The 57,671-nt window shown below is 69.3% G+C and carries 48 protein-coding genes (2 of these 48 only partly in view); 18 read left to right on the top strand and 30 right to left on the bottom strand.

The genetic code is table 11. The features are described from left to right. On the top strand, positions 1 to 413 hold the final stretch of the coding sequence (gene metH / locus KF684_05450) for a methionine synthase (protein MBX3352359.1). Its footprint begins 3,127 nt before the window's first position; only the last 413 of its 3,540 coding nucleotides appear in the window; the start codon falls outside the window, past its left edge; the stop codon is at positions 411 to 413. 31 nt (positions 414 to 444) lie between these two features. Continuing rightward, positions 445 to 798, top strand: coding sequence for a DUF202 domain-containing protein (locus KF684_05445; protein ID MBX3352358.1), 354 nt, complete (start codon positions 445 to 447; stop codon positions 796 to 798). Here the strand turns inward: KF684_05445 and KF684_05440 are convergent, their stop codons facing one another. Then, complete coding sequence (locus tag KF684_05440; protein ID MBX3352357.1) at positions 799 to 1,881, bottom strand: hypothetical protein; 1,083 nt, start codon at positions 1,879 to 1,881, stop codon at positions 799 to 801. A 234-nt stretch (positions 1,882 to 2,115) separates the two neighbouring features. Between KF684_05440 and KF684_05435 the strand changes: the two genes are divergently transcribed. Together KF684_05435 and KF684_05430 are read left to right on the top strand one after the other, a co-directional pair. Next, positions 2,116 to 3,045: a prepilin-type N-terminal cleavage/methylation domain-containing protein gene (locus tag KF684_05435; protein MBX3352356.1), complete on the top strand. Its 930-nt coding sequence runs from the start codon at positions 2,116 to 2,118 to the stop codon at positions 3,043 to 3,045. Positions 3,046 to 3,126: 81 nt separating this feature from the next. After that, the gene (locus tag KF684_05430; GenBank protein ID MBX3352355.1) at positions 3,127 to 4,668 is read left to right on the top strand and encodes a tyrosine--tRNA ligase; all 1,542 of its coding nucleotides are present in this window, start codon (positions 3,127 to 3,129) and stop codon (positions 4,666 to 4,668) included. Positions 4,669 to 4,850: 182 nt separating this feature from the next. On the opposite strand, the gene KF684_05425 is transcribed toward KF684_05430, so the two are convergent. Both KF684_05425 and KF684_05420 read right to left on the bottom strand, forming a co-directional pair. Then, entirely contained in the window at positions 4,851 to 5,186 is a 336-nt protein-coding gene (locus KF684_05425) for a DUF971 domain-containing protein (protein ID MBX3352354.1), read from the bottom strand. Next, positions 5,183 to 6,709 carry an ABC transporter substrate-binding protein gene (locus KF684_05420; protein MBX3352353.1) on the bottom strand — a complete coding sequence of 509 codons (1,527 nt, stop codon included), beginning with the start codon at positions 6,707 to 6,709 and terminating at the stop codon, positions 5,183 to 5,185. The genes KF684_05425 and KF684_05420 overlap by 4 nt, the downstream gene beginning before the upstream one ends. Positions 6,710 to 6,809: 100 nt before the next feature. Between KF684_05420 and KF684_05415 the strand changes: the two genes are divergently transcribed. Next, on the top strand, positions 6,810 to 8,717 hold the full coding sequence (locus KF684_05415; GenBank protein MBX3352352.1) for a calcium/sodium antiporter: 1,908 nt from the start codon (positions 6,810 to 6,812) through the stop codon (positions 8,715 to 8,717). A 3-nt stretch (positions 8,718 to 8,720) separates the two neighbouring features. Here KF684_05415 and trpA read toward each other — a convergent pair whose 3' ends face one another. The 7 genes from trpA to KF684_05380 are packed head-to-tail and all read right to left on the bottom strand — an operon-like array spanning position 8,721 to position 15,272. Then, positions 8,721 to 9,500 carry a tryptophan synthase subunit alpha gene (gene trpA / locus KF684_05410; protein MBX3352351.1) on the bottom strand — a complete coding sequence of 260 codons (780 nt, stop codon included), beginning with the start codon at positions 9,498 to 9,500 and terminating at the stop codon, positions 8,721 to 8,723. Beyond that, positions 9,497 to 10,765 (bottom strand): tryptophan synthase subunit beta, encoded by a 1,269-nt coding sequence (trpB, locus tag KF684_05405; protein ID MBX3352350.1) that lies wholly within the window; start codon positions 10,763 to 10,765, stop codon positions 9,497 to 9,499. The genes trpA and trpB overlap by 4 nt, the downstream gene beginning before the upstream one ends. A 2-nt stretch (positions 10,766 to 10,767) precedes the next feature. After that, positions 10,768 to 11,397 carry a phosphoribosylanthranilate isomerase gene (locus KF684_05400; protein ID MBX3352349.1) on the bottom strand — a complete coding sequence of 210 codons (630 nt, stop codon included), beginning with the start codon at positions 11,395 to 11,397 and terminating at the stop codon, positions 10,768 to 10,770. Continuing rightward, positions 11,394 to 12,263, bottom strand: coding sequence for an indole-3-glycerol-phosphate synthase (locus tag KF684_05395; GenBank protein MBX3352348.1), 870 nt, complete (start codon positions 12,261 to 12,263; stop codon positions 11,394 to 11,396). Before KF684_05395 ends, KF684_05400 begins: the two co-directional genes overlap by 4 nt. Then, a complete protein-coding gene (trpD, locus tag KF684_05390; protein MBX3352347.1) occupies positions 12,260 to 13,297 on the bottom strand; it encodes an anthranilate phosphoribosyltransferase in 1,038 nt (345 codons plus the stop codon). Before trpD ends, KF684_05395 begins: the two co-directional genes overlap by 4 nt. Next, positions 13,291 to 13,863 (bottom strand): aminodeoxychorismate/anthranilate synthase component II, encoded by a 573-nt coding sequence (locus KF684_05385; protein MBX3352346.1) that lies wholly within the window; start codon positions 13,861 to 13,863, stop codon positions 13,291 to 13,293. The genes trpD and KF684_05385 overlap by 7 nt, the downstream gene beginning before the upstream one ends. Then, positions 13,863 to 15,272: an anthranilate synthase component I family protein gene (locus tag KF684_05380; protein ID MBX3352345.1), complete on the bottom strand. Its 1,410-nt coding sequence runs from the start codon at positions 15,270 to 15,272 to the stop codon at positions 13,863 to 13,865. The genes KF684_05385 and KF684_05380 overlap by 1 nt, the downstream gene beginning before the upstream one ends. Before the next feature lie 596 nt (positions 15,273 to 15,868). Here KF684_05380 and KF684_05375 point away from each other — a divergent pair. Then, complete coding sequence (locus KF684_05375; protein MBX3352344.1) at positions 15,869 to 16,501, top strand: hypothetical protein; 633 nt, start codon at positions 15,869 to 15,871, stop codon at positions 16,499 to 16,501. A 702-nt stretch (positions 16,502 to 17,203) separates the two neighbouring features. Further along, entirely contained in the window at positions 17,204 to 17,842 is a 639-nt protein-coding gene (locus tag KF684_05370; GenBank protein ID MBX3352343.1) for a hypothetical protein, read from the top strand. 166 nt (positions 17,843 to 18,008) lie between these two features. On the opposite strand, the gene KF684_05365 is transcribed toward KF684_05370, so the two are convergent. The 4 genes from KF684_05365 to KF684_05350 all read right to left on the bottom strand — a co-directional run bounded on the left by KF684_05365 (position 18,009) and on the right by KF684_05350 (position 21,093). Then, positions 18,009 to 19,085, bottom strand: coding sequence for a bifunctional methionine sulfoxide reductase B/A protein (locus KF684_05365; GenBank protein MBX3352342.1), 1,077 nt, complete (start codon positions 19,083 to 19,085; stop codon positions 18,009 to 18,011). An 87-nt stretch (positions 19,086 to 19,172) separates the two neighbouring features. Then, complete coding sequence (arsB, locus tag KF684_05360) at positions 19,173 to 20,168, bottom strand: ACR3 family arsenite efflux transporter (GenBank protein ID MBX3352341.1); 996 nt, start codon at positions 20,166 to 20,168, stop codon at positions 19,173 to 19,175. A 101-nt stretch (positions 20,169 to 20,269) separates the two neighbouring features. Beyond that, complete coding sequence (locus KF684_05355) at positions 20,270 to 20,746, bottom strand: arsenate reductase ArsC (GenBank protein MBX3352340.1); 477 nt, start codon at positions 20,744 to 20,746, stop codon at positions 20,270 to 20,272. After that, positions 20,641 to 21,093, bottom strand: coding sequence for a winged helix-turn-helix transcriptional regulator (locus KF684_05350; GenBank protein ID MBX3352339.1), 453 nt, complete (start codon positions 21,091 to 21,093; stop codon positions 20,641 to 20,643). The genes KF684_05355 and KF684_05350 overlap by 106 nt, the downstream gene beginning before the upstream one ends. Positions 21,094 to 21,220: 127 nt before the next feature. Between KF684_05350 and KF684_05345 the strand changes: the two genes are divergently transcribed. Then, a complete protein-coding gene (locus tag KF684_05345; protein MBX3352338.1) occupies positions 21,221 to 21,928 on the top strand; it encodes a hypothetical protein in 708 nt (235 codons plus the stop codon). 106 nt (positions 21,929 to 22,034) lie between these two features. Continuing rightward, on the top strand, positions 22,035 to 23,690 hold the full coding sequence (locus KF684_05340) for a SpoIIE family protein phosphatase (GenBank protein ID MBX3352337.1): 1,656 nt from the start codon (positions 22,035 to 22,037) through the stop codon (positions 23,688 to 23,690). Here KF684_05340 and KF684_05335 read toward each other — a convergent pair. The 7 genes from KF684_05335 to KF684_05305 all read right to left on the bottom strand — a co-directional run bounded on the left by KF684_05335 (position 23,682) and on the right by KF684_05305 (position 35,933). Then, a complete protein-coding gene (locus KF684_05335) occupies positions 23,682 to 26,264 on the bottom strand; it encodes a serine/threonine protein kinase (protein ID MBX3352336.1) in 2,583 nt (860 codons plus the stop codon). The genes KF684_05340 and KF684_05335 overlap by 9 nt on opposite strands. Before the next feature lie 139 nt (positions 26,265 to 26,403). Beyond that, the gene (locus KF684_05330) at positions 26,404 to 28,368 is read right to left on the bottom strand and encodes a M48 family metalloprotease (protein ID MBX3352335.1); all 1,965 of its coding nucleotides are present in this window, start codon (positions 28,366 to 28,368) and stop codon (positions 26,404 to 26,406) included. Positions 28,369 to 28,390: 22 nt separating this feature from the next. After that, positions 28,391 to 28,987: a LemA family protein gene (locus KF684_05325; GenBank protein ID MBX3352334.1), complete on the bottom strand. Its 597-nt coding sequence runs from the start codon at positions 28,985 to 28,987 to the stop codon at positions 28,391 to 28,393. Between the two features lie 75 nt (positions 28,988 to 29,062). Next, positions 29,063 to 30,748 (bottom strand): AbgT family transporter, encoded by a 1,686-nt coding sequence (locus KF684_05320; GenBank protein MBX3352333.1) that lies wholly within the window; start codon positions 30,746 to 30,748, stop codon positions 29,063 to 29,065. A 177-nt stretch (positions 30,749 to 30,925) separates the two neighbouring features. Then, on the bottom strand, positions 30,926 to 33,460 hold the full coding sequence (locus tag KF684_05315; GenBank protein ID MBX3352332.1) for a S8 family serine peptidase: 2,535 nt from the start codon (positions 33,458 to 33,460) through the stop codon (positions 30,926 to 30,928). 170 nt (positions 33,461 to 33,630) lie between these two features. Continuing rightward, positions 33,631 to 35,577, bottom strand: a complete 1,947-nt coding sequence (locus tag KF684_05310) for a hypothetical protein (protein MBX3352331.1) — start codon at positions 35,575 to 35,577, stop codon at positions 33,631 to 33,633. Continuing rightward, entirely contained in the window at positions 35,574 to 35,933 is a 360-nt protein-coding gene (locus KF684_05305; protein ID MBX3352330.1) for a helix-turn-helix transcriptional regulator, read from the bottom strand. Before KF684_05305 ends, KF684_05310 begins: the two co-directional genes overlap by 4 nt. Positions 35,934 to 36,295: 362 nt before the next feature. Here KF684_05305 and KF684_05300 point away from each other — a divergent pair, with 362 nt between their 5' ends. Continuing rightward, entirely contained in the window at positions 36,296 to 36,997 is a 702-nt protein-coding gene (locus tag KF684_05300) for a hypothetical protein (GenBank protein MBX3352329.1), read from the top strand. A gap of 74 nt (positions 36,998 to 37,071) precedes the next feature. Here the strand turns inward: KF684_05300 and KF684_05295 are convergent, their stop codons facing one another. From KF684_05295 to KF684_05260, 8 genes are read right to left on the bottom strand one after another with little or no spacing between them, the layout of a single operon-like run. Then, on the bottom strand, positions 37,072 to 40,878 hold the full coding sequence (locus KF684_05295; protein ID MBX3352328.1) for a hypothetical protein: 3,807 nt from the start codon (positions 40,876 to 40,878) through the stop codon (positions 37,072 to 37,074). A gap of 53 nt (positions 40,879 to 40,931) precedes the next feature. Beyond that, positions 40,932 to 41,807 carry a hypothetical protein gene (locus KF684_05290; GenBank protein MBX3352327.1) on the bottom strand — a complete coding sequence of 292 codons (876 nt, stop codon included), beginning with the start codon at positions 41,805 to 41,807 and terminating at the stop codon, positions 40,932 to 40,934. Further along, complete coding sequence (locus KF684_05285; protein ID MBX3352326.1) at positions 41,804 to 42,808, bottom strand: VWA domain-containing protein; 1,005 nt, start codon at positions 42,806 to 42,808, stop codon at positions 41,804 to 41,806. The genes KF684_05290 and KF684_05285 overlap by 4 nt, the downstream gene beginning before the upstream one ends. Continuing rightward, positions 42,802 to 43,701, bottom strand: a complete 900-nt coding sequence (locus tag KF684_05280) for a VWA domain-containing protein (GenBank protein MBX3352325.1) — start codon at positions 43,699 to 43,701, stop codon at positions 42,802 to 42,804. The genes KF684_05285 and KF684_05280 overlap by 7 nt, the downstream gene beginning before the upstream one ends. Further along, positions 43,698 to 44,513, bottom strand: coding sequence for a hypothetical protein (locus KF684_05275; protein ID MBX3352324.1), 816 nt, complete (start codon positions 44,511 to 44,513; stop codon positions 43,698 to 43,700). Before KF684_05275 ends, KF684_05280 begins: the two co-directional genes overlap by 4 nt. Further along, positions 44,510 to 45,394 carry a DUF58 domain-containing protein gene (locus KF684_05270; protein ID MBX3352323.1) on the bottom strand — a complete coding sequence of 295 codons (885 nt, stop codon included), beginning with the start codon at positions 45,392 to 45,394 and terminating at the stop codon, positions 44,510 to 44,512. The genes KF684_05275 and KF684_05270 overlap by 4 nt, the downstream gene beginning before the upstream one ends. A gap of 15 nt (positions 45,395 to 45,409) precedes the next feature. After that, the gene (locus KF684_05265; protein ID MBX3352322.1) at positions 45,410 to 46,411 is read right to left on the bottom strand and encodes a MoxR family ATPase; all 1,002 of its coding nucleotides are present in this window, start codon (positions 46,409 to 46,411) and stop codon (positions 45,410 to 45,412) included. Between the two features lie 40 nt (positions 46,412 to 46,451). Beyond that, positions 46,452 to 47,534, bottom strand: a complete 1,083-nt coding sequence (locus KF684_05260; protein MBX3352321.1) for a TlpA family protein disulfide reductase — start codon at positions 47,532 to 47,534, stop codon at positions 46,452 to 46,454. Positions 47,535 to 48,000: 466 nt separating this feature from the next. On the opposite strand from KF684_05260, the gene KF684_05255 reads away from it, so the two are divergent. The 3 genes from KF684_05255 (at position 48,001) to KF684_05245 (ending at position 52,770) form a co-directional block, all read left to right on the top strand. Further along, on the top strand, positions 48,001 to 49,839 hold the full coding sequence (locus KF684_05255; protein ID MBX3352320.1) for an SLC13 family permease: 1,839 nt from the start codon (positions 48,001 to 48,003) through the stop codon (positions 49,837 to 49,839). Positions 49,840 to 49,899: 60 nt separating this feature from the next. Further along, the gene (locus KF684_05250; protein MBX3352319.1) at positions 49,900 to 51,489 is read left to right on the top strand and encodes an AbgT family transporter; all 1,590 of its coding nucleotides are present in this window, start codon (positions 49,900 to 49,902) and stop codon (positions 51,487 to 51,489) included. 66 nt (positions 51,490 to 51,555) lie between these two features. Beyond that, a complete protein-coding gene (locus KF684_05245) occupies positions 51,556 to 52,770 on the top strand; it encodes a M20/M25/M40 family metallo-hydrolase (GenBank protein ID MBX3352318.1) in 1,215 nt (404 codons plus the stop codon). An 18-nt stretch (positions 52,771 to 52,788) separates the two neighbouring features. On the opposite strand, the gene KF684_05240 is transcribed toward KF684_05245, so the two are convergent. After that, positions 52,789 to 54,087: a threonine/serine exporter family protein gene (locus KF684_05240; GenBank protein MBX3352317.1), complete on the bottom strand. Its 1,299-nt coding sequence runs from the start codon at positions 54,085 to 54,087 to the stop codon at positions 52,789 to 52,791. Between the two features lie 91 nt (positions 54,088 to 54,178). Between KF684_05240 and KF684_05235 the strand changes: the two genes are divergently transcribed. From KF684_05235 to KF684_05215, 5 genes are all read left to right on the top strand, one after another. Beyond that, positions 54,179 to 55,480, top strand: coding sequence for an FAD-dependent oxidoreductase (locus KF684_05235; protein ID MBX3352316.1), 1,302 nt, complete (start codon positions 54,179 to 54,181; stop codon positions 55,478 to 55,480). A 62-nt stretch (positions 55,481 to 55,542) separates the two neighbouring features. Continuing rightward, the gene (locus KF684_05230; protein ID MBX3352315.1) at positions 55,543 to 56,418 is read left to right on the top strand and encodes an STAS domain-containing protein; all 876 of its coding nucleotides are present in this window, start codon (positions 55,543 to 55,545) and stop codon (positions 56,416 to 56,418) included. Between the two features lie 4 nt (positions 56,419 to 56,422). Then, positions 56,423 to 56,812, top strand: coding sequence for an STAS domain-containing protein (locus tag KF684_05225; protein ID MBX3352314.1), 390 nt, complete (start codon positions 56,423 to 56,425; stop codon positions 56,810 to 56,812). Positions 56,813 to 56,844: 32 nt separating this feature from the next. Beyond that, entirely contained in the window at positions 56,845 to 57,228 is a 384-nt protein-coding gene (locus KF684_05220) for an anti-sigma regulatory factor (GenBank protein ID MBX3352313.1), read from the top strand. Next, on the top strand, positions 57,225 to 57,671 hold the 5' portion of the coding sequence (locus KF684_05215; protein ID MBX3352312.1) for a SpoIIE family protein phosphatase. The gene runs 144 nt beyond the window's last position; the window shows 447 of its 591 coding nt (coding positions 1-447); the start codon lies at positions 57,225 to 57,227; its stop codon lies beyond the right edge, outside the window. The genes KF684_05220 and KF684_05215 overlap by 4 nt, the downstream gene beginning before the upstream one ends.

Genomic DNA, 57,671 nt, shown 5'->3' with positions numbered 1-57,671 from the left:
AGCGCGACGTCATCGCGCTCCAGTGCGTCACCATGGGCCAGGAAGTCTCCAGACGCGCCAAGGAACTCTTCGAGCGCAACGAGTACGCCGAGTACCTCTACCTCCACGGCATGGGCGTCGAGACCGCCGAGGCCCTCGCCGAGATGTGGCACAAACGCGTCCGCCAGGAACTCGGCATCGCCAACGACGACTCCCCCAGCATCCGAAAGCTCTTCGCGCAGGGCTACCGCGGGTCGCGCTACTCCTTCGGCTACCCCGCATGCCCCGACATGAGCGACCAGGAGAAGCTCTTCCGGCTCCTCCGCCCCGAGCGCATCGGCTGTGAACTGACCGAGAACTGGCAGATCGACCCCGAGCAGAGCACCAGCGCCATCGTCGTCCACCACCCCGAGGCCCGCTACTTCAACGTGTGAGCCCCAGCGCGATCGGCGATAGACTCCCCGGATGCGCGAGATCCACTACAGCGAGCTCCCGGCCGAGAAACCCGTTCTTCGCGATTACCTCGCGATCGACCGCACGATCCTCGCGAACGAGCGCACGCTCCTGAGCTACCTGCGAACCGCGCTCGCCTTCGCCGTCGTCGGCGCGTCGGCGATCAAGTTCTTCGACTCGCTCGTCTACGAGGTCCTGGGCGTCTGCTTTATCCTCTTCGGCCTGATGGTCATCGGCGTCGGCGCGCGACGCTTCCTGCGCGTGCGAAAGCGCATCGAGGAAGCCATCGCGCTCGACCCCGTCGTCGCCAGAACCAGCGCGGACACCATCGAGAAGGGCGACAAGCCCGACAAGGCCGAGGACTGATCAGCCGGCGGTCTGCCCGAAGTTGGTCAGCACCACGTTGAGATCCGCGAAGTTCACCACGCCGTCGTCGTTCACGTCGCCCGCCAGACCAGCGCCCGTCTGGCCGAACTGTGTGAGCACCGTGTTCAGGTCGGCGAAGTTCACCACCCCGTCGCCGTTCGTGTCGCCGGGCAGCGGGTCGACCAGCTCGACCGCAAGGGACAGCGTCGCCGTCAGCCCGAAGAACGGCGCGAACTTGTCTTCCTTGCAATAGAACACGGGGTAATCGATCACGGCACCACGCGGATCGTCCAGCGCCACGCCCGGCCCGTTGAACGCCGGGAACAGCAGCGACGAGATCTGGAACCGCAGACGCCCCCCCGACAGCCCGTCACGCAGGAAGTCGCGCACGTTCGGGTTCCCGACATCCAGCGTGAAGGTGAACAGCGCGTCGCTCGGCACGAGCGCGCCGGGCGCCGCGTCGCTCGTCTGCCCGATCGCGAAGGGCGTCGGCTCGAAGCGGTCCTTCACGTTGTTCCCGATGTCGCGCGCCCTCTCGCCGCTCGGCCCGGCGTAGTCCGTCGCGTACGAGTTCCGCACGCCCAGACCGAACGCCGCCCCGTGCGGCGAGTTCTCAAGGAACGTCGCCGCCGTGAACCCGTTCCGGAACGCCGCCCCGAACAGCTCGATCGGGCGACCGGGCGTCGTATCCGCCAGGAACTCGGGGTCCATCGGGTCCAGGTGCGTGCGATACGAGTCGTAGGTCGGGTCGTACCGGAACGCCCCGCCCACGGCGATGCTCGCCGTCACCACCGCAGACACCACGCGGTACCGCTCCGGCGCCTCCCCGGCAGGGACCTGCGCCCCGGTGTCGAAACCGATCAGGAACAGCGCGTCGCGGTCGTCGAAGGGGAACTTGTCGTAGCCCGCCGTCCCGAAGACCGACGCCGTCGTCCTCGAGCCCGGCGACGGGTTGAACGGGTAGTTCCACCGGTCCAGCGTCGGCGCGTCGAACTGCGCCACGAACGACCCACCGGCGTCGGAGACCCCGGCGAGCGACAAGCCGACGCACGCGGCGGCGGCACACAGAATCGGGCTGGTCATGACCATCTCTCGCTTCTCCCTCACGGGAAGTCTGGCAGCCAGCCACACGATTTCTCGCTTCTCCGGGCGAGAAAGTCCGACTGGCAGGCAAGAATCATTCGCGTCTGGCAGGACGAATGCTTCGCCGAAGGATACCGTTGAGAATCAGTCTCAACAAGCCGCGGGACGGCCCCGACGCCGATTTCCCGAACCCTCGTCTGGAACACGACGATGCGCACAGGAACGATGACCCCCATGCACGCCGCACGACGCCGCCGGCACACCCGCGGCACAACCCGCGCCCGAGACGCCTTCACTCTCCTCGAGCTGCTCGTCGTCGTCGGCATCATCGCGCTGCTCATCGGCATCCTCATCCCCACCCTCAGCGCCACGCGTGAGAGCGCCAAGCTCGCCGCCGAAGCCGCCGACGGGCGCCAGACCGGCGCCGCCTACATCGCCTTCGCGACCGACCACAAGAACTACCTGCTCCCGGCCAACATCAACAGCAACCGTTTCCCCGAAGCCGTCCGCGCCGCGCGGTCCGTTCTGCCCAGCGGCGCCGAGCCAGAGGGCGTCGACGCGTCTCGCTGGATCTGGCGTCTCGGACCCTACCTCGACTTCTCCTTCCCAACCCTCATCCGCGACAGCGCCATCCTCGCCGAGGTCAACAGCGCCGAGCGCCTGGGCAGCGCCGATGTCTCGCTCTACCGCGCGAGTGTCTTCACCGGCTTCGGGCTTAACAGCTACTACATCGCCGGCCGGCGCGAGTTCTACGAGCAGCCCGCGAACCGACCCAACCCCTACATCGCCACCTTCGGGCCCGAGTTCTTCGTCGCCCGGCTCGACCGCGCACCGCGCCCCGCGTCGCTCATGGCCTTCACCAGCGCCGCGAGCAACATCCAGACCGAGGGCTTCCGCGACGGATACTTCTACGTCGAGCCGCCCTACACCGCGCAGGCACAGCAGTCCTGGAGCGCCTTCCAGTTCCGCACGCCCACCCGCGCAGGCGTCAGCGCCCAGACCGGCTGGTTCGGCGCCTTCCCCGTCGCCAAGAAGCAGGCCGTCACCGTCTACCTCGACGGCCACGCCGAGAACCTCACCTGGGACGACATGACCGACATGCGCCGATGGGCGCCCCTCGCCTACGACCGCGACTGGCGACTCCCCGGCCCCGGCGGCAACTGAGACACGGGGTGGCGTGGTCTGCCCGCAGGGCGTGCCACGGCGTGCACGCGTTGCGGCGCGCCCGACCCTATCCTCAACCCCATGCCGCACCCGAGCGAGACAACCGGCTTCCCCGACCTGCTCAGCGAGCTCCGCTGGCGAGGCCTGCTCCACCAGGCCACCGATGAGAACGCGCTGAAAGAGCACTTCGCCACCGGCGGGCGCAAGGTCTACGCCGGCTTCGATCCAACCGCCGACTCGCTCACCATCGGCAACCTTGTCCCCATCACCGTCCTGCGCCACGTGCAGCGCCACGGGCACACGCCCATCGTCCTCATGGGCGGCGCCACGGGACGCATCGGCGATCCCTCCGGCAAATCCGCCGAACGCACCCTGATGACCGACGCGCAGGTCGACGCCAACATCGCCAGCCAGCGCGAGATCTTCACGCGAATCCTCGGCGACACCGTGACCATCGTGAACAACCTCGACTGGTGGAAGGACAAGTCCTTCCTCTGGGTCCTGCGCGAGGTCGGCAAGCACTTCAGCGTCAATGTCATGATGCAGAAGGACTCCGTGAAGTCACGCCTCGAATCGCGCGAGCAGGGCATCTCGTTCACCGAGTTCTCCTACCAGATCCTCCAGAGCTACGACTTCCTCCACCTCGCGCGCGAGATGGGCGTCACCGTCCAGTGCGGCGGGAGTGACCAGTGGGGGAACATCATTGGCGGTAGCGACCTGATTCGCAAAGTCGGGAACGAGAGAGCGAACGAGGCTGACAATATTATCGCGGCAATCGAACGGGTGCTCGTTGGCCTGAAGATGTCGGGTACTGCGAGACAATTTCACTTCAGCATGAATGAGACACGGCTCAAGTGCCAAGAGCTTGGACTTGATTGGGTATCCCTGAGTGACCCCGCTCAGTCTCATCATGAGACTGAGCGGTGGCTGATTAGTCAGAAGTTAGAATTGTCTATCGAAGCCCATCGGGACTCGTCGCTTTCTGAAAACGCCTTCGCCTTCACCGCCCCCCTTGTCACCAAGTCCGACGGCGGGAAGTTCGGCAAGTCCGAGGCCGGCGCGGTCTGGCTGAGCGCCCACCGCACCTCGCCCTACGCGTTCCACCAGTTCTGGCTCAACACCGCCGACGCCGATGTCGAGCGCTTCCTCAAGATGTTCACCTTCCTGCCGAAGGCCGACATCGAGCGCCTCGTCGCTGCGCACGGCGCGGCGCCCGAGAAACGCGTCGCGCAGCGCGCGCTGGCCGATTCCGTGACCGGACTCGTCCACGGCAAAGACGCCGTCGCCCGCGCGAACGCCGCCGCCGAGGCGCTGTTCTCCGGCGAGGTGGCCCACCTCGACGCCGCCACGCTGCGCGAGGTCTTCGCCGCGGCGCCCAGCAGCGACCACGCCTTCTCGATCCTCGAAGCCGACGGCTGGTCGATCCTCGACGCCCTCGCCGAGACCGGCCTCGCCTCGAGCAAGTCCCAGGCGCGCGAGTTCGTCAAAGGCGGCGGCGTGACAGTCAACGGCGAGACGAAGGCCGCGATGGACACCCGCCTCACCCGCGACCACCTGCTGCACGGAGAAGTGATCCTCCTCCGCCGCGGCAAAAAGAACTGGCACGTCTGCAAGTTCGCGTGAGCGAGTAAACCTGGGGTGGCGTGGTGCACGCGCAGCGGGCGCCACGGATGGTCATGTTTCCTCAATCCCCGGTTTTCCTCAATCCCCGGTGCCACTACACGAGCGCAGCGAGTGTAGTGCGAGCTGGCGCCAGTTCACATCACACTCGCTGCGCTCGTGTGATGGCACCAAGGTTCCGTGCCTCATGCCTCGTGCCCTCCCGGATCGATGCTCCGCAGATACCCCCACGAATAGATCCCCGTCTTGTGCCCGTCGCTGAAGACGATCCGGATCGCGTAGTTGCCCACGAGCTCCGCCGACACGGCGCGCAGCGGGCCCCCCGACGACGGCTTCAGCACCGTCAGCGGGTTGCTCTGGATCTGCTTGCGCGTCTCGCGCGCCTCGGCGCTGGGCGACATCCGCCGCAGATGCGCGATCGGGTAGAACGACACCGCCCCGTCCGCCCACTCGACGGTCAGCCCCTCGTCCGTCTTCAGGTCGAGACGCACAGGCGCCGGTTCGTTGCCGGCGTCGCTCATTGCGCCAGCGCCTCGCCCGCCATCGCGCGCACCTTCCGGTACTGCGCGCGGAAGAACGCGGTATAGACGATGGAGTGTTCCGCGGCCCGCGCCGCATCGCGCCAGTCGTCGCGCACGCGCCGGAAGTTCTCCTCGTTGACCAGCAGGCGCGTCCCGTCGCGCAGCTCGTGCATCGGCATTGCGAAGAACTCGTCTTCCATCGCCGCGATCACAGACTCGGGCGCCCCGGCGGCGCGCACGCGCGCGATCGCGTCCCACGCCGCACGCTGCTCGTGGTGGATGTCGATCGACGACGACGCCATGAGCGGCGCGATCATGCTGCGCCAGCCCTTCACGGGAGTCTTCGTCACGACCGTGAACGGGGAGAGCTCCCTGTCGACGAATCGCTCGCGATACGTGTCGTAGAAATCAGGGCGCGCAGGCATCCGGCGCAGTTCGTGCTCGACCGGGCCCAGACCGTCGGGCGACTCTCCCGCGCGACGGCGCGAGGGGAACTGCCACAGCGCCTGGCCCTCGTCGGTCAGCACGAACTCGATGAACCGGCGCGCGAGCACCGGGCTCGGCCCGCCGCGGATGATCGAGATCGGGTCCGAGTCGATGTAGGTCATGCCCGGCGGGTCGATGAACCCCACGCGGCTCGATTCCAGCGGCGCACCCGGGGGAAGCACCGCCTGGCTCTGGTAGCGACCGTAGAAGCCGATCGACAGCCCCGCCGCCGCCTCGCCCATGCTGACCTCGATCGGCGCCTTCTGCGACGAGTCGCCGAAGGTGCGCGCGTTGGCGCACATCGCGCGCAGCACGCGCCAGCCCTTCTCCCACCCGTAGTGCGAGAGGATCGCGTCGTAGGTCGTCGTCACGCTCCCGCTCTGACGCGGGTCGGTCATCGCCAGCCACCCGGCGTAGCGATGGTCGGTGAGGGCCTCCCAGTCGGTCGGATCGGGAAGGTCCATCATGCGCAGCAGGTCGCGGCTGAAGACGATGCCGAAACTCGTGAGCGCCGAGCCGATCCAGTACTGCTCGGGGTCCGAGATCGGGCCCGGCCCGATGATGTTGTCCCCGAACCACTCGACCATCTGCTCGTCGCTGAACCCCGCGGGCTCGCTGATCGGGAGCGTCGCGCGCGCGCCTCCCGGGAACACGACCTCCACGCCCCGACGCAGCAGGTCGTGCTCGTACGACCCGCCGCCGAAGAGCAGGTCGTAGGACATCGCGCCGCGATCCGCCGAGCCGTCCGGACGGACGCGCCCGGTCCGGGCCGCGGCCCGGAACTCGGCGCGCAGCAGGTTCTGGATCTCCGCCGTCCCCCCCGGCGCGCGGAAGTCGACATACACCGCCTCCCCGTGCTCGCGCTGGTGCCACAGCGCGAACGCTCGCCCGAACTCCGACCGTATCTGCTCGGAATGGGGGGTGATCACGATCAGGCGCGAGGCGTTCTGGGGCTCGACGACCCGCTCCGGGCGCAGGGCCAGAGGCACACCGATGAGCAGCGCGAACACCGTCAGCAACGCGATCCGGGCGAACATGACCGGAGTGTAGTTCGCGAGACCGCCCCGTCGCCCTTCGCGATACCATGCCCCGGACCCACTTCGCACAACGCTCACACTCCCGGATCGGACCTCTCCCTTGCTCCTCGACCTGCTCCTGCTCGTCGTCTCGCTGGTGCTCCTCACGCTGGGGGCCGAAGCGCTCGTCCGCGGCGCCGTCGTCCTCGCCCTGCGCATGGGCGTGTCCTCGTTCTTCGTCGGGCTCACGATCGTCGGGTTCGGGACCTCCGCCCCCGAGCTGGCCGCCGGCATCGGCGCCGCCCTCAAGAACAAACCCGATATCAACATCGGCAACGTGGTCGGCTCCAACATCCTCAACATCGCCCTCATCCTCGGCGTGGCCTCGCTGATCCGCCCCACGCCGGTGCAGACCAAACTCGTCAAGGCCGAGGCCTGGGTCGTCATCGGGCTGTCGCTGCTGGCGTGGGTGTTCGCCTACACCGGCAGCATCGTCTCCCGGTGGGAGGGCGTCGTGTTTCTCTCGCTGCTCGCGATCCACCTGGTCCGCGGCTACATCTACGGCAGGCGCGACCCCAACACCTTCGAAGAGGTCGCGAGCTCGCTGCCCGACGCGCACGTCGCCGACCGCCCCGCCCCCGATGCGCCGCCCGCGAAACGCCTCCGCCAGAGCACGCTCTTCAACATCGGGCTCGTCGTCGTGGGCCTGCTCATCCTCACCGGCTCCTCCAAGCTGCTGATCGACTCGGCGTCGAGCATCGCACGCTCGCTGGGCGTGTCAGAGCTCGCCATCGCGCTCACCATCATCGCGGGAGGGACCTCCATGCCCGAACTCGCGACCTCCGTCGTCGCCGCGATCCGTAAACAGTCCGACATCGCGATCGGAAACATCCTCGGATCGAATATCTTCAACATCGCGTGCATCCTGGGCGTCACCTCGCTCATCCGCCCCCCGGCGGTGAACGAGCAGGTGCTCTGGCTCGACGCCCCGCTCATGATCCTCCTCGCGATCGCGCTGCTGCCGATCATGCTGACCGGCGCGCGCATCTCGCGGGCCGAGGGCGCCGCGCTCCTCGTCGTGCTCGTTGGCTACATCGTCGTGCTCTTCACGCTCGCGCCCAAGTGGTTCGGCGAGCCGGCGCCCGACCCGACGCCGGCGATGTCGCCGGTCGCCTTCGTGACGCACGAGCCGGAGACGGTCGCCGGGGCCCTCGAACGCGCCGGATTCGGCGCAGTGCGAGAGCTCGCGCCCGGGGTGCTCGTCGCGAGGTCCCCCTACGACGCGCACTCGCTCGACCTGCTGGAGGAAGCGGGCGTCCGATCCGTGCTCAGCGTCGAGGCGTGGGCGCCCGACGAGGGCGAGGCCGAGCGCCGCGCGATCCTCGTCGCCCATGTCCCGCTGCGCTACTCGGGAGTCGACGAGCCGACACGCCTGCGCGTCGCCCGCGCTGTCAGAGACCTGCCGCGCCCGCTGCTGGTCACCTGCGAGACCGGGCGCGACCGCGCCGCGGCGGCGGTCGCTCTCGCCTTCATCACCCTCGGCGAACGATCCACGAACGACGCGGTCACCATGATGCTCCAGGCCCGGGCGGCGCCCTCCAACCGCGCGCTCTTCGCGAGCGTCCGCGACGCCAGGCCTGCGACCGCCGCGGACCTCACCAACCCGGCGATGCTCCTCGCCGACGCATCGCCCAACGACACCGCCAACGCCATGTCGCGGATCGATCGCGCGTGGCGCTCGCTCGTCCCGGCGCGAGGTCGCGACTGGGAACGCGCCGACCACGACGACCCACGAGACGCCGCCGATCGCATCGCCAGCGAGCTCGGCGCGCTCGCCGCGGCGACAAAGCCAGACATCGACGACGAGGCCTACCGCCACGAACTCCGCGACGCGGCGCTCTTTGCATCGCTCCTGCGCGACGCGCTCGACGCGAACAACGCGCCCGCCGCCAGCGCGCAGTACGGGCGACTCGCCGCCGCCTGCACCCGCTGCCACGGGGTGTACCGCGATGTCCTGCCGGTCCGGTGAGCGCTACGCCCGCAGCGAGCGCAGGAACGCGCCGGGGTCTTCGCCCCGCGTGATCGCCTCAATCAGCGCCGAGCCGACGACCGCGCCGTCGCACACGCCGCGCAGCGCGTCGACCTGCGCCTTCGAGCGGATGCCGAAGCCCGCGCACACCGGCGCGTCGGAGGCGCCACGGAGCGTGCGGAGGTACGCGACGGGATCGCCCGCCGCGTTCTTCCCCCCGGTCCCGCCCGTCACGCCCGTGACGGTGACGGCGTAGAGGAACCCACCCGTCGTGCTCGCGAGATCGCGCGCGCGATCCGGCGGCGTGACCGGCGTGACCATGTTCACCAGCGCGACGCCCTTGGCGTCCAGGGCCGCGCGCACGCTCGCGCTCTCCTCGAAGGGCAGATCGGGCACGATCAGCCCCGCGACGCCCGCCTCGTTCGCGGCGAGCGCGAAGCGATCGATCCCGAAACGCACGAACGGGTTCAGGTACCCCATCAGCACGACCGGCGCGCCGAGGTCGCCCTTCATGGCGCGAAGTTCGTCAAGAATCCACGCGAGCGATGTCCCCTGCTCGAGCGCGACGCGGCTGGCGTCCTGGATCGTCATGCCGTCGGCCATCGGATCGGAGAAGGGCACGCCCACCTCGACGACATCCGCCTCCGACGCGACCTCGCGCAGCAGATCACGGAACCGGGCCTTCGTGGGGTGACCGGCGCACAGATAGGCGACGAGGGCGATGCCCTGCGCGTCACGGGCTCGCGCAATCGACTCAGCGATGGATGCTGCGCCGGTGCTCATTGCGCATCTCCCTTCGAGCGATCTCGCGGCGGGTTCTTCAGCAGGATCGGCATGTCCTTGTCGCCGCGCCCGCACAGATTCACGAGCAGACGCGATCCGGGGCGCTCCTGCGCGAGTTTCTTCACGCCCGCCAGCGCGTGGCTCGGCTCCATCGCGGGCAGGATGCCCTCGAGGCGGCAGCAGTCGTCGAGCGCGTCCAGCGCCTCGCGGTCCGTCGCGCTGATGTACCCGACGCGCCCGCACCAGCGCAGGAACGCGTGCTCGGGGCCGACGCCCGGATAATCGAGCCCGGCGCTGATCGAGTGGCTCTTGCTCACCTGCCCGTCGTCGTCCTGCAGCAGCAGCGAGTAGCACCCGTGCAGCACGCCCGGCGAACCCGTCGCGATCGTCGCGCTGTTCTCTCCGGGGGTCGGCCCGCGCCCGCCCGCCTCGACGCCCACGATGCGCACCGATTCATCGGCCAGGAACCCGTGGAACATGCCGATCGCGTTGCTCCCGCCGCCCACGCACGCGAGCACCGCGTCGGGCAGCGCGCCCGCTTCCTTCAGTATCTGCTCGCGCGACTCGCGCCCGATCACGCTCTGCAGCGTCCGCACGATCCACGGGAACGGGTGCGGCCCAACCGCCGACCCGAGCAGGTAATGCGTGCGATCCGGGTCGCTCACCCAGTCGCGCAGCGCCTCGTCGATCGCGGCGCGCAGCGTGCGATCGCCGCTCTCCACGGGACGCACCTCGGCGCCCAGCCGCTTCATGCGCATGACATTGGGCGCCTGGCGCTCCACATCGACGGCGCCCATGTACACGATGCAGGGCAGGCCGACGCGCGCGCACGCCGCCGCCGACGCGACGCCGTGCTGGCCGGCGCCCGTCTCCGCGATGATCCGCGTTGCGCCGATGCGCTTGGCCAGCAGCGCCTGCCCCAGCGCGTTGTTGATCTTGTGCGCGCCGGTGTGCGCCAGGTCCTCGCGCTTCAGCCACACCTCGGCGCCCCACTCGCGGCTCAGGTTCGGCGCGAAGCACATCGGCGTGGGACGACCGATCCACGCGCGCCCCTCGCGCGCGATCTCGTCGAGGAACGCCGGTTCGGTGAACGCCGCCTTCGCCGCGGATTCCAGGCGCGTGATCGCCGGCATCAGCGTTTCCGGCACGAAACGACCCCCGAATGGCCCGTAGCGCCCGTTCGCGTCGGGGTACGAGCCGTCGAGCAGGCGCGCGAGTTCGGCGCGCGCATCGGTGGGGGGGCTGAGTTCTCGCGCAAGCGTCATCGTCATGGCAGGGCTCGCTCCGTCTCGCGCACCGCGAGGAGGAAGTCGTGGATGAGTCGTGTGTCTTTCTGGCCGGGAGAACGCTCGACGCCGCTGGAGACATCGACGCCGAACGGTTTCACGCGACGGATGACCTCGCCCACATTCGTCGGCGACAGCCCCCCCGCGAGCACGATCCGGGATCGCGACTGCTCCGGCAGCGATTCGATCGCGTCGAGCGCGATGCGCTCGCCCACCCCCGAGCGTGCGCCTTCGACCAATGCCGTGCGGCACTCGTCCAGCGTCGCCCGCAGACGCTTCTCGAACGCCTCCCCCTCGCGCACCACCGGCAGGCGCATCGCGACCGGCACGCACTCGGCCCCCTCGCCGAAGTCCTCGGCGTCCGTCTGCACCAGATCCAGCGGCAGCGCTTCCAGCGCGTCGATCACCTCGTCCTCGCTCGGATGCCGCAGCACACCTACGCGAGCGACGAACGCCGGCACGCGCGACAGCAGTTCCGCGGCCCGATCGAGCGTCACTCGACGGGGCGACTCCGCAAGCACGACGCCAATCGCGTCGGCCCCGGCGCGAACCGCGGCGTCCACCGCTTCGGGCGTGGTGAGGCCGCAGACTTTCACTCGGATCCGGTTCATGGTTCCTCTCCCGGCGTCTCGCGCCACAGCGCGCCCGGCTGGTCTCTTCGAGCGAGTGAGGCGTTGCTCCCAGCGTCCAGCATCGCGCGTGCGAGGGACGCCGGATCGTTCGCGCGCATCAACGCGGTGCCTACCAGCGCGAGGTCGTACCCCATCGCCGCCGCCCTCGCGGCGTCGTCGGGCGTGCGCAGCCCGGATTCGGCCACGCGCCTGCGATCCCGGGGCAGCGCGTGCACCAGCGTCGCCAGCCGGTCCTCGCGCACCTCCAGCGTCGAAAGATCACGCGTGTTGATCCCGGTCATCACCTCGGGCGTCGTCGGTCGACCATCGAGCGCCAGGCACGCCCGCTCGCAGTCGCGCTCGTCGAAGCACTCCAGCAGCACGAACAGCCCGAGCGCCGCCGCTTCGTCCAGCATCCGCTCGAGCAGCGCGTCGTCGAGCATCCGCGCGATCAGCAGCGCGCCCGACGCGCCGTGCACGCGCGCTTCGAGGAGTTGGATCGGGTCGACGAGGAAGTCTTTGCGCATCGTGGGCGTGTGCGCCGTGTCGCTGGCAGCGGCCAGGTGACCGAGGTCGCCCCCGAACGCGCTCGGCTCGGTCAGCACGCTGATCGCCGACGCCCCGACGCGCGAGTACGCGCGCGCCTGCGCCGCGACATGGGCCGCGTCGTCGGTCGCGTGCGACAGGCGCCCCTCGCTGGGCGACGCGAGTTTGATCTCGGCGATCAGGCCGAACGGGGTTCTTTCGACTGAGCGCGCTGGAGGCAGGTCGCGCACGAGATCCAGCAGTTCTGCGCGAGGGCGCCCCATGTCGGCCCGCTCGCGCGACGACACGCCCATCTCGGCGAGGAAATCACGAACGCTCACGCCGCGTCTCCTTTCGCGTCGCGACCGACGCCGGCGAGGGTATCCAGCAGGCGGGCCGCGCGCCCGTCGTCGAGCGACGAGCGAGCGATATCGATGCCTTCGCGGAGACTGTTCGCCACGCCGCTCGCCTCGAGCGCGAGGGCGCACGAGAGGCAGACCGCGTCGCGGTGCGCGGACTTCTCGCCGTGGAAGACCCGTCGAAGCGCATCGGCGTTGTGCGAGGAGTCGCCGCCTTTCAGATCGGCTTCGGCGCATCGCGACAGCCCGACCGTGGAAGGATCGCGAGCCTCGTGCCTCACGCGTCCGGGGCGGACATCGAAGAGATGGAACTCACCGACGGGGGTGGGCTCGTCCCAGGCGGGGGCCCCGTGGACGACGAAGACGCGCTCGATCGGCAGCCCGCTGATCGCGTCGGCCATGAGGCGCGCCGCGTCGAGCGAGAACGCGCCGATGACGCCGAAGGGGGGCTGCGCCGGGTTGGTGAGGGGCCCGAGCATGTTGAACACGGTGCGCACGCCCAGCGCTCGGCGCACCGGCGCGACGCGCGCCGCCGCGGGGTGATAGGCCGGCGCGAAGAGGAAGCAGAAGTTCGTGCGCGTCAGGCACTCGCCCTGCGAGCCGTCGCGCAGCGGCACGGGCAGGCCGAGTTGTTCGAGCAGGTCGGCGGCGCCGCTCTTCGACGAGATCGACCGATTCCCGTGCTTCACGACCGGCAGCCCGCACGCCGCCGCGAGCAGGGCCGCGCCGGTGCTGACGTTGAAGGTGTGCGAGCCGTCGCCCCCGGTGCCGACCAGGTCGCACGCGCGCGAGCGCAGGTCTTCGGGCAGCGCGGGGCGCACCGCGAGGTCGCGCATCGCGCGGGCGAACCCTCGGACTTCCTCGGGCGTCTCGCCCTTCGCGCGCAGAGCCGCCAGCAGCGCGCCGGCGATCGCGGGCTCGATGTCCTCGGTCGCGAGCGCGCGCAGCAGGTCCGACGCCTGCGCTTCCGACAGACTCTCCCTTCGCAGCAGTTGGTCGAGGGTCGCGCTCAGCATCGCAGGAAGTTCTCCAGCATCGTCTTCCCAAGCGGCGTCAGCACGCTCTCGGGGTGGAACTGCACGCCCTCGATCGGCAAGTCGACGTGGCGAACGCCCATCAGTTCGCCGTCGTCGCTGCGCGAGGACGCGAGGAGGCACGCCGGCAGTTCCGCCTCAAACGCGGCCAGCGAGTGGTACCGTCCGACCTCGACGCGATCGGGCATGCCTTGATACACACCCTTCGCGTCGTGGGTGATCATCGACGGCTTGCCGTGCATGAGACGCGACGCGTGGCGGACCGGGGCGCCGTAGACCTCGCAGATCGCCTGGTGCCCGAGGCACACGCCAAGGATCGGCGCGCGCCCCGCGAAGGCCTCGATGACCCCCATGCTGATCCCCGCGTCGCGGGGGTGGCCGGGCCCGGGCGAGACGACGACATGCGTCGGCGACTTCTCAAGCGCCTGCGCGACGGTGATCTCGTCGTTACGAACGGTCGTCACCGCGGCGCCGAGTTCGCGCAGCAACTGCACCAGGTTGAAGGTGAACGAGTCGTAGTTGTCGATCATCAGCACGCGCGGCGGCATCACAGGCCCTCCTCCGCCAGGCGCAGCGCCGCTTCGAGGGCGCCGACCTTCGCGCGGACCTCGTCGTGCTCCGCGTCGGGTTTCGAGTCGGCCACGATCCCGGCGCCCGCCTGATAGGCGTATCTGCCGTCGTCGAAGACGAGCGTGCGGATGCAGATGGCCTGGTCCATGTCGCCGGACTTGGAGAAATAGCCCACCGTGCCGCCGTAGAGACCTCTCCGCACCGGCTCGAGCGCGTCGATGATCTCCATCGCGCGGACCTTGGGGGCTCCGACGAGCGTGCCGGCCGGGAACGCGGCGGCGAAGAGGTCGAACATGTCGAAGCCCTCGTCGAGTTCGCCGCTGACGCCAGAGACGATGTGCATCACATGGCTGTAGCGCTCGATCACGCGGTACGGGTCGACCCTGATCGTGCCCGGCTTCGCGACGCGCCCCAGGTCGTTGCGGGCCAGGTCCACGAGCATCACATGCTCGGCGGCCTCTTTCGGATCGGCGAGGAGTTCGCGCTCGTGCGTCAGGTCGCTCGCGTCGTCGTCGCCCCGTGGGCGCGTGCCGGCGATGGGGCGGAGGTGCGCGACGCCGCGCTGGAGTTTGACGAGCGCTTCGGGGGACGAGCCGACGACGCGCAGTGCGCGATCGGGCGCTGCGCCGGGCAGGTCGAGGTAGTACATGTAGGACGAGGGGTTGAGCAGGCGCAGCGCGCGGTAGACCTCGAACGGGTCGGAACGGTGCTCGCCCTCGAAGCGGACGGAGAGGACGAGTTGGAAGACATCGCCGTCGACGATGTGCCGTTGGATCGTCTCGACGCGCCGGAGGAACTCGTCGCGCGAAAGGGAAGGCGTGGGCGGCGCGTGTCCCGAGCGCGTGGGGGAGGCGGGGTGGGCGCCTCGCAGGGCGTGGATGATCTCGCGCCGCAGCGACTGGCGCTCCCAGTCCGGTCCGGCGTGCAGGAGCGCGACGCGCCGGGTGAAGTGGTCGAACACGAGCACGGAGCGCGGCGCGACATACGACGCCCACAGCGCCGACGGATCAGACTGCGCGTGCGAAGGCAGGCGCTCGAAGCGGCGCACGGCGTCGTAGCCGGTCGCGCCGACGAGCCCGCCGGTGAAGGGAAGCCCTCCCGCGTCGGGCTCGAGCGTCGGAGAACGCTCGAGCGCGTGGCGCAGCGCGTCGAGCAGTTCGGCGCGTGAGGAGGGGGAGGGACGCGCCTCGCCGTTGATGGTCAGCGCGTTCTCGGACATCGTGAGCGTGACGGCGCGCCCGAGCCCGAGGAACGAATACCGCGCCAGGCGCGCGCCGCCCTCGACGCTCTCGAGGAGGAAGGAGGGCTCGAACCCGGCGTGCGCGAGTTTGCGGTACGCGGAGACGGGCGTGTCCAGGTCGGCGGCGATGTCGAAGGGGGGCTTCATCGTGGTCTGCGTTCGTCGCGGCGTGAGTGCAGGGATCGCCGGGATGCAGACCGCCGCGAGGGCCTACTCCCGAACATCGTCGGAAGAGGCCCTGATCGTGAGATCAGTTGATCGAAGGGGACGCCCTCGGCCGCTTCCTTACGGAGCGGGCCGCCACCAACCGCGAGTGTGGGGGGACGCGAGCATCGCACGATTGTGCCCGCGCGTTCGAGGAGGTCAAGCCCATGGGCGGCCGAAGCGCAAAGGACTCGAGGGCGCCGAATGGGTCACCCCGCATGGTGGGATGAAACGGGGCAAAGTACGCGGAAAGGGGGGGTCCCATAGCGTTCGTTTTCGCTAAAGATCGCAGAAACATGAGCTTACGACTTGAGTTTCCGCGAGCGGGTGCAACCCTGTCAGTACCCCGGGCGAATACCGGGGCGAGTCGCGGCGGTGTCCGAGCACGGGGCGTCGTCGCGTCAGACCTTTCGGCAAGCAGAGGCATGCCGTTCATGTGTTGCCACACCCGCGAAGGCGGTCGCGTTGTCGCGTCGTCCTGCGTCGGGGTTGTCTGTTTCGTTTCCCCAATTGTCTGAGTTTCTTTAGGAGAGAAGCACATGTCGAAGAACATCATCATCGCGGCGTCCGCCGTCGTCGCCCTCAGCGGCTCCGCCCTGGCGGCCGAGATGGGTCGCACGATGGACACGATGTCCGCCGCCAACCTCGGCGCGCGCGGCATCACCAACACGATCATCAACGTCAACGTTGACGGCGTCGAGAGCATCGACGGGATCAGCTCCCCCAGCAACACCGTCCTCCTCGTCGACCTGGCCGCCGCGCTCGGCCTCTCCGCCGGCTCGCAGGTCACCATGACCTCCATCGGCTGGGACGTCACCATCAGCACGGTCGGCGACAGCTGGCTCAGCGAGGCCCGCCTGTACTTCGACGACGCCGTCGCTCCCGACCAGTCCGGGCTCTTCCTGACCCCCGGCATCGGCCAGAACGCGCCCGGCAGCATGTCCTTCTCGTCGGGCGGTCAGATCGACCTCTCCGACAACATGATCCCCAACATCGTGCTCCCCAACGGCATCCTGCGCATCGAGTTCTACGAGTCGTTCAACGACGTCCCGGGCGTGGCCGACGCGATCTGGGGCGGCGCGCTGTTCGTGGGCGTGACCGAGGTCCCGACCCCCGGCGCCGCCGCGCTCCTGGGCGTCGCTGGTCTGGCCGGCATGCGCCGTCGCCGCTGAATCTGATCTGACGCGTTTCTTCCTTCCTCTCGGGATCGCGCCTCAACGATCCCGAAACCTCGGAGCCGCGCCTCAACGGCTCTGATCCAATCCCTTCCTGTTCGTTCTCGGACAGACCGCGGGCGCCTCGTGACAGCGAGGCGCCCGCTCTTCATTCGGGGGAGACCCGCGCGCTGGCGCACGGCGTCACGGGTTCGCGTCCACCACGCTCGGGCGCCCGCGCGGGCCGGTTCGAAGCGCCCTTCGCGCCGAGCCCTGCCCTGGAAGACGCCAACGCCGATCGGATCGTCAAATTCGCTGGCCCCGAATCTGGTAATGCCCAATTTAGGGGGTCGTTTACCCGAAAACCGCGTTTCCGCGTCGTCAGAGCGGTTCGGTGGCGCCGGAGGCCCGCAATGCCAGGTCCGAGAACCTCCCGCTCGGCGGGATCGGGGCTAAGCGCCCCAGCGATGGGGACATGGGGTTCCGTACTTCGAGAAAAACATCTTGCACTAGATCCGTTTCCGGGTACAGTTTGCAATGCCTGAACCGGTTCTGCCGGCCAGGCGCCAATCGGCTGAGGGAGAAACGCGTCAAAGTCCCCGCAGCCAGTTGGTCAGGTGCGCAAGCGCGATGTTCGCGCGGGCGCACTGTGTTTGTGTCTGTGGCGCACATGTGTGTTGTGCGCCGGTTGAGTTCGAACTCTTTAGGAGAGAAGACACCATGACCAAGTTCGCTCTGTGCGCTGCGGGCCTCGCGATGATCGCCGGCTCCGCCCTCGCCAACCCCCACCTCTCGGCCACCGCTGATGGCACCCCCGCCGGGTTCACCGGCGTCCGCGGCGCGACCAACACCATCATCAACGTCGACATCTCCGGCGTTGAGAGCCGCTTCGCCCTCAGCAACCCCGGCAACGTCGTCCTCAACGTCGACCTCGCCGCCGCCCTCGGCCTCGCGTCCGGCAGCACGGTCACCATGACCTCCATCGGCTGGAACGTGAACCTCACCACCTTCGGTGGCTCGTGGCTCTCTGAGGCCCGCATCTACTTCGACGACAACGTCGCCCCGGACCTCTCCGGTCTGTTCCTCACCCCCGGCGTCGGCAACGGCTTCGGCGGCACCAATGTCAACTTCGCGTCGGCCGGTCAGATCGACCTCTCCGACAACGCGATCCCCAACATCGTTCTCCCCAACGGCATCCTCCGCCTCGAGTTCTACGAGTCGTTCGTTGACGACACCCTCGCGGCCGACGCCATCTGGGAGAGCGGCTTCCTGTCCATCGGCGTTGCCGAGATTCCCGCCCCCGGCGCTGCTGCCCTCCTGGGCGTCGCCGGCCTCGCCGGGATGCGTCGCCGCCGCTAAGTAAGGCGTTCCCCGCACCGCTTCCAGAACTTCGCAACGGCCCCTGACTGTCACAGGGGCCGTTGTCTTTTTTGCACCACACCGCGCCCATGATCCATGCCAACGACAACGCCGACGGACGCATCGCCCGGCGGCGTGGGGGTGTCGATCGGATGTCTCGCGCCGATCAGTGCTCGGGCAGCGCGCAGGACCCGCCATTCTTCAGGTGGTAGTCCTGGTGGTAGTCCTCCGCCTCCCAGAAGGTCCCGCCGCCGAGATCCACCTGTGTCACGATGCGCCGGTTCTTGAAGCGGTCCGTCGCCTGCTGGGCCGCGATGAACCGCTTGGCCGCCTCGAGCTGCTTCTCATCCGCCGCGAAGATCGCCGAGCGGTACTGCGTCCCGACGTCCGGACCCTGACGGTTGAGCTGCGTCGGGTCGTGGAGTCGGAAGAACCAGCCGAGCAGCTCGTCGTAGCTGATCTTCGACGGGTCGAAGACCACCATCACCGTCTCCGCGTGCCCGGTGTCCGTGTAGCACACCTGCTTGTACGTCGGGTTGTCGACGTGCCCGCCCATGTAGCCGCTGACGGCGTCGATCACGCCCGGCAGCTGCTGGAAGCGGTCCTCGACCCCCCAGAAGCACCCGCCGGCGAAGTAGGCCCGCTCGACGCGGACCGGCATCGCCATCTCGGGCATGGGCTCGCCCTTTTCGTAAAAGGTCAGCGAGGCCGAGTTCAGGCAGTAGCGCAGCCCGGTGGGGCGGGGCCCGTCGTCGAAGACATGACCCAGGTGCCCGTCGCAGCGCGCACACAGGATCTCGACGCGGGTCATCCCGTGCGAGCGGTCCTCGACGTAACTCACGTGGTCGCGGTCGTAGGGCTGGAAGAACGAAGGCCACCCGGTGCCGCTGCTGAACTTCGAGTCCGACGAGAACAGAGGGAGCGAGCACAGCTTGCAGGTGTACACGCCCTCCTTCTTGTTATCGAGCAGGTTGCCGCAGAAGGGGGGCTCTGTGCCCTTCTTCAGAAGCACCCGCGCTTCCTCATCGGTCAGCGTCAGCGCCAGCTCCGCGACGCGGGCCTTCGAGAGTGGGGTGATGTCGTGGCCGCTCTTCGAGTAATGAATCGCGGAACGCCTTTCGTCGGTGCGCATGGTGTGGCCGCCTCCCGCGACGGCGTCGTTCATGGGTGATCGCCAGCCGCTCGCGAGGAGCGCGACGATCGGGATGGCCGCGAAACACGCGGCCGTAATGGTCTTGCGCATGAAGTGTCTCCGGGCCGGCTCTCGCGGCCTCATGATCTGGAACGCGCGCGACGCCCAAGGATATTCCCCGCCCGGGCCCGGGGGGATTCACCCGCCCTGACTCTCACGCCGCCCGTACAGGCGTCTGCCCAGCCACAGCGACACATGCACCAGCCCGATCAGGACCGGGACCTCCACCAGCGGGCCCACCACCGTCGCGAACGCCACACCCGACGCGATCCCGAACACCGAGATCGCCACCGCGATCGCCAGCTCGAAGTTATTCCCGGACGCCGTGAACGCCAGCGACGCCGCCCGCTCGTAGTCCGCGCCCACGCGCTTGGCCATCAGGAAGCTCACCAGGAACATCACCAGGAAATAGATCGTCAGCGGCAGCGCGATCCGCAGCAGGTCCAGGGGCAGCGCCACGATCGTGTCGCCCTTCAGACTGAACATCACCACGATCGTGAACAGCAGCGCGATCAGCGTGACCGGGGCGATCCGGGGGATGAAGACCCCCGAGTACCACGCCTCCCCCTTCAGCGGGCGCAGCACGAACCGCGTCGCCATCCCGGCGAAGAACGGGACGCCGAGGTAGATCATCACGCTCCCGAAGATCTCGCCGATGCTCACGTCGACGATCGCGCCCTCGAGCCCGAGCAGGGGGGGCAGGAAGGTGATGAACACCCACGCGTACACCCCGAAGAACAGCACCTGGAAGATGCTGTTGAACGCCACGAGCCCGGCCGCGTAATCGCTGCTCCCTCGCGCCAGGTCGTTCCACACCAGCACCATCGCGATGCAGCGCGCCAGCCCGACCATGATCACGCCGATCATGTACTCCGGGCGATCGCTCAGGAACAACACCGCCAGCGCGAACATCAGCGTCGGGCCGACGACCCAGTTCTGCACCAGCGACAGCGCGAGGATCTTCCAATCCTTGAAGACCTCGGGCAGCTTCTCGTAGCGCACCTTCGCCAGCGGCGGGTACATCATCAGAATCAGCCCGATCGCGATCGGGATGTTCGTCGTCCCCACCGTCACCGAGTCCAGCGCGCCGGCGACGCCCGGCACGAGCCGGCCGATCGCCACGCCCAGCGCCATCGCGAGGAAGATCCACGCCGTCAGGTACCGGTCGAGGAACCCCAGGCGCCCCTTCGGTCGAGGGGCGCAGGGCTCGCACGACGCATCGCTCGCGTCGGGCGTCACGCGCCGGCCCCCGAGGGCGCCGGGATCCCGTGCTCGCGCAGCACGCGAGGCAGCGACTCCACGAACGCCCGGATCTCGTCGCGCACGCGCCGGTAATGGACCATCGCCTCCGCTTCGTCGCGTGCGCCCAGCGCGAGCTTCGGGGGGTCGTCGAACCCGCGATGGATCACCCGGGCTCGCCCCGGGAACACCGGGCAGTTCTCGTCCGCGTGCCCGCACACCGTCACGACCAGGTCGAGCGTCGACGGGTCCACCTCCGACACGGTCTTGCTCGTGTGCGACGAGATGTCGACGCCCGCCTCGCGCATCGCCCGGACCGCGAGCGGGTTCAGACCGTGCGGGTCCGTCCCGGCGCTGCACGCGTCGATCACGCCCGCGTGGAGCGAGCGCGCGAACCCCTCGGCGATCTGGCTGCGGCACGAGTTGCCCGTGCAGAGAAACAACACCCGGGGTCTTCCCGCTGCATCCGGCATAAATCCTCCGCGTCGATCGCGCAGATGGCCTTCAGTTTCTGAGAGTCGTCGCGAAAGACCCCCTCGCGGTCCGCCGCCGACGCGACCAGACGCAGCGCGTCGCTCGTCGCGTCAGAGCGCTCGGCGCGCGAAGGCCAGCGATAGTGCATCCACCGCCCGTCCTTGCGGCTGAGAAGCAGCCCCGCGTCGCGCAGGATCTGAAGGTGCTTCGACACCGTTGAGGGCGCCAGCTCCACCAGCGCCGTGAGCTGGCACACGCACACCTCGCCTTCGCGGCACGCGACCAGCAGCCGCACGCGCGTGTCGTCGGAGAGCGCTTTCCCGATGCTGGAGAGGGTCGTGGTCATCGCGGATTCATTTCGTCATCGGACGAAGTATACGGCCGGGCCGGTGCGCGTCAACCCCGTGATCGCTACCATGCGTCGAAGCGCCCGGCTCCGTGGGCGCGCACAGACACCCGTGAGGAGACAGCCAATGACCGTCACCATCCAGCGCGCCAAGGCGCTCTGCACCGCCAGCGAACTCGAACTCGTCCACTGGAGCACGCGCAAACGCGTCGAAGACCTCTCCGAAGCGAGACTCCTCCAGAAGATCTCCCGCGCGCGCAAGCTGCGCAACAAGTTCCGCGACCTCGGCGACCGCCAGCGCCGCGAGGCGCGCGGCAAGGGCAAGCCCCAGGGGCGCACGCCCGCCAAGGGCAACGACGCAACCCGCGTGAAGCAGCAACTCTTCCAGGAGACCCTCGCCCGCTTCGAGGACGCGCTCGCCGCACGCCGGGCCGCCGACGCCAAGGCCGCCGCCAAGGTCTCGAAGAAGACCTCCAAGAAGAAGACCTCCAAGAAGAAAGCTTCGAAGAAGAAGACCGCCAAGAAGACGACGAAAAAGGCCGGCGCTCCGAAGCCCGTCTCGAAGAAAACCAGCAAGAAGAAGATCACCAAGAAGCAGCTCGCCAAGAAGGCGTCTCGCGCCATGAGCAGCGTGCACGCCGCAAGCGCGACGCCCGTCCCGGCCGCCAGCGTCGGGGCCGTCGCTTCCCGCCAGACCTCCTGGAAGGCGGTCTCCGACAGATCCGTGGGCAAGCGCAAGTCGGTCCGATTCCAGAAGGCCGGACAGCCCAAGATTCAGGGCCATGTGTCCAGCCGCACCCGGAAGAATCAGGCGAAGCGCGACGCGCGCGGCTGAGCGAGACCGCTCTCGTCAGGCCATAACCCCGACCCCCTGCACCCAACGCCGCGCATGTCGCGGCGTTGTCCTGCGCGTCGGCCATTCTTGCGATACGCTTCGGGCCGTGAAGCCAGAGCACGAGCACACCCCGCCCCTCACGCTCCGCGTCGCGCAGACCTTCGCGCCCGAGGTGCGCCCCGACTCCGAGTTCCGCGTCGACGCCGACAGCGCCACGCTGGGGCGCAGTCTCGACGCCGAGGTCTGCCTCCCCGACGCCGCCGTCTCGCGGAGCCACGCGCGCTTCACGCGCCGCGCCGGGCACTGGTTCGTCACCGACCTCGCGTCGCGCACCGGCACGCTGCTCAACGGGGCGCCCCTCCAGCCGGGCCTCTCGATGCCGATCCACGCCTCGGACATGCTCACCTTCGGCGCGACCGCCCTGCGCGTCGAGCTCCCCAGACCCCATCGACCCGGCCTCGACGACGATCTGGACGCGCCCACCACGGTCGAGACCGTCGCCGATCTTGGCGGCGCGATCACCCGCGCGCGCACCGGGTCCGTCTCGCTCGCGGCTCGCCTCCTCGAGCTCCTCATCGCCGCGTCGCGCGAGCTGCAGTCCGACGACGACGCGCACGACGTCCACGCCACGCTCCTGCGATCAGCGCTGAGCGCCACGCGTTGCCGCCACGCGTTCCTCCTGAGGACCGATGACGCCGTCGAGCGCGTCGAGGCCGTCGCCGTCCCGCCGGGCGTCGAAGCGTCCTCCATCCGCCCAAGCCGCACGCTGCTCCGGCGCGCCATCGACGAGCGCGGGCCGGTCCTGCTCTCGAGCCAGCGCACCGCCGAGCTGTCGCGCACGCTCGCCGAGCACGGCGCCGTCGGCGCGCTCTGCACGCCCGTCGGGCCCGGGGCGAGCGGGTGGACCCTCCTGTACCTCGAGAGCCACGAGAGCGACCCGCCCCTGCGCGAAGAGGCCGCCGAGGTCTGCGTCGCGCTCGCGTCCCTCGCCGCCGGCGCGCTCGAGCGCGTGCGCCAGCGCGAGCTGGCCGCGCGCCGAGAACAGATGGAGCGCGACCTCCTCGCCGCCCGCGAGGTGCAGAACCTCATCTTCCCCCCGCGCAAGGCGAGCATCCCGCCGATCCGCTACGCGTCGTCGATCCGCCCCGGCGCGTTCCTCGCGGGAGACCTCTTCGACGCGTTCCCGCTCCCCGACGGGCGCGCCGCGGTGTTCCTGGGCGATGTCACCGGCGAGGGCGTCGACGCCGCCGTCATCATGGCCAGCGCCGAAGCGGCGCTCCACGCGACGCTCCTCGAGACCCTCGACCCCACGCGCGCCGTCGAACGCGTCAACGCCTACCTCGCCGAGCGTTCGCCGCTCGACCGCTTCGTCTCGCTGTGGCTCGGGATCTTCGACGCGCGCGACCGATCCGTCGTCTATGTCGACGCCGGGCACGGGCACTGGATCATCAAGGACGGCGCCGACGAGCGCCGTCCCGGCGCAACGGGCATACCCCTCGGCATCGACGGCGCGACGCACTACCCGGCGCAGCGCGTCACCCTCGCCCCGGGAGCCCGGATCGTCCTCTACAGCGACGGCATGACCGAGCAGCGTTCACGCGACGGGGAGATGTTCGGCCCTGCGCGCCTTGCGCAGTCCCTTCACCCCTCGCCGGGCGTCGACGACGATGTCCGCCTCGCCTGCGACGCGCTCGAGCTGTTCGCCGAGACAGCCAGCTGGGACGACGACGCGTCGATCGCGTCCATCACCTGGTCAGCCTGACCGCCCGTCGCGCGCCCGCTCGGCTTCCGCCAGACGCTCGCGCGCCGTCACCGATCGCGCGTGGTCAGGGCCGAAGCCCGCCTCGAGCGCCGGGATGCACGCTTCGAGCAGCGCGACCGCCTCGTCGGCGCGCCCGGCGCGCGTCAGGTTCATCGCGCGGTTGCTGGTGAACACCGCCACGAAGGGGTGCTGCGCCCCGGCGAGCGCCGTCGTCCGCGAGATCAGTTCCACGAAGATCGCGTCGGCCTGGCCGTGCTCCCCCTTGTCGCTCAGCAGCATCGCGAGGTTGTTCATCGGCGCCAGCGTGTCCGCCGCCAGAACGCCAGACATCGCCTCGACCGCCGCGAGCGACCGCCGGTACAGGCGCTCCGCTTCGTCCAGCTCGCCGCGCTGCTCGACCAGATACGCCAGAATGTTGATCGCCGTCGCGGTGCGCAGGTGCGCGTCGCCGAACCGGGCGCCGAACGCGTCGAGCGCCGCGCGCACCAGGGGCTCCGCCTCCTCGGCGCGCCCGGAGGTCGCGAGCAGATTCCCCAGGTTCATCGCGACGTTCGCCGTCTCGGGGTGCGACTCGCCCAGCACGCGACGGCGCCCCTCGAGCGTCTCACGGAGTAAGCGCTCCGCCCTCTCGTTCTCGCCCAGGCGCACGAGCGTCGTCGCGAGATTGTTCTTCGCGTACAGGGTCTGCGGGTGCTCAGGCCCGAGCGTCCGCGATCGCCGCTCGAGCACGACCGCGAGCTGCTCCGCCGAGCCGCGGAAATCGCCCCGATCGATCAGGGCTGTCGCGTAGTTGTGACGCAGCGTCATCGCGATGTTGTCCTCGACGCCCAGCGCCCGCTCCGCGCGCTCGGCGATGTCGAGGAACATCGTCATGCCCTCGTCCACGCTCCCGCTCGAGTACACGGCCCGCGCGATCTCGGCCTCCGCCTGGATCGTGTCCGGGTGATCCGCCCCGAGGCGCAGCTGCAGCTCGGCGTGCGACTCTCGGGCCAGCGCGAGGGCCGACTCAACATCCCCCCGCTGCGTCGCGACAAGGCCGAGATACCGCACCGAATCGTTCCGCGCTTTCCACGCGTCCGGCCCGACGCGCGACAGCAGCTCCGCCGCTCGCGTGAGCTGCGCGTCCGCCTCGTCGTACATCCCCAGCCCGTAGTAGCTCCGCCCGATCGCGCCGCGCAGCGATCCCTCGACGCCCGGGCGCTCGGTCGCGCCGGTGTTTGACGCGATGACCGACTCCGCCTGCGCGAGCACGTCGCGCACGGTCAGGTCGCGCCCCAGCGAGCGCTCCGGATCGGCCGAGGTCAGCATGTCCACGAGCAGCCGGTTCACGGCGCTCGCCGACTCCTCCGCCGCGACCGCCTTATCGCGCTCGCGCGTCGCGATGACCGCCTGACGCCCGGCCAGCGCCGCGCCGCCCACGATCGAGAGCGCGACCAGCAGCGTCGCCGCCGCAGCCCCCGTGTGCCGCTGCGCGAACCTCGTCGCGTGATACACCGCGCTGGGAGGGCGCGCGCTGATCGGCTCCTTGCGCAGATACCGCTCGATGTCCGACGCGAGCTGCTCGGCCGACTGGTACCGTCTCGACGGCTCCCTCGCCGTGGCGGTGCGAACGATCACGCGCACGTCGCGCGGGAGGGCGGCCAGCGCGCCGCGGTCCGCGCTGACGTCCCGCTCGCTCGCGCGCCGGAGCGCCTCGGCCAGCGTCGAGGTGTGCAGCGGCTCGGGGCCGCGCCCGGTCAGCGTCTCCAGCATGATCAGTCCGAGCGCGAACACGTCGCTGCGCGTGTCCGCCTCGCGCGCGTCGCCCGACGCCTGCTCCGGGCTCATGTACGCGAGCGTGCCGATGAGACTGCCCGCCTCGGTGAACTGCGCGCCCTGGCCGTCGTCGCTCTCCTCGATCGCGCGGGCCACGCCGAAGTCCAGCACCTTCACGCGCCCTTCGGGCGTGACCAGCACGTTGCTCGGCTTCAGATCGCGATGGATCACGCCGCGCGTGTGCGCGTGGTGCGCCGCGTGCGCCAGCTCGGCGAGCATCGTGAGCCGATCGCTGAGCCCCGGGCGAGCCAGCTCGACGTACCGCGTGATCGGCACGCCCTCGACGAACTCCATCGCGATGTACGGCTGCGCCGGGGCGCCGGGCGCCAGCGACATCGAACCAGCGTCGATCGCGCGCGCGATCGCGCGGTGCTGCAGCCGGCCGAGCATCTTCGCCTCACGCTCGAAGCGGCGCATCGCCTGCCGGCTCACGAGCCCGGGACGGAGGAACTTGAGCGCGACGCGCTGCCCCGTCGACGCCTGCTCCGCCAGATACACCAGCCCCATCCCGCCCTCGCCCAGCAGCGACATGAGCGTGTACCTCGCGTCTCCCGATTGGTCACGCACCGCGCTCTCGGCCGGCGCGCTCTCGGCCCCGCCCGAGCGTTCGATCGTCTCCCCGGCGTCGGCGCGCAGCAGCGCCTCGACCTCGTGACGAAGCGCATCGTCGCCCTCGCACGCGCGCGCGACCTCGCGAGCGCGATCCGCGCCTTGCAGCCGCGCGACGCGGCGGGCGATATCCAGCGAACGACGACTCATCGGGCCTCCACCAAGAGCATGCCGCGCATCTTTGGCGAGAAAAGCCCGCCAGGGCCACCAGCGAGGAATCGCCCGAAGTTCTGCTTCTCGGACTCGCTCGAGCAGGGGGGCGATGGCCCCCGGCGTCCGAAATCCCCGCTCACACCAGGCGCTGCCCGGGCAGCAGCGGCGGCATCGGCACGCCCAGCGTGTCCGCGACGGCGCGAAGAAGTTCGGCCTCCCGCGCCGAGACCTGCCGGTCGGACGCGACCACCATCGCGCACGCGCGCAGCAGACGCTCCTTCAGCTTGGGCGCGGTGTGCGCCAGGGCGTCCAGCGCGTCGGCGAGGTGCTTCAGCGCCGCCCCCGAGCGCCCGGTGTACTTCAGCCCCGGCTCGCCCAGCGTTCGCGCGCCCTCGTCGAACGCCTTCTGTGCAGCTTCGTCATCAGCGTTCCCCGCCGCGGCCAGGACGGAGAGCAACGCGGAACACTCGGCGCCGAGCTTACCCAGGCCGTAGTGCGTGACCACGGTCCGGCCCCCGCCCGAGTGCCGCGCGACCAGGTGTGTCTGGACGATGCGCTGCAGGACGAACTCGAAGACATCGATCTTCCTGTCGGCCTCGATGAACCCCCGCAGCGTGTCGAGGAACGCTCGCTCCTGCTCCGGAGACATCGCCGACAGGGCGGGCAACGCCATGTCGATCAGGGGCAGACGCAGGTCGCGCGACAGCCCCTTCGCGTCGCGCTCGAGACGAAGCAGCTCGTCGTGCACCGCACGATCGGCGCGCAGCAGCATCGCGAGCTGGCCGTCGCGGATGGCGAGGTCTTCGTCGAGCAGCAGCGCGAAAACCACAGCGCGAGCCCCGAACGGCTCGTGCGCCGCGTCGCGGAGAGTCTGGGGTATCCGCGCGATCTGCTCGCGCGCGAACTCCAGGTGCGCCGAGGAAGGCGACCCGATCTGCTCGAGCAGCGTCGGCGCCATGACGGCCGCCAGCATCGCGCCGGCCCGCTCGCGCCGTTCGCCCCCGAAGCCGGAGGCGCCCTCGGTCGTCGGTGCACGGTTGATACCGGGCGACGCCTCGCTCGCGAGCATTTTCCCGTCCCACGAGGGCTGGATGCGCTTGATGCGCGTCTTCAGGGGCGGGTGCGTCGAGAACATCCCGTTGAGCCCGCCCGAGAGCGCGCGGGCGAAGAACATGTGGCTCATCTCGGCGGCGTGCGCGGAATGAACCTCGGACCCCACCCGCGCGCCGCCGATTTTCTTGAGCGCGCCCGCGATCCCGTCGGGGTTGCGCGTGAACTGCACCGCTGCCGCGTCCGCCAGGAATTCGCGCTGCCGGCTGACCGCCGCCTTGATCAGGTTCCCGAAGAAGGTCCCGACGAACCCGATCGCCATGAGCGCCGCGCCCACCGCGATGATCGGGAGCGGGTTCCCGCCCTTGCCGCCCGACGACGAGCGACCGCGCCCGCCGCCGCTGATGGCCGCGGCGCGGAACACCATGTACCCGATCATCCCGATGATGAGGATGCCGTTGAGCACGCCGATCAGCCGGATGTTCAGGCGCATGTCGCCGGAGAAGATGTGGCTGAACTCGTGCGCGATCACGCCCTGCAGCTCGTCTCGTGACAGTCGCTCGGCCGCGCCCTTGCTCACGCCGATCACCGCGCCCGACGGGTCGTAGCCCGCCGCGAAGGCGTTGATGCCCGTCTCGGCGTCCATCAGGAACACCGGCGGCGTCGAGATCCCTGACGCGATCGCCATCTCCTCCACCACGTTGAGCACGCGCTGCTCGACCGGGTTCGTCGTCGAGGGCACGATCATGCGCCCGCCCAGCGAGCGCGCCACGGTCATGCCGCCGCCGCGCAGCTCCCAGATCTTGCTGATCGACCCGATCGCGATAACCAGCAGCGAGCCGCCTCCGGCGAACAGCAGGATCTCGGGGCGCCACCAGGTGAACGCCGGGGGCGCGTCGCCCGGGTAGTGCTCGCTCGACTCGAACCCGCCGACGGCGAGCACCGCGACGATGTACACAGACAAGACGATCAGCACGACCGCGATCACGAAGAGCGCGACGAGCCGGCCCGTGTTCTTCCGGGCTTTGTCCTGCTGCTCAAAGAAATTCATCGCGACCCCTCGTCAGCGACGGTCAGAACGCGACCTTCGGCGCAACGTGGATCTTCTCGTCGCCGAAGTTGAGCAGCTCCGCGTCGCGCGAGTGCCCGAACATCCCGGCGAAAATCACCGGCGGGAACGACTGGCGATAGGTGTTGTACGCCATCACCGAGTCGTTGTACGCCTGACGCGCGAACGCGACCTTGTTCTCGGTCGAGGTGAGCTCCTCGCTGAGCTGCATCATGTTCTGGTTGGCCTTGAGATCGGGGTAGGCCTCCATCACCGCGAAGAGGCGACCGAGCGCGCCGCCAAGGGCGCCCTCGGCGCTGGCGAGCTGCGCGATGCCCCCGCCCGTCTGGTCCTTCGCGGCGCTTGCCAGCGCGCTGCCCGCCTGGTTCCTCGCGGCGATGACCGCCTCGAGCGTCTCGCGCTCGTGCGCCATGTACGCCTTCGCCGTCTCGACCAGATTCGGGATCAGGTCATAGCGACGCTTCAGCTGCACCTCGATCTGCGAGAACGCGTTCTGGAAGCGGTTGCGCAGGCGGACCAGCGAGTTGTAGATGCCGATCACCAGCCCCGCGATCGCGAGGAGCACCAGCACGGCGACGACGATCGTGATCAGAATTCCCATGGCCACCCTTTCGTGACTGCGCCGGAGCCTTCGCGGCGTGGCCGGACTATACACCGCCTCTCCGGGCGGCGGGGCTCAGCGCGAGCCGGTCGGCACGTACTCCAGCGGGCCGGTCTCGAACGGGATCCCCAGCGGGATGCCCAGCCACAGCCACACGCCAAGCATGACGCACCACCCGATCGTCAGCGCGATCGTGTAGGGGAGCATCGTCGCGATCAGCGTGCCCATCCCGGCGCTCTTGTCGTGCTTCTGCATGTACACGAGGATGATGATCAGGTACGCGTTCAGAGGCGTGATGATGTTGGTCACCGAGTCGCCGATGCGGTACGCCGCCTGGGTCAGCTCGGGGCTGATGCCCACGAGCATGAGCATCGGGATGAAGATCGGCGCGAACAGCGCGTACTTCGCGCTCATCGACCCGACGAACATGTTGAACACCGCGGTCAGCAGGATGAACGCCAGCAGCAGCAGGAAGGTCGGCAGCCCGGCGGTCGCGAGGAACTCGCCCCCGCTGACCGCCAGCATCGCCCCCAGGTTCGAGTAGCGGAAGTATTCGACGAACTGCGCCGCGAAGAACGCCAGCACGATGATCGGCGCCATCGAGGCCATCGATTCGGTCATCAGGCGCGCGAGGTCCTTCGACGACCCGATCGTCTTGTTGCTGATCCCGAACGCGACGCCCGGGAGAAGGAACAGGATGAACAGCAGCGGGACGATCGCCTCGGCCCAGCGGTCGAAGACCACGCCCTTCCCGTGCAGCGGGAAGCCGGGGATCACCACGTTCAGCGCCACGACCAGCAGGCCGACGAGGGCGACGACTCCAGCGAAACGAACGCCGCGCTTCTCCTCGGGCGTGAGGCGCTGCGCCTCGAGCCCCTCGCCCCCATCGCGGCTCGGGCCCCCGTTCTCGGGCGACTTCTTCTCAAACCGAGGCTCGACGACCCAGTGCGTCACCGCCCAGCCGGCCAGCGTCGCCATGAAGGTCGACGCAATCATGAACAGCCAGTTCGCGGCCGGGTTCACCACGTACCCCGGGTCCACGAACTGCGCGCCGGTGGTCGAAAGCCCGGCGAGCAGCGGGTCGAGCCCCGTCACCAGCAGGTTTGCGTTGAAACCAGCGGCCACCCCGGCGAAGACCGCCGCGATCCCCACGATCGGCGAACGACCCACAGAGATGAACAGCAGCGCCGCCAGCGGGGGCAGCACCACATACCCCGCGTCCGACGCCAGCGAGCTCATCACCCCGATGAACACCATCGCCGGCGTGAGCAGCTTCCGCGGCGTGATGAGCATGAACAGCTTCAGCAGCGCCGCGATCAGCCCCGTCCGCTCCGCGACGCCGATGCCCAGCATTCCCACGAGAACGATGCCCAGGGGCGGGAAGTCCATGAAGTTCTTCACCATCGAGCGAAGCGCCCAATAGATCCCGTCCGAGGTCAGCAGGTTCACCGCTGTCAGCACCTCCTCGCGCATCTCGACGACGCGCTCGCCCGCCTCGTTCACCGTCGCGACCTCGATCATCGACGGGACCAGCTCCAGCGTGGTCACGCCGGTCGACGGGTCGGTCACCTGCACGGGCACCTTCTTCACGACTTCCCACCCGGTCCAGGTCGCCGCCGCCGACGCGACCATGACCAGCAGCGCGCCGAGCATGAAGAGGATCGAGGGGTCCGGCAGCCGGTTCCCGGCGATCTCGACGTAGTCGAGGAGCGAGCGCTTGGTGCGACCTGACGGCTGGGACGAGGGCGTGGCGTTGCTCATGGCGAGAGTTCGGGTCCTTCGCTGGGGGGCAGACGCGCCCGCGTGGTGCGAGCCGCGAGAGGGCGAGTCTAACGGATAGGGGCGAGCGCATCGCGTGGTTCGGCGCGCGAAAGCCCCCCGCGCGTTGCCCGCGCAGGGGGCCTGGGAATCGCTGATCCGGGAGAGCGGGGCGTCGGTTTAGTTGCAGTCGAGGCCGAAGTTGGACAGCACGAGGTTGAGGTCTGAGAAGTTGACGACGCCGTCGCCGTTCACATCGCCCGTGAGCGAGCCGGGCGCGCCCGTCGCGCCGAAGCTCGTGAGCACCGCGTTGAGGTCTGAGAAGTTGACCACGCCGTCGCCGTTCGAGTCGCCGGGGCAACCGCCGACGGCGACCGAGAAGCGGGGCGATCCGGTGATCGTCTCGCCGTAGGAGGTCGTGCTCGTCGAAACCTGCAGCAGATAGCTGTTCGGCGCGCTGGGGGTGATGACCTGCCACTCAAAGGTGGCGCTCGCCCCGGGCGAGACGCTCGCGACCGAGGCGGGCACGGGCCCGCTGAGCACCGTGAAGCCTGCCTGGCTCGCCAGGGCTGCGCTCACGCTGTGCGCCGTGAGGTCGCCGATGTTCTGCACCGAGACCTTGAGCGTCGCGGTCTGACCGGCCGGGAGCGTCGGGGCGAGGTGCGTCACGCTTCCCAGCGACGGGCCGACGCGCGCCGAGAAGCCGCTGGGCGTGGCGAGAGCGAACGCTTCGTTCGGGACATCCGGATCAAAGTTGCCGAACGCCGACACCTTGAGCACGACCGACGAGACCGGCTGCGCCTGCGTGTTGTGGAGCTGCTCGACGTTGTCGATCGAGCTCGTCGACGCGGCGATGCCCGCGTTGGTCAGCTCGCGATACGCCCAGAGGTCCAGGTCGCTCAGCGACTCGATCTGCGTCGGGAAGGTCGCCCCGTTGTACGCGACATGACGCTCCCACACGAGGGTCGCCTTGTCGAACGGCTGCATCGGGCCCGCGTAGAAGCGGTACGGCTGGGCGGCGTTGCGCCCGGTCACCGAGCTCAAGAACACATTGTTGACATTGAGGTACGCGCGCCCGAGGTTCATGTAGCCCCAGCCGTAGCGCCGGTTCCACAGCGAACCGTCGACATAGACATCGTCCGCGGTGCTCGAGGTCCCGTTGTCGTTCATCGCGTCGGCGGTGTTGATGAGGATCGCCTTGCCGGCCATCACATTCGTCACGCCGGCGTCCCAGAGAAGCACGATCCCCGACCCAACCTTCGGCGCGGCGCTGCTCGTGCCGCCGATGTTCGCGAACCCGCCGCTGGGAGTGGTCGAGAACGAGTTGTTGCCTGGGGCGGTGATGTCGGGCTTTTTGCGCCCGAGCACCGTCGGCCCGCGGCTGCTGGACGAGGTGATGCGGTGCGTCGCACGGTTGGTGTTGTTGAAGTCGTCCATGTTCGCCGTCGCCATCAGGTTGTAGGCCGGCGCCGGGTGGGTGATCGTCGGGTTGCCGCTGCCGAACCCGCCGTTGCCGGCGGACTTCGAGACCATGAACCCGAAAGTGTGGATCGTCCCGTCGAAGAACTGGTCGGTGGTGTTGTAGTCGCTCGAACTCGCGGTCCCGTTGCCGAACGAGTAGTTGACCGCCTCGGGCACGCCCGTGGACGCGATGTAGTTCATGCCGGGCATCGAGGTGCCGATCGCGCCGGCTCGCGCCACGACGATCGTGTCGATCCCGTAACTCATCCCGCGCCAGGTCGGGTGCGTCGACGCCATGATGCCGGCCATGCCCGTGCCGTGCGTGCCCGTGTCGGTCGTCCCCATGTTGCTGAGGAAATTGTGCGGGGAGAGGTTCGGGTGATTCTGCTGCACGCCCGTGTCGAGCACGCCGATGTCGTGCACGCCGCCGGTGATGCCGTTGGCCCAGAATCCCGTCGTCAGCCCGAGCGAGATCGCCATGTTGTCGAGCTCGGGCTCGCCTGCGTGGTCGATATCGATGGTCGCGACGAGCTCGTGCGCCGCGAGCCGCTCGATCGCGCCGGCCGGGATCTCGACGAACATCATGCTCATCCCGTGCGTCGTGCGCGCGTAGACGCTCCCGCCCAGCGCGTCAACGACGAACGACTCCAGCGTCTGCTGGTGGGGCAGGTTCGCCTCGTGGATGCGCGCCGCCATCTCGCGCCGAGTCCCGTCGAGCAAAGAGTCGAGAGCGCGAGAGAACGCCCTGCGCTCCGCCAGCGCGTCGGGCGGGATCTCGGGGACCACCCACGCGCGCTCCGCGTCGGGCTCGAGCCGCTCCTGCGGCAGGAACCGGCTCGTCACATCGAGCGCGGCGCGGGAGAGCGTGCGAAGGTCGCCCTCGATCCGGGCGCGTGCGACCCGCGCGATCGGCGACGCCGGCTGGGGGCGCAGCATGACCGCGAGCCGGACCGTCTCGTCGGCGCGAGCGGTCGCCGCCAGCGCCGAGGCGTCGTCGCTGAGGATCTTGGGCGCCTGCGCCGCGACCATGGCGCGCAGCTCGGCGTCGGTGAACGCGCGGTCGCCAAGGTGGAATGTCCGCACCGGCTCGCCGTCGACGACGGCTTTCTGCACCCGATAGACGACCCCGTTGTGCTGGACGAACTGATCGCCGTTGTCGTAGGCGCCGGGGAGTGCGTCGGGCTGGGCGGAAATCGCCGCGCCGGCCAGCGCCGCGAGCGTCACCGCGTGAACGAGACCGTGGATCTTTCGCATCGGATGCCCTCTGTCAGTGGGGGAGCCGAAGCCGGGCGCGCGCCGGCCTCTCGGGGGTCATCCGAGCGTACAGCATTTTGGCTGCGCAGGGAAGAAAAAACCCTGCGTGCGACGGGGAGAGCTCGCCTTTGGTCCGGTATGGCCGGGCGTGCTCGAGGGATGCGCCGCGATCACGGCTCCGGGGCGAAGGGGTCGGCGCGCGGCTCGGGCAAGGGCTGCCGGGGCGGGGTGGGCGGGAAGAACACCCAATCCCCCCGGACGACGCCGGGCGCTCGCTCCCAGCTGTACGGCGCTCGCGCGCCGGGAGAATCGGCCTGCGCGAGCAGGTTCTGCACGCTCGCGCGAGAGCGCCACTGCGAGGGGTTCGCTGGCGCAGCCGGTCGGTCGCTCGGCAGGGGCGCCACGCCGCCGTCGTCGATGTAGTCATTCCCGATGCTGTAGAGCACGGGGCGACCGTCGCGCACCGCGTATTTCAGCGGCCCGCCGTCGAAGGGATCCCGCGGCACGCGCGGCAGGAGCGCCGGCACGAGCTCGTCGAGCGACGCTGGCCACTCGCCGTGACGCCGCCGGTGCAGCTCGAGCGCGAGGACCACGGTGGTCGCATCGCGCTTGGTCTCGACTTGCTCGCCCTGCAAGAGCGCGTTCTCGAGAGAGGGCAGAAGGAACTCCAGAATCCAATACCGCGCACGCCCGAGCAACGACTCGGTCGGAATGGAGGAGTGATCGAACCCCTCACGCTCCCAGGGCGGCGTTTGCATCCACGCGATCGCGCGATCGAGAGAACCGTCGTACGCTTCGAGCGCTTCCTTACGACTGAGCGTGATCGCCGACAGCAGCGGGCCGAACGCCGCGTCCTGGGCGCGAGCCGCGGCGTCGGCGCTCGCGTACGCCGCGGAGTTCATGGCCATGTCGTACCGCTCCAGCCAACCGGGCACGAGCCGCCCGTCGCCGTTTCGGTCGAGCGAGTAGATATGCTGCACGAAGTCGTAGTAGAAAGCCCGCTCGGTGTCGAGTCGAACCACCGGACGACCGTCCCCCGGGTACGCGCTGACCCGGTGCGCGAGTCGCGCGAGGTCAGCGTCCGACAGCAGTGCAGTGTCGTTTGCGATCGTTTCGGAGATCGCGCCGAACGCGAGCCGCCCGATCGTGACAGCGACTATCTCGCTGATGAGAAAGGGGACTTGCCGCGCGTGGTCCGCGATGCCCAGAAGCGACTCGAGGTTCGCCACGACGCGATCCGCATCGCGATCCTCCCGAGCCAGTCGCGTGTCCAGCACGAACCACACCGAGATGCGCCGGAGCTCGGCGAGTTGCGGGAGGAGGATGTCGATCAGGCCGAGCGTGCCGGTCGACTCCGGCTGCGCTGCCGCGAGATCGGGCCACAGCGCCGCGTCCTCGTCGCTCACGCCGTAGTGCACCTGCATGCCGAGCCCCGGCTTCGCGGCGCCCTCTCGCAGGCGCTTGAGCCAGGGGGCGTTCGCGCGGAGCGACCCGGCGACGCTGTCCCAGTCGCGCCACCCCGGGCGCATCGCGCTGTCCGCTTTCGCCAGATCGGCGCGCAGCGTGGAGCCGAGCAGCGCCTCCCGGTACAGCGGCCACGCGCGATCGGCTTCCGGCAGTGCCGCCGCCGGGGCGTTGAGGATCGCGAGATAGTCCACGATCGGACCTGGTTTCGTGGTGTGATACCTCGCCGCCAACCCGAGATAGACAAGGAACAGCAGGCCCACGACGAGCCCCGCCGCCTTCGCGGACGCGACCATCATGCGCAGGGCGACGGCGCGATCGCGCCGCTTCGCCCGCCCGATCAGCCGAGCGGCGGTGCGCGGGTCTCCGAACGAGTCGACGAGTTCCTGCGCGGTCCGCCCCGCGTCGAGCCCGTCGCGGAAGTGGTCGATGATCTCCTGCGCGACATCAGCCCGCTCGCGCCTGAACAGGCGCGTGCGACGGGCCGTGACGCCCACGATCGACGCCAGCCGCTCGGGGAGCCCGGCGTCCCTCGCGATGATCGCGGCGTCGAGCCGCCCCGTCACCCGCCCGCGCAGCAGGTCGCGCAGGGGCGTCTTGCGCACGCGTCGCCAGTCCAGCGATCGCCCGGCGCCTGAAGCGGTCGTGCTCATGCCAGCGCCCTCCCGCTCGCGAGGTTCCCCCGGATCACCCCGAGCGAGGCCATCGCCTGCGCGAGCGCCGACCACTGCTCCGAGTCCGACGCGAGACGCGCGCGCCCAGCGCTGGTGAGCGAGTAGTACTTTCGCTTGCGCCCCGAGTCCGCTTCGCGCCATTCGCTGGCGACGAGCCCCTTGGCCTCGAGGTTGTAGAGCATGGGGTAGAGCGTGGATTGGCCCATCGCGAGCACGCCCTCGCTGCGCCGCTCGAGGGCCTCGACGAGCTCGTAGCCGTACATCTCGCCGCGCTCGAGGAGCTTGAGGACCGCGACGGGCCCGGCGCCGCGCATGAGTTCGGTTTCGATCCGCATCGGCACGGTCTCCCGCAAAGGTGTGTTCCGCATACTATGGGACACATAGTATTACGTCGTGCACGTTCGGGGGATGCAGAATCGAGCAGCGTGGTGATGAAAAATCGGGCAAGACCAGGCGGACATCGGCATAAGTGCATTTTTCACAATTGTTTAGAGGAATCGGCGGTGACGGCGTGCGTCCGGGGAATGTTCTTGCATATCCACCGGCTGTCCGATAGTCTGGTCGCTCCATCAGGGGGGCGGCGCGGTGCGGGCCGGGAGGCCCCGTGCGTCATTCTTCGGAGCGAGCGCGCTGTAGGAGGCGCGCTCAGAAACGCGTCCGCCGCGGGCAAACCCGCGGTACACACAGGAGGGATCTAATGAAGCTGATCGCCGCACTTATGGCTTGCGCTGTCGCTACCGGCGCGCACGCCGACATCCGCCAGGTCGTCCCGAGCGACTATGAGAACGCGCCCGGAACCGGCGTGTTCGTCGGGCCTTTGGCGAGCACCGCTCGCACCTACCAGCTGCTGATGCACGAGTCGCTGCTCACCAGTCTCGTCGGGCTCGAGCTGACCGGGCTCACGTTCCGGATCCCGGCCAACGCGACGGTCCCCTGGCCGACGAGCGACGCGTTCTTCTCGAACTACGACATCTATCTCAGCCAGAGCGTCGATCCCTCGGCGCGCAGCCTCACCTTCGCCGACAACGTCGTCGGCCCGCAGACTCAGGTGCGCTCCGGCTCGCTGCTGTTCGGCGCGGGCGATTTCCCCTCGGGCGTCACCCCCAATGACTTCGGCCCGAGCATCGGGTTCGACTCGGGGTATGTGTACACCGGCGGAAACCTCCTCGTCGAGATCCGTCACACAGGCAGCACGGCGACCTCGCGCAGCGTCGACGCGCTCATCACCAGCACGCCCGGCTACGGATCGCTCTTCAGCGCCGCCTGGCAGAGCGGCTACGAGGCCACGACCGGTCTCCAGGGCAACTTCAGCATCATCCAGTTCAACGCGGTTCCCACCCCCGGAGCCGCGGCGCTGCTCGGGATGGGGCTCCTCGCGGGCGCCCGCCGTCGTCGCTGAACGCACCGGGACATCACGCAACCTCACTGCGCCCCGCGAGCTTGTCTCGCGGGGCGTTGTCGTTCCGGATCTCGTCACACGCCGCGCGACGGCCCGGCCAGCTCGCGCGACCACCGCTCGACCACGGGGCGCAGATCGCCGTTGCTCTCGACCGCGGCGCCCGGCCCGAAATACTTCAGCTCCAGGTCGCGGATGTCGGTCAGCAGCGCGTCGCGCGTTTTGCGATCGAGCGAATCCGCGCGCTGCGCGTGCAGACGGCGCAGGGACGTCACAACGCCCAGCGGCGTCATCCGCGGCGGCTCGATCGCGCCGGTGCGCTCGTCGAGGCGCGGCGATCGCCGCAGGAACGCGAACGCCGCTCCGGCCGCGACGAGCACGACCGCCAGCGCCGCGACGATGAGACGCACTCGCGACGCAGGGGACGGCGCGATCGCGATCGAGGCGCTGCTGACGGGCACGATGTCGAAATCGTCGTAGCGCCGGGTTTCCAGCGTCGCCGCGATCCCGTCCCGCAGCGTCGGCACGCGGAAGGCGCGCCCGGCCTGCCCGTCCCCCGGCGTGTAGGTCACGGTGAAGATGCGCTCTGAGCCGAGTCGGTACATGCCGTCGGCGTCGGGTTCGGGATAGCCGTCCTTGGGTTCGGTCGGCGCGCCCCAGCCGAACATGCCGGTCTGGAGCGTGCCTTCCTGCAGCAGCACCGGGGGCTGGGCCTCGACGCCGCCCTCGGCGATCGAGTACCCGGGAAGCGCCTCTTCGAGCCCGGCGAGCACGTCGCGCACATCGGGCAGCACGCCCTTGCCTCGCATCCTGACCTCGAGCGTCGCGGCGGCGGCGTTCGAGCCCGACGCGACATCGCGCAGGTCGACGACCTGCGCGACCGAGAGATCGTGCACGGGGCGTCGCTCGTGGGCAGTCCCGATCGCGAGCAGGGGGGTGTTGCTCGAGACGGCGAGCGTGACCGGCCCGTTCTGATCGTTGAACTGCATGTCGAGGACGATCGGGGGCAGGCGGTCGATGCTCGGGTCCTTGCGCGTGAGCACGACATAGGCGAGCGGCTTTTCGAGCCAGCCATCCTGGCCCTCCTCGACGACGCCCCGCGAAGGCATGAACGCGTCGAAGAACCCGATCGCCTCCACGTTGAACCGCTTGCTCAGCGAGGTCTCGATGGCCTTCTGGAGCTCGTCGCGGTAGTTGATCTGGGTGTAGATGTTGCCCCGACGCCCCCACATGCCGTTCTGGAGATACTTCGAGAACCCGCCGGTCTCACGGTCCACCGAGTTGGTGAACCGGAACGACACGAGCACCCCGAAGGGCTGCTCGACCCCGACGCGATCGGTCCCGTCGAGCGCGAGCCGGAGCTTGATCTCGTCCTTCACGAGGTCGCGGTACAGCTCGTCCATCGCGCGCAGCGACGCGGCGGCCGGGTGGTCGCCCACGACGCGCAGCGCGTGCGTCACGAGGCGCGGCTTGACCTCCGGGGCGGCGCCGGCGGCGGCTGCCTGCACGAACCGCGTGAACTCGGCGAAGTGGCGCTCGCGCGCCTCCTCGGGCAGCGACTCGATCGACGCGCGGATCAGCGCGATCTGGTCGTCCTGTAGCGAGCCCTCGCGAGGCAGGTCGTCCACTCGCAGGAAACTCAGCTCGGCGGCGCCCATCGCGGCGCCGAACCAGCGCCGGTAGATGCCGGGGTCGTCGCGCTCGTCGCCCCGCTCCAGCGCCTCGGCGTAGCGCCGCGCCGCCTGCGCGAAGGCATCGAACGCGTCACGCTGGTACTCGATCTGCCTCGCCGCGTCGCCGATCCGCCCCTGGCTCTGCTGGAACTGCATGCGGTCGTAGGTCAGCCCGGCGCGCACGACGGCGTGCTTCCACGAGTCGGGCTCGTTCGCCACGGCGCTCTCAATCAGCTCCAGGGCGAGCGCGTAGCCCCGGTCGACGAGGAGCGCGATCTCGGTGTCGGAACGCTTTGTGCCGGACTGACGCTGCACGGTGCGGCTGCGCCAGTCGCCGTTCAGACTCGCGCCCATGCTCTGCGCCAGCCCGGCGGCGGTGGAGGGTGGCATCGCGTCGATCTCACCCAGCACGCGCACGATGTCGGCACGCTCATAGACCTCGGTCCTCGCGTGGCACGCCTGGAAGGTCGAGACCACGCTGGGCAGTGCGCGGGGGTCGACGCCAGACTCTCGGAGAAGCCCGATGAGCGCGTCCAGCCGGTCGAGGTTGCGGCGCTGACGCCCCCTGGTGAGCGGGGCCATCGGCGTGAACTGGCGGTAGTACCAGTACATCTCGTCGTCGTAGTCCGGCGCAGCGGGCGAGAGGCGCTGCTGCCAGCGGTCGAGGAAGTGATCGGCAAGCTCGGTCGCGCGCGTGGGAGAGCGCCCGATCGCGTCGTGCAGCAGCTCCAGCGCCATGTCGGTCTCGTCGGAGAGCATCGCCAGCGAGATCGACGCGCGCGCCACGCGTGTGGCGAGACTGGGCTCGAGCGCGTCGAGCCAGCGCTTGCTGGGGACGGCGCGCAGCAGGAGCTGTGCGTCGCGCGCCACCACGTGCTGTTGGCCCTTGCGGTTCGAGGTGTTCTCCATCTCGGCCACCAACGCCGTCGTGAGCATGCGCAGGGGCACGCGCAGCGTCGATGAATCGATCTCCTCGCGCGCCAGCAGGATGTCCACGCCTTCCTTCAGCGTGAGCACGGCCTGCGCGCGCTGCTCGACGTCCTGCTGCGAGTCGCCGATCGCGACGGCGGTCATCGCCATGATCTCCAGAGCGACCGGGCCCAGCGAGTCGCTCGCGAAGACGCTCGTCAGCCACGGGTTGACCCTCGCGCGAGGGACCCGGTTCATCATCCCGATGGCGTGACGCATCGCCTCTCGCTTCGATTCCGACGACGCGCGCGCCATCAGCGAAACCTCGCAGAACAGGTCCCACGCGTCGAGACGCGCCGCGTCGGACTCGGCGCCCGCGAGCGCGTTCGACGCCAGGTCGTGCTTGTATCGCGCGTGCACCAGCAGGATCTCGGCGTCGCCGGCGGCCCTCGCCTCGTCCAGCGGCGGGAGATAGTCGTACGCGTCGATCACCAGCCCGCCCCCGGCGAGGAACTCCACGGTGCGGCGTCGACGCTGCGCGTCCTGCGGGCCGAACCAGCGCGTGCCCTCGCCGATCCGCGCGAGCAGCGAGTCGACGCTGTGCTTCTTCGCGGTCACGCCCAGCATCGCGCCCAGCGCGGTCGTCTGCCACGCCTTGAACTCGGTCGGCGAGGCCTCCGCCAGCGCCAGAACCTCTTCGGGCAGCAGGCCCGGGTCGCCCCGGTTCAGCGACTGCACGATGAAGGCGTACAGCGCCTCCGCCTCGGCGTCGGGGCGCGACCCGAGAAACTGCGCCAGCGTCGCCCAGTCACCGGCCATCACATGCAGGTGGATCCAGCGCGCGATGTCCTGCGCCGGCGCGCTCTGCGCGTTCGGGTGCGGCACGCGCCCGAAGCCCAGCTCCGCGCGCGCCGAGAGCACCGCCTGCGGCGTGCGCTGGAAGTTCATCTCGCGCATCGCCATCGTGATCTCGGTCGCGCGCGTGACCTGCGCCGTACGCGCCGCCGACAGCCCGAGCAGCGCGTCGAGATTCACGCCCATATCGGCGTAGTACGCGCGCATCTCGGTGCGCTCGGTCTCGGAGAGCGACTCGTACTCGGCCCGCAGGGCCTCGATCTCCTCCGCCGAGGGGCCGGCGCCTTGCGCTGGCGCAGCGCCGGGGGCGCCGGGCATCATCATGCCGGGAGGGGGGGCGTCCTCGTCGTGGTCTTCGTCGACCTGCTGCGCCAGGACGGCGCCGCAGCAGAGCGACGCCGCGAGGGCGGCCAGCAGCATCATCCGGTGCTCGTGACTGAACTTCATCGTCGTGCCTCCGCGCCGTGACACCCGTCGTTGGCGGTTCTCGTGGTCTCTGCTCACCAGCCGCGCCCGATCTCGCCGTTGAAGCCGGCGCCCGCGCCGGGATCCTCGCCGCGTGGTCTGCCGCGCCCCCTGGCCTTGAGTTTGCCGAGCCCGTTGCCATTGCCGTCGCACTGGGGCGACTCCCTCGGGCGAGCCGCGGCGTAGAGCTCGTTCATCGCGCTCTGCTCGAGGTTGAGCACGAGCTCGCCGTTCATCTGGTGGTGGGCGACTGTCATCGCGTTGGCGTTGCCGTTGAGGCCAGCGTGCTCGGCGAGATACCGGTAGTTCTGTCGCGCGCGACCCGAGACCTCTCGCCATTCGGCGCTGGGGCGCCCGGCGAGGCGCAGCAGGCGTGCTCCGTAGTAGTACGCGGTCGCCAGCTCTTCGCGTGCCTGCAGCGCGATGTCGGCGTCGGGCCTCCCCACCGCCCCGTGCCAGTCGACGATGTCTTCGAGCTCGTTCGCGCCGGCGCCGATGTCGCCCGATCGCACCAGCGCGCGCGCCCGGGCGAGCCGCACGCGCTGCTGCGCTTCCGGCGCGCTGTCTTCCATCAGTGTCAACGCTTCCGTCAGGGCCTCGGCGGTGCGCTTCCACTCGCTCGCCGCCAGCGCGTACGCCGCGTTCTCTTCTTCGACGGCGCGCTGCGCCCGGGCCTGCAGCGCAGGGTCGTCGTTCTCCCTCGCGGCGTCGCGCGCCAGGATCGCTGCCAGGTGCTTCTCGTACGCCGCGTCCTGCGCCAGGGCCGCGTCGGCCTGCGCTCGCTGCGCCGTCTCGAGAACCCGCGCCGCGCGGTCCTCGCTGAACAGGCGCTGGCCGGGGCCGTAGTGATAGGTCAGCGCGACCACGGGGAGCAGGGCCCAGACGGACCACGCGACGCGGGTGAGTCTCATGCGGCGCCTCCTTCGGCGAGTATTCGTGTGCGGCGAGCGGTCTCGGCGGAGCCACGCCGCGTCGTTCGCGCCGACCCGGCCAGCAGCAGCGCCGGCCCGATCAGCCCTGTCATCGATGCCCCAAGCCCCAGCGACACCAACGCCGCTTCGCGCAGCCCGATCGCGTCGGACACGCGCGGCGCCACCATGCCCAGCCCGCCGATCACCGCGCTGGGGAGATGTCTTGTGTTGCCCTCGTGGTAATGCCCGCCCAGACTCGCGGCGAGCTGCTTGAGCGTCCATTGATCCTGGCGCGAGCTGTGCCCGGAGATCACCGTCGGGCGGTCCGGGTCGCCCACGCCGATCACGATCACATCCGAGATAGACGCCGGGCGCCGGGGCGGCGAGGGTGGGCGCTTCAGGTCGCCGTCGCTGATGACCACCAGCGTCGTCGACCCGCGCGCCCAGCCCTTGCACATCTCGAACGCCGCGGCGAGCCCGGCCTGCATGTCCGTCTCGCCCGGATGGAAGGCGACATACAGCGGCATGCCGTCCATCATGTTCGCGACGATGCTTTTGTCGGTCGTGTCCTGCAGGACCGGCAGCGCCTTGGTGTAGAAGGCCACCATCGAGATGCGCGTGTCCTTCATGTCGATCCGGTCGAGCACGCCCTGGAAGATCCGGCCCGCCCAGCGGGCGCGCGTCATCTTGTCGGGGCCGGGGCCGGCGTCCTTCAGGTTCATGCTGGGCGAGACATCGAGCACCACGAGCAGCTGGCGCGCTGCGCGCGGCGATGGCTCTACTTCGACGGCGCGCGGGTCGTGGTTCATCAGCACGAGTGCGCCCCACACGCCCAGACCCACGCCCACGCAGCGCACCACGGGCGCAACACGCGTCCAGGGCGCTGGCCCGCCCGGGCCGAACGCGAGGCGCGCGACGCGCCGCACCCGGCGTGCGTGCCGGCGCTCCGCCCATGCCGCCAGCGAGAGGGCGGCGATCGCGAGCAGTGCGTAGGTCACCATGGGGTGTACCTCAGCCCCGCGAGCCCGGCCAGATGCATCGCGAACAGCCCGAGCGCCGCGATCGTGAAGGGCCGGAAATGATCCATCGGCACGGCGCCGACCTGCGCGAATCTCGCCGGGCGCATCCGGTCGATGTGGGCAAAGATCGCCTTGAGGTTCTGCGCGTCCGTGGCGTGGAAGCTGTCGCCCCCTGTCAGCTTCGCCAGCTCGGCGACCTCTGGCGGGACGCTCGATTCGTCGACGTGGATGTGGTACACCGTGATCCCGGCGGCGAGCAGCTCGTCGGCGATGTCGTACTCCTCGCCGTCGCGCAGGTCGAAGCTCACGCCGTCCGAGACAAGGATGATCATGCGGTCGCCCTCGGCGCCCTCCGCCTCCATGTTGTGCATGCAGAAGCGCAGCGCAGCCCCGATCATCGTCCCCATCATGTGGGGCGGCTGGTTCTCGGGGTTCGCGAAGGGCATCGCGTTGCGGACCGCCTGCAGGTCCTTCGTGAGCGGCAGCCAGCGCACCTGCTGCACGCCGAAGATCGTGAGCCCGAAGGCGTCGCCCTCGCGCGCGTGGGTGAAACTCTCGATCGCCTCGCTCGCGATCTGATAGTTCCGCCCCGCCATGCTGCCCGACACGTCCATGCAGATCTGGATGTTGGTCAGCAGGCGCTCGCTGCGCGGCTGCTGCAGCGTCTGGGGGCCTGCGAGGATCACGATCGCCGTCGCCAGCGCCAGCAGCGGGACCGCGTCGAACACGCCCAGTGCGCGGCGGGTCCAGCGCCGGTCCGCGTGGCGCACATGGTCGAAAGGCAGCGTCACGCCGGCGGCGCGAGAGATCACGGACCACCCGAGCAGCACGGGGATCGTCAGCAACGCCAGGACCCAGGGGTGCGAGAAGGTCATGCCATCGCCCCCGAGGCGCGCTCGTGCGCCTCGATCGCGGCGACCGCCTCCGCGATCCCGGCGGTGCGCCCGGCGTGCAGGCATCGCTCGACCGCGATGACGACGCCCGCGGTCCGCGGGTCTCGCCGCAGCTCGGCGATGGATCTCGCGAGTTCGTCCGAGCCCGGGACGCACGCCCGTTGGGCCTCGCCGCGGAGAGTCTGGTACAGCAACAACTCGAGGCGCCCGCGCTCGGCGGTGGTCAGTTCCCGCTGCTTCGCGTCGCGCAACGCCTCGCGCAGCAATTCGGATGGCGTGGGCTCGTGCGCAGGCGCCGGGGGCAGAGCCGGTTCGCGCCTGCGCAGCGCGCGCCGCGTCAGCGCGACGACCGGCACGGCGAGCCACGCGACTGCGAACACGACCATCGCCGCACGATAATGGGACGAAAGCCGGAATCCCGGCGTTCGCATGCCGAACACATCGGACCCGTGCGAGGGGGGCAGCTGCGTGACGACCGTCACCGGGAGCTCGCCAAGGCCCGTCGCCGGGCGCCCGTCGGCCCGCTCGAGATAGAGAGCCAGATCTTGCACGCCGCTGACCAGCGCGAGGTATTCGACGCGATAGCGGTCGTCCCCGAGGGGCGCGACGCGCAGCAGGACGGGCTGATCGGGATCGGTCACGGGTTTGGGTCGGATCGCCCCGTGCGGGTAGTCGATCTCGACCGTCGAGACGACCCCTCGCAGCGCGGGCGCGCCGCTCGCGGCGATCGCGATCGACGCGAGGGCCGCCGCGCACGCGAGCGAGAGTCGTCGTGCTCGAGCGATGCGCCTCATCGATGCCCCCTGGTCAGCCCGCCGCGCTCGGCGAGGAAGCGGCGCAGCGGCGCGATGAACGACGCGTCGGTCCGGAGCCGAAGGCAGTCCACGCCGCAGCGCAGCAGGTCGGCGTGCAGCTCGGGCGATTCATCCCAGCGGCTGCGCCCGCTCGCGAAGAACTCGCGCCCGGTCTCGGCTTCGCGCGCGCGCATGAACCCGGCGCGCAGCGGCTCGGTCTCGGCCGGGTCCTGGGTGTGGATCACCATGCAGTCGTGGCGTTGCGACGCGCGCCGGATCGCGCCGATCGCGTTGGGGTCGTGCAGGTCGCTGATGACGACGAACAGACTCGCGCGAGTGGCCCGGGCCGCGAGGTCGTTCAGCCGGTCCGCGAGCCGGGTCTGCTCGCCCTCGGGCCGAGCGCGCAGGGGCTCGAGCGTGCGCCACAGGTCGGCGCGACGCAGACTCGGAACGACCGGCGACGTGCGCTCGCCGGCGCCCACGATCGCGACGGGGCTCATCCGGCGCTGCCCGACGAGCCCGATGCCGGCGGCGACCCACACGCCGATGTCGTGCTTGGTCAGCGTCGTCGAGCCGACACCCATCGACGACGAGGTGTCGAGGATGATGTAGAGGCAGGACCGCTTGAGCGCTTCGTACTCTCGGACGAAGGGCTTGCCGGTGCGCGCCGTCAGGCGCCAGTTCAGCAGCCGGACCGAGTCGCCGCGCTGGTAGGGTCGCGAGCCGGCGTACTCGAGCCCGCTGCCCACGAACAGCGAGTTATCGGCGCCGAACGCGAGGTCGTCGGCGAGCCGGCGCAGGACGAGATCGAAGTCGCTCCGGTCGAGCTGATCGGGCGGGGGGAGCGTGGTCTCGTGATGGGCGCCTGCGTGGCTGGGCATGGTGTCGTTCCGGCGTCAGGCCATCGTGCGCAGGATCTGGCTCAGCACCCCGGCGCCGGTGCGCCCCATCGCGAGGGCCTCGTACTTCAGGCGCATCCTGTGCAGGAGAACGTCCTCCGCCAGAGCGAAGATGTCCTCGGGGATGGTGTATTCCCGTCCCGAGATGAACGCGCGGGCCCGCGACGCGTGGACCAGCGCGAGCGCGGCGCGCGGGCTGCACCCCAGCTCGATGTCCTCGTGGCGTCGCGTCAGATTCACGAGCTCGACGCAGTCGCGGATGAACACCTCGCTGACATGGACATCCTGCACGGCGCGCATCGCCTCGGTCAGGTCGCGAAGACGCATCGCCTTCGACTCATCGATCGCGTCGAAGGCGGACATCGGGACCGCGCCGTCGCCCTGCCTCTTGAGTTTGAGCGCGAGACTGCGCCGAACGACCTCGGCTTCCTCATCGGGCGTGGGGTACGTCAGGCGGTGACGCAGCATGAAGCGGTCGAGCTGGGCCTCGGGCAGCTCGAAGGTGCCGGCCTGCTCGACCGGGTTCTGCGTCGCGATGACGAGAAAGGGCGCCGGCAGGTCGTGCGTCGTGTCGCCGATGGAGACGCGCCGCTCCTGCATCGCCTCGAGGAGCGCCGATTGCACCTTGGGCGAGGCGCGGTTGATCTCGTCCGCCAGGAGCAGGTTCGTGAAGATCGGGCCTTTGTGGATGCGGAACTCGCCCGATTTCTGCTCGAGGATCTCCGAGCCCAGGATGTCGCTGGGCAGCAGATCAATCGTGAACTGCACGCGCGCGAAACGCAGATCGATCGCTTTCGCCACCGACTGCACGAGCAGCGTCTTCGCGATGCCCGGCACGCCCTCGAGCAGGAGGTGACCTCCCGTGAGCAGCGCGATCAGCACGCGCTCCACGACCGTCTCCTGCCCGACGACGGTGTGTGCGACCTGTGTGCGAACATGATCAGCGAACGCGCTGCGCCGCGTCGCGTCGTGCTCGTTGAGAACCGGAGCGTTTGTCACCTGAACCCCGCTTTCCGACGCTGAGGGATGTCTCGTCGCGTCACTCGGCTCGCTCGGCGAGCAGTCTGTCCAGAACCTCGCCGAGCTTGTCGAGCCGCACGCCCGAGGCGCGGACCTTCCCGGCCTTGTCGATCACAATCGTCGTCGGGAGGAACCGCACGCCGTACGCGCCGGCGTTGACGCCCGGCGCGCTGTCGCGCAGCAGGGGCATGGACAGCCCCGCCCCCGACAGGGCCGGGGCGGCCTTGTCCCACGGGGCGTTCGCGTCGCACACCCCGGCGAAGAGCACGCCCTGCGTCGCGTACTCGCGCTCGATCTCGGCGAGTTTCGCGAGCTGCGCGGCCGCCGCGCTCCGCCCGGGCGAGGTGAAGTGCAGCACGACGACGCTGCCCTTCCACTGCGACTTGGGAAGTGGCGAGCCGGCCCACTCCTCGCCCGCGAGGGCGGGCGCGTCGGCGCCCTCCGTCGCGCGCAGCGCCGAGGGGCGGTTCGCCCCGCCGTAGTAGAACTCCGGGCCAAACCCGGTCCTGAGCTCGAGGTCGCTCGGCCCGCTCTCGGCGAGGAGCATCTTGACGACATCCTCGACCCGATTGGGCATCAGGCCGGCGGCGCGGATGACTCCCTTGCGATCGATCGCGACATAGGTTGGCCAGAACTGCACCTTGTACGCGCTCGCCGTCGGCCCGCCGGAGGCGTCCTTCGTGACCGGGTAGGAGATCGAGTGCTCGCGCACCACCTCGCCGGCCGAATCCCACCCGGAGTTCGAGTCGTGCACGCCCACGAAGACCAGGCCCTGATCCTTATATCTGCTCACGATCGCGTTGTTCTCGGGGATCGCGGCGATGCAGGGCCCGCACCAGGTCGCCCAGAAGTCCAGCACTACGACCTTGCCTCGGTGCTCGCTGAGCGTCACGCGATCACCGATCCACTCCTCGGTGGTCAGCGCGAGCGCCGGCTTGCCCTCCAGCGACTTCAGGGCCGCCGGGCGCTGGGCGCCGCTGTAGAACCAGGCGTCGGGGATCGGTTCGGCGACGGCGATGGCGACTGGCGCCCACACGACCATGAACGCCGCGACGACGAGCCAACGCTCGCGAGACCGCTTCGCCAGTTCTGATCTTTGCATCGTCGTTCCTCCGGTGACGCCGCGCAGCCCGTGATCAGACGCCCGCGTCCGGCGCGGGTGCGCCTCCCGGTCCGTTCCCCGGACCTCGCGGTGACTGTACCAGAAACCCCGCGCGTCACGGCGCGACACGCGATATACGCGTCCTGTACCCACGGGATCGCGCACAGGCCAGAAACAGCGCGAATCTCCAGGAGTTGGGGTTCTCGACGACATCGACGCGCGCAAGTTTCATTGATACAGAGACTTATGAGAATTTTCGCGAGTCGGAGCCTCGCGAGAGCGACTCACGCGCAGGTTCACCCGGGTTCTCCCCGGGGCGCCGCGTGTGCGCCGGGTAGTGCGAAGGGCGCGCTGCGCCAAGCGATGGGCACGTCCGTTTGGCGTCGGCGATCGTCTGCGTTGAAGCCCGTTTGTTCCACGCCTTGGCCCATTGCGGGGGAGTCGCGCGAGCGATACGCTCCCCGCGATGAGCATCGAACTTGCAATGGTTCTCGGATTGCTCGTCACGGCGATTGTGATGTTCGCGATCAACAAGCCGCGCATGGACGCGGTGGCGATCCTCATGCTCGTCTCGCTGCCGCTGACCGGCGTGATCACGATCGACGAGGGCCTGCGCGGCTTCGCCGACGGGAACATCGTCCTCATCGCGGCGTTGTTCGTGATCGGCGAGGGCCTCGTGCGCACCGGGGTCGCGCGCGGCGTGGGGGATCTGCTCATCGCGAAAACCGGCAAGAGCGAGGTCAAACTGCTGGTCTTCCTCATGATCAGCGTTTGCGCGCTCGGCTCGCTGATGAGTTCGACGGCGGTGACCGCGATCTTCATCCCCATCGCCCTGCGCGTCGCCGCCACCTCCGGAACCTCTCCCGGGCGGCTCATGATGCCCCTGAGCTTCGCGGCTCTGATCAGCGGGATGATGACCCTCGTCGCGACGGCGCCGAACCTTGTCATCAACAGCGAGCTCGTCCGCCAAGGCGAGGACGGGTTCGGGTTCTTCAGCTTCACGCCCTTCGGCGTTCCGATCCTGATCCTCGGGATCATCTATATGGTCATCGCGCGCCGCTGGCTCCCTTCGTCCAAAGAGGAGCCCGCCCCGGGTCGGGTGAGTCTGGCCGATTGGGTCCAGGAGTTCGAGCTGGCGGATCGCGAGTACCGGCTTCGCGTGAGCAGCCACTCGGCGCTGGTCGGCAAGTCGCTCGGCGAGCTGGACATGCGAGGGACTTCCGGCGCGAACATCATCGCGATCGAGCGGATGGGTCGCTTCTCCAGAACGCTGATCCAGCCCACGCCGACCACGCGGCTCCAGTTCGGCGACGTCCTCCTGATCGACCTGTTCTCGCCCACGACAGAGATCCACGAGCTCGCCGACTCGCTCGGCCTCGAGCCGCTGCCCCTCGCCGGCGCGTACTTCAACGACCGCTCGCAGGAGATAGGGATGGCGCAGGTCATCGTGCCTGCCGAATCGCCGCTGGTCGGGAAGACGCTGGTCGAGAAGGGTTTCCGGTCCAGCACGGGCCTGACGGTCATCGGCCTGCGCCGCGCGTCGGAGGCCGTGAACCGTGATTTCCTCAACACGCCGCTGCGCGTGGGCGACACGCTTCTGGTGGTCGGCTCGTGGAAGCAGATCGAGCGCGTGCGCCCCGAAGAGACCGGGGTGCTGCTGCTGAAGCTTCCCATCGAACTCGAAGAGGTGCTGCCGGCGGCGGGCAAGGCGCCGCAGGCGCTGTTCTGCCTCGGGGTGGTCGTCGTTCTGATGGTCACCGGCATCGTCGCGAACGTGCACGCGGCCCTGATCGGGTGTCTGCTGATGGGCGTGCTGGGGTGCATCGACCTCAACAGCAGCTACCGGTCGATCAGCTGGAAGACGATCGTGCTGATCGTGGGGATGCTGCCCTTCTCGCTCGCGCTGCAGCGCACCGGGGGCGTGGACATGGCCGCCGACGGGCTGCTGGCGGTCACCAGCGGGGCGGGGCCCCACGCCGTGCTCGCGGCGCTTTTCGCGCTGACCGCGATCCTGGGCATGTTCATGTCGAACACCGCGACGGCGGTGCTGATGGCGCCGGTCGCGATCGCGGTCGCCAAAGACATGCAGGCGTCGCCCTACCCCTTCGCGATGATCGTCGCGCTGGCGGCGTCGACGGCGTTCGTGACGCCCGTCTCATCGCCGGTCAACACCCTCGTGGTGACGCCCGGCAACTACACCTTCGGGGACTTCGTCCGCATCGGCGGCCCGTTCGCGCTGATCGCGATGATCGTCAGCGTCTTTCTCGTGCCCATAGTGCTCCCCCTCTCGATCGCGGCGCAGTAGCCGCCGCCGGCGCGCCCGCGAGGGCGGCCCGCACAACCGAACCAAGACAGGAAGGCCGTCGTGCAAAAGTTTCTCGACATGGTTGAGAAGGTCGGCAATCGGGTGCCTCACCCGGCCATCATCTTCCTGCTGCTCGTCGCCGGCGTCGTACTGCTGTCGCACGTCATGCACCTCACCCGCGTGAGCGTGTCGTACGACGTGATCCTCCCCGCGACGCGCGAGTACTCGCCCGTGCAGGTCCTCGACCCGCTGATGTCCGGGATGGGGTCTCCCTACGGGTACGCCGGCATCGACGAGACCGAGACCGTCATCGAACGGCGCACCGCGACCGCGAACAGTCTGCTCACCGGCGAGGGCGTCCGGTTCATGTACACCTCGGTGATCCCGAACTTCATGGGCTTCACCGCCGTCGGGCTCATCATCGTCGCCATGCTCGGCGTGGGCGTCGCCGAGGAGTCGGGGCTCATCAAGGCGCTGATCCGCAAGCTGGTGATCGTCGCGCCGCCGAAGATCCTGACCTACATCCTCGTCTTCGTCGGCATCCTGTCGAGCATCGCCGCCGACGCCGGGTATCTCGTGCTGATCCCGCTCGCCGGAGCAGCGTTCCTGAGCGTCGGGCGTCACCCGCTGGCGGGCCTGGCCGCGGGTTTCGCGGCGGTCGCGGGCGCGTTCACGGTCAACATGCTCATCAAGCCGCTGGACGCGGTGCTCGTCGAGTTCACCAACGACGCGATCCACCTCGTCGACCCGGATGTTTCGATCGACCTGGCGTCGAACCTGTGGTTCTCCGTCGTGTCGGTGCTGTTCCTGACGATCATCATCGCGGTCGTGACCGAGCGGATCATCGAGCCGCGCCTGGGCAAGTTCACGGGCCAGCGTCCCGAGGAAGAGAGCGCGACGCTGTCGACCGACGAGAAGCGCGGGCTGCTCTACGCCGCGATCGCGCTCGTCGGCGTGCTCGGCGCGTTCGCTCTGCTGACGCTCCCCTCCGGCGCCCCGCTGCGCGACCAGGAGACCGGAGCCCTGATCGGCAACACGCCCTTCATGAGCGGGCTGATCGCGGCCATCACGCTCGTCTTCCTCGCCGCCGGCATGGCCTACGGCTACGGCGCAAAGACGATCACCAAGTCGACCGACGTGATCAAGGCGATGGAGAAGGCGACCTCGGGCCTGGGCAGTCTGATCTTCCTGCTGTTCATCATCGCGCAGTTCATCGCGTACTTCAATTACTCCAATATGGCGACGCTGCTCGCCGTGTCGCTGTCCGACATGCTGCAGACCGCGAACATCGGCCCGCTCTGGCTGCTGCTGGGCTTCATCGTGGTCGTCGTGCTGCTGGACTTCCTGATCACGGGCGCGATCGCCAAATGGGCGCTCTTCGCGCCGATCTTCGTCCCGCTGCTCATGCGCCTCGATGTGGAGCCCGAGACGGTGCTGGCCGCCTACCGGCTCGCTGATTCGCCGATCAACATGATCACGCCCCTGAACGCGTACTTCGCGCTCGTCGTCGTGTTCTGTCAGAAGTACGACAAGAACGCCGGCGTCGGCACCGTGGTGGCGCTGATGCTCCCCTACGTCGCCATCATGCTCGTCCTGTGGACCGCGCTCTTCATCGCGTGGCACCTCATGGGCCTGCCCTGGGGCGTGTGATCCTCCATCGAGACCGGTTCCGCCGGGCGGAAACGCCCGCGCCATACAAGAAGGACTGAGAGAGCCATGAGCGCAACGACACCCGCGAAGACCATCACGATCGACACCAAGGCCGCGGAGGAACGCCTCATCCGCTACATCAACATCCCGGGTGTGAGCGGCGAGGAGGCGGCGATCGCGAAGGCCATCTCCGACGACCTGAAGGCGCTCGGCGTCCCGGCGTCCGCCCTCCGCTTCGACGACGCGAACACGAAGATCGCGGCGCCCACGCAGACCGGAAACCTGTACGTCGATCTTCCCGGTACCCGACAAGGGCCGCGCCTGCTGTTCTCAACGCACCTCGACGTCGTGCCGTTGTGCGCAGGGGCGAAGGCGAAGCGCGAGGGCGATCGGCTCGTGCCCGAGGGGGAGACCGCGCTGGGAGGCGACAACCGCACCGGCTGCGCCGTGCTCGTCACGCTCGTCGAGACGCTCTTCAAGCACAAACTCCCTCACCCGCCCATCACGCTGCTCTTCACGGTGCGCGAGGAGTGCGGCCTGCAGGGGTCGTGCCAGATCAACCCGGCCGACCTCAAGGGCGCCGCGATGGGGTTCAACGTCGACGGCAAGCTCGCGGCTGATCTGATCACGGGCGCCGTCGGCGCTGAATCGTGGGAGGCCGAGATCAAGGGCAAGGCGTCGCACGCCGGCGTCGCGCCCGAGAAAGGCATCTCGTCCACGCTCGTCGCGTCGCTCGCCCTCGCTGAGGCGCACCGGGGCGGGTGGTTCGGCAAGGTCGTGAAGCCCGACGGGCACGGCACGAGCAACGCCGGCGTCTTCGGGGGCAAGAACGGCAAGGCGGCCGGCGACGCGACGAACGTCGTCACAGACTACGTCTACATCAAGGGCGAGACGCGCAGCCCCGACACCTCGTTCGCGTCGAAGATCACCGCGGCGTATCGCGAGGCGTTCGAAAAGGCCGCGGCAGCGGTCAAGGACTCCGGAGGCGAGAGCGCGAAGCTCCGCTTCGAGGGGCGCAAGCAGTATCCCTCGTTCAATCTGGGCGAGGATTCTCCGGCGGTCGCCCACGCCAAGCGCGCGGCAGAATCGCTCGGCATGAAGCCGAAGGTCGTGTTCTCCAACGGCGGGCTCGACGCCAACTGGATCGTCAAGCACGGCGTGCCGACCGTCACGATCGGCGCCGGGCAGTACGAGATTCACACCGTCAAGGAGTACGTCGACCTGCCCGAGTTTGCCCGCGGTTGCGCGCTCGCCGTTGCGCTCGCCACGCTGGAGAGCTGAACGCCCGGCCGACGCTGGTTACTTCTTCTTCCCCGGCGCGTCGGGGCGACGCCCGACGCGACCGATCTGAAGCTGCCACATCCCCTTGCGCTCGGTGAGCCACTTGTAGACCGACGCGCCGAACAGCGTGCCCAGCGCGATCGACGCGAAGACGAAGGTCGCCGAGATCAGCCCGTCGACGCCCGAGGTCGTGTCGCTGATCATCTGCTTCACGCTCAGCAGGCTCAGGGCGCCCGGCACCAGCAGCCAGAAGCTCGGCAGGAAGGTCACCATCGGGGGCGGGCCCTTGAACCGGAGCTGGATCAGGTAGCCCAGAGGAGTTGCGACCAGCGTGCCGAAGAACCCGCTGAACTGGTTCCCCACGAGGGGCGCCGACAGGCGCTGCGCGCTGAACGCCAGCAGCACCACCAGCAGCATCCACGGGAGCGACCGCTTCGGCGCCGAGAAGTGCAGCGAAACACCGACGCCGAAGATCACCGCGCCGACCCAGGGAAGCCAGGGGATGCTCGCGAGCTGAACGGCGGCCTCTGGCATCGTGTCGTGGCGCATCCCCACGAGGGCGGCGCCGGCGAGAATCCCGAAGACCAGCAGCACCAGCTGCACGAACCCGGTGATGAGCCGGCTCGCGCCGCTCACCATGTCGCCGTAGGCCAGCTCGATCATCCCGAAGGTGAGCATCGCGCCGGGCAGGAACGTGACCAGCGGCGGTACGAGCACGTGCAGCGGGTCGACCGGCAGGCCCATCTTGACGCTCTGGAACACGATCGAGGACACGACGACGGCGCCGACCACGGGCAAAGGCACGGAGAACACCGGCCTGTCGCGCATCAGAAGTTTCAGCGCTCCGACGACCACGCCGAGGATCGCCGCGACGCCGACCGTGAGCAGCGCCGGGTTGAGCACGATCGCGACGCCCACCGTGAGGATGGTGTGCCCGAACACCGTCCCCAGCGTGCCGAACCGGGCCGGTTTGCGCAGGATGGCGGTCAGCTCCTGCATGCCGTCGCGCAGCGCGATGACGCCGCGCTGGGCTTCGGCGCCGAGCGCATAGACGTCGGCCATCTGGTCGAGCCGGAGCGCCTGGAGCGGGCCCTCGGCGATGGTGACATGCTCTTTCTCGTCGATGTGGAACGAGATGAAGATCGCGGTCGGGAAGCAGACGACCCTCGCGCGCCGGGCGCCGTAGGACGACGCGATGCGCCGGAGGAGCAGCTCGACCTGCGCCGTTTGCTCGCCGCAGGCGAGGTACGCCTGGGCGAGCCGGTAGAGGAACTCGAGCAGGTCGGCGGGCTCGTGCTTGGGTGGTTCGGGCGTCATGCGTCGGGGCGTCGGGCGCGGGCGGCCCGATGGTACCAACCCGCCGGGCGGCGCGCCTGTTGCGAGCGAGCGGGCAGCTACAGTGTCCGCCATGGCGTCAGCGCGTCGAACCGATGGCCCGGGTCCTGCCGATCGCGACAGCGATGTCCTCATCGTCGGCGCTGGCGTGGTGGGTCTGGCGGCCGCGATCGACCTGGCGGGACGCGGCCTGTCGGTGACGGTGGTCGATCGCGCGACGACCGGGAGCGGCGCGTCGTTCGGGAACGCCGGCTGGCTGACGCCCTCGCTCGCGTCGCCCCTCGCGCAGCCGGGCAGCACACGCAAGGCGCTCAAATGGATGCTCGACCCGGAGAGCCCCTTCTACATCAAGCCCTCTCTCGATCCTGCGCTCCTGCGATGGCTGCTGGTCTTCCTGCGATCGAGTTCGCGTGAGCGCTACGAGCGCGGCGTCCGCGCCATGGTCGAGCTCTGCCTCTGGAGCGTCGACGCGTGGGAGCGAGAGGCGAGCGAGTCGGGCGAGAGTTTCGGTTTCGAACGCGCCGGACTGCTCATGCTTCTTGAAAGCGAGAAGAGCGCCGACGGCGCGCGCGCGCACGCGGCGTTTACCGAAGGGTCGGGCGTCGCGTGGGAATGGTGGGATCAGGCCCGCGTGCGCGCCGAAGAGCCGATCATCCGAGGCGAGACGGTCGGAGGGATCTTCTTCCCGGGCGATGCGCACTGCGAGCCGCACCTGGCGGTCAGGCGCCTTCGGGCGCGCGCCGAGTCTCTGGGCGTTCGCGTGGTGGAGCACTCGGAGGTAACCGGTTTCGACACGCGAGGGGGATCGCTGGAGGCGGCTCGCGTCGGCGAGAGCCGGATCTGCGCGAAAGAGTTCGTGATCGCCTCTGGCGCGTGGGCAGGGCGGTTGGGCGCGACGCTTGGGCTGCGCATCCCGATGCGCGCGGCGAAGGGGTATTCGGTGGTTCTCCCCAAGGGAGCGATCCACCCACGGCGATCGATCTATCTCGCGGACAGAAAGGTCGCCGTCACGCCGCACGCGCAGGGCCTGCGTCTCGCCGGGACGCTGGAGCTGGTCGGGCTCGACGCGTCGATCAACCGGCGTCGCGTGGACGCGATCGTGCGAGGCGCCGGCGCGATGCTGTCGGTCGTCGACCCGATCCCGGAGCTGCGTCCCTGGGCCGGGCTGCGTCCGTGCCTGGCCGACGGCATGCCGGCGATCGGACGGGCGCCGGGGTTCGGCAACCTCTGGCTGGCGATCGGGCACCAGATGACCGGGCTGAAGTGCGCTCCCGGTACGGCGCAGCTGCTGGGGGACCTGATGACGGGAGCGTCCCCGGCGTTCGACCCGGGGCTCTTCGACCCGGCGCGCTGCTGTCGCCCGGCGAGGGTGTAGAGGGACGTCCCGCCCCCGACCGAGCGCCCCTTCGCGTGTCAAGGTTCGGCTACAGTTGAACTATGGAACTGCGAGCCACAAGCGTCGAGTCGCTGGTCACGAACTATCGGCTGAACACGTCCGATCTCGATCGCATCCGCGAGCACGGGGTGACCATGGTTCCGCGGCTCGACGAGTTCATCGAGCGTTTGTATGTATGGATGCGCACGCAGCCGGAGTTCGACCAGTTCTTCTCGAGCCCGCGCAAGCTCGCGTCGGTGCAGGACCTTCAGTGCGAGTACTGGAGGCAGTTCTTCGCCGGTCGCGTGGACGACGCATACGTCGCGCACCGGGAGCAGGTCGGCGAGGCGCACGCGAGGATCGGGCTGCCGCTGCCGGCCTATTTCGCGACGATGCACGTCTCCCTCGATCTGCTGGCCTGCGAGATGCCCGAAACCCCGGTCACGCAGCCGACCTACGAGAGTCTCCTGAAGCTGTGTCACTTCGACACCGCGATCGTCGTGGACACCTTCTCGAGACGGACGAGCGCCATCATCCGCGACCAGCACGAGGCGATGCTGGAGATGTCCACCCCGGTGACCGAGGTGTGGGAAGACGTGCTGATGCTGCCGATCGTCGGCATGATCGACTCGCGCCGCGCGCAGGACATCATGGCCGCGGTGCTCAGCAAGATCGGCGACACGCACGCGCGGTCCTTGATTCTGGACATCAGCGGCGTGGCGGTGATGGACACCGCGGTCGCCAACCACCTCATCAAGATCTCGAAGGCGTCGCGCCTGATGGGGTCGACGTGCATCATCTCCGGCATCTCGCCCGCGATCGCGCAGACGATGATCGAGCTGGGCATCAACGTGGGCGATGTGCGCACCACCGCGACGCTGCGCGACGCGCTCACGACCGCGCTCCGCGACGCGGGCGTGGAACTCAAGCAGAGGTGATCGCGTGCCGAGCGGATGGAAGGACATCCCGCGCGTGCCGATCCAGCGCCTTCGGGGCCGTCTGGTCGCGTCAGTCCAGATCGAGCTCAGCGACGAGACGCTGCGCCGGTTCCAGGCGGACCTGCTCGAGGAAGTCCGCGCGTCACGCGCCGATGCCGTGGTGCTCGATCTCTCCGGCGTGCAGGTGCTGGATTCCACGGACTTCGAGTCCGCCCTGCGCACGCTGCGGATGTCGCGGGCGATGGGCGCGCTGCCGGTGATCGTGGGGATCCGGCCCGGCATCGCCGCGTCGCTCGTCGAGTTCGGCATCGAGTCCGGCGATGTTCACACCTTCTCCAACCTCGAACGCGCGATCGAGTGGCTCGATCATCGCAGCGGCGCCGGGATCGGGTGAGCGGCCAGGGACGCGCACGCATGGAGTACAGGGTGCCAGTGCATACCGAGCCAGACGCGACGAGGGCGATCATGCAGACGCGCCGCTCGGCCGCGGCGGTCGGCTTCGACCCGGTGCGCGTCTCGATGCTCGCGACGGTCGCATCCGAGCTCGTTCGGAATATCCTCAAGTACGCTGGCTCGGGCGTTCTGCTGATCCGCGAGGTGCGCGAGGGCGGGCGCGTCGGGCTGGAGCTGGTCGCCAGCGATAAGGGGCCCGGCATCGCAGACATCGAGGAGGCGCTGCGCGATCACGTCAGCACGTCCGGCACGCTCGGGCTCGGGATGCCGGGCGTTCGGCGCATGTCAGACGAGATGCTGGTCGAATCGGTCGTCGGCGAGGGCACCACCGTCACGGTGAGGGTCTGGGCGAAGTGAACACCGGCGCGTTCGAGATCGGCTCGGCGGTGCGGTCCGCCGACGGGCACCGCGAAGGCGGCGACGCTGTGGTGTGCCGACAGTTCGACGAGTCGGTGATGGTCGCGGTCGTCGATGTGCTCGGGCACGGCCCCGATGCCCACGAGGTCGCGACCCGCGCCGCCGAGCTGCTCGAAGCGGTGAGACTCTCCGACCCTGTAAGGGTTCTGGGTCTGCTCGACGCCGAACTCGCGGGAACCCTCGGGGCGGCGGTCGGCCTGGCGACGGTTTCGCGCGCCGACGGCGCTGGGCGTTTCGTCGGCGTGGGCAACACGGTCGCCAGGATCGTGGGGCGCACGGAGCGTTCGATGGTCTCGGTCGACGGCGTGGTGGGGCGGCGTCACCCGGGCGTGCGCCCTGTGGAGTTCGTGCTGGAGCCGGGCGGGTTGCTCCTGATGCACAGC

It is taken from the genome of Phycisphaeraceae bacterium, from assembly GCA_019636675.1.
In the GTDB taxonomy this organism is placed as follows: domain Bacteria; phylum Planctomycetota; class Phycisphaerae; order Phycisphaerales; family UBA1924; genus JAHBXC01.
The sequence above is the reverse complement of the archived record's forward strand: the minus strand, read 5'-3'. Positions and strand labels throughout refer to the sequence as shown.

What these genes read in the sequence shown, in the direction of transcription:
- KF684_05445 (MBX3352358.1), top strand. Translation starts at nt 445, where the DNA reads ATGCGCGAGATCCACTACAGCGAGCTCCCGGCCGAGAAACCCGTTCTT.
- KF684_05440 (MBX3352357.1), bottom strand. Translation starts at nt 1,881, where the DNA reads ATGACCAGCCCGATTCTGTGTGCCGCCGCCGCGTGCGTCGGCTTGTCG.
- KF684_05435 (MBX3352356.1), top strand. Translation starts at nt 2,116, where the DNA reads ATGCACGCCGCACGACGCCGCCGGCACACCCGCGGCACAACCCGCGCC.
- KF684_05430 (MBX3352355.1), top strand. Translation starts at nt 3,127, where the DNA reads ATGCCGCACCCGAGCGAGACAACCGGCTTCCCCGACCTGCTCAGCGAG.
- KF684_05425 (MBX3352354.1), bottom strand. Translation starts at nt 5,186, where the DNA reads ATGAGCGACGCCGGCAACGAACCGGCGCCTGTGCGTCTCGACCTGAAG.
- KF684_05420 (MBX3352353.1), bottom strand. Translation starts at nt 6,709, where the DNA reads ATGTTCGCCCGGATCGCGTTGCTGACGGTGTTCGCGCTGCTCATCGGT.
- trpA (MBX3352351.1), bottom strand. Translation starts at nt 9,500, where the DNA reads ATGAGCACCGGCGCAGCATCCATCGCTGAGTCGATTGCGCGAGCCCGT.
- trpB (MBX3352350.1), bottom strand. Translation starts at nt 10,765, where the DNA reads ATGACGCTTGCGCGAGAACTCAGCCCCCCCACCGATGCGCGCGCCGAA.
- KF684_05400 (MBX3352349.1), bottom strand. Translation starts at nt 11,397, where the DNA reads ATGAACCGGATCCGAGTGAAAGTCTGCGGCCTCACCACGCCCGAAGCG.
- trpD (MBX3352347.1), bottom strand. Translation starts at nt 13,297, where the DNA reads ATGCTGAGCGCGACCCTCGACCAACTGCTGCGAAGGGAGAGTCTGTCG.
- KF684_05385 (MBX3352346.1), bottom strand. Translation starts at nt 13,863, where the DNA reads ATGCCGCCGCGCGTGCTGATGATCGACAACTACGACTCGTTCACCTTC.
- KF684_05380 (MBX3352345.1), bottom strand. Translation starts at nt 15,272, where the DNA reads ATGAAGCCCCCCTTCGACATCGCCGCCGACCTGGACACGCCCGTCTCC.
- KF684_05375 (MBX3352344.1), top strand. Translation starts at nt 15,869, where the DNA reads ATGTCGAAGAACATCATCATCGCGGCGTCCGCCGTCGTCGCCCTCAGC.
- KF684_05370 (MBX3352343.1), top strand. Translation starts at nt 17,204, where the DNA reads ATGACCAAGTTCGCTCTGTGCGCTGCGGGCCTCGCGATGATCGCCGGC.
- KF684_05365 (MBX3352342.1), bottom strand. Translation starts at nt 19,085, where the DNA reads ATGCGCAAGACCATTACGGCCGCGTGTTTCGCGGCCATCCCGATCGTC.
- arsB (MBX3352341.1), bottom strand. Translation starts at nt 20,168, where the DNA reads ATGGCGCTGGGCGTGGCGATCGGCCGGCTCGTGCCGGGCGTCGCCGGC.
- KF684_05355 (MBX3352340.1), bottom strand. Translation starts at nt 20,746, where the DNA reads ATGCCGGATGCAGCGGGAAGACCCCGGGTGTTGTTTCTCTGCACGGGC.
- KF684_05350 (MBX3352339.1), bottom strand. Translation starts at nt 21,093, where the DNA reads ATGACCACGACCCTCTCCAGCATCGGGAAAGCGCTCTCCGACGACACG.
- KF684_05345 (MBX3352338.1), top strand. Translation starts at nt 21,221, where the DNA reads ATGACCGTCACCATCCAGCGCGCCAAGGCGCTCTGCACCGCCAGCGAA.
- KF684_05335 (MBX3352336.1), bottom strand. Translation starts at nt 26,264, where the DNA reads ATGAGTCGTCGTTCGCTGGATATCGCCCGCCGCGTCGCGCGGCTGCAA.
- KF684_05330 (MBX3352335.1), bottom strand. Translation starts at nt 28,368, where the DNA reads ATGAATTTCTTTGAGCAGCAGGACAAAGCCCGGAAGAACACGGGCCGG.
- KF684_05325 (MBX3352334.1), bottom strand. Translation starts at nt 28,987, where the DNA reads ATGGGAATTCTGATCACGATCGTCGTCGCCGTGCTGGTGCTCCTCGCG.
- KF684_05320 (MBX3352333.1), bottom strand. Translation starts at nt 30,748, where the DNA reads ATGAGCAACGCCACGCCCTCGTCCCAGCCGTCAGGTCGCACCAAGCGC.
- KF684_05315 (MBX3352332.1), bottom strand. Translation starts at nt 33,460, where the DNA reads ATGCGAAAGATCCACGGTCTCGTTCACGCGGTGACGCTCGCGGCGCTG.
- KF684_05310 (MBX3352331.1), bottom strand. Translation starts at nt 35,577, where the DNA reads ATGAGCACGACCGCTTCAGGCGCCGGGCGATCGCTGGACTGGCGACGC.
- KF684_05305 (MBX3352330.1), bottom strand. Translation starts at nt 35,933, where the DNA reads ATGCGGATCGAAACCGAACTCATGCGCGGCGCCGGGCCCGTCGCGGTC.
- KF684_05300 (MBX3352329.1), top strand. Translation starts at nt 36,296, where the DNA reads ATGAAGCTGATCGCCGCACTTATGGCTTGCGCTGTCGCTACCGGCGCG.
- KF684_05295 (MBX3352328.1), bottom strand. Translation starts at nt 40,878, where the DNA reads ATGAAGTTCAGTCACGAGCACCGGATGATGCTGCTGGCCGCCCTCGCG.
- KF684_05290 (MBX3352327.1), bottom strand. Translation starts at nt 41,807, where the DNA reads ATGAGACTCACCCGCGTCGCGTGGTCCGTCTGGGCCCTGCTCCCCGTG.
- KF684_05285 (MBX3352326.1), bottom strand. Translation starts at nt 42,808, where the DNA reads ATGGTGACCTACGCACTGCTCGCGATCGCCGCCCTCTCGCTGGCGGCA.
- KF684_05280 (MBX3352325.1), bottom strand. Translation starts at nt 43,701, where the DNA reads ATGACCTTCTCGCACCCCTGGGTCCTGGCGTTGCTGACGATCCCCGTG.
- KF684_05275 (MBX3352324.1), bottom strand. Translation starts at nt 44,513, where the DNA reads ATGAGGCGCATCGCTCGAGCACGACGACTCTCGCTCGCGTGCGCGGCG.
- KF684_05270 (MBX3352323.1), bottom strand. Translation starts at nt 45,394, where the DNA reads ATGCCCAGCCACGCAGGCGCCCATCACGAGACCACGCTCCCCCCGCCC.
- KF684_05260 (MBX3352321.1), bottom strand. Translation starts at nt 47,534, where the DNA reads ATGCAAAGATCAGAACTGGCGAAGCGGTCTCGCGAGCGTTGGCTCGTC.
- KF684_05255 (MBX3352320.1), top strand. Translation starts at nt 48,001, where the DNA reads ATGAGCATCGAACTTGCAATGGTTCTCGGATTGCTCGTCACGGCGATT.
- KF684_05245 (MBX3352318.1), top strand. Translation starts at nt 51,556, where the DNA reads ATGAGCGCAACGACACCCGCGAAGACCATCACGATCGACACCAAGGCC.
- KF684_05240 (MBX3352317.1), bottom strand. Translation starts at nt 54,087, where the DNA reads ATGACGCCCGAACCACCCAAGCACGAGCCCGCCGACCTGCTCGAGTTC.
- KF684_05235 (MBX3352316.1), top strand. Translation starts at nt 54,179, where the DNA reads ATGGCGTCAGCGCGTCGAACCGATGGCCCGGGTCCTGCCGATCGCGAC.
- KF684_05230 (MBX3352315.1), top strand. Translation starts at nt 55,543, where the DNA reads ATGGAACTGCGAGCCACAAGCGTCGAGTCGCTGGTCACGAACTATCGG.